This window comes from Gracilibacillus sp. D59, assembly GCF_052246695.1.
GTDB lineage: Bacteria > Bacillota > Bacilli > Bacillales > Amphibacillaceae > Gracilibacillus.
In genome coordinates this window covers 1-57671 of sequence record NZ_JBQQCK010000002.1, presented here as the reverse complement: position 1 = coordinate 57671, position 57671 = coordinate 1, and the positions used below count along the sequence as shown (strand labels likewise).

General features: G+C 36.3%; 51 protein-coding genes, 2 tRNA genes, 1 rRNA gene, 1 other RNA gene and 1 other annotated feature (1 of these 56 running past the window's edge). Of the genes, 31 read left to right on the top strand and 24 right to left on the bottom strand.

What is annotated here, in order from left to right; all coding sequences use genetic code 11:
- Nucleotides 1–468: the 3' portion of an HAD family hydrolase gene (locus tag ACTWP4_RS03635; protein ID WP_443127410.1), read on the top strand. The gene continues 312 nt to the left of window position 1, outside the view; 468 of the gene's 780 nt are visible here — the last part of the coding sequence; its start codon lies beyond the left edge, outside the window; it ends in the stop codon at nt 466–468.
- A gap of 85 nt (nt 469–553) precedes the next feature.
- Here ACTWP4_RS03635 and serA read toward each other — a convergent pair whose 3' ends face one another.
- Complete coding sequence (gene serA / locus ACTWP4_RS03630) at nt 554–2140, bottom strand: phosphoglycerate dehydrogenase (RefSeq protein WP_443127409.1); 1587 nt, start codon at nt 2138–2140, stop codon at nt 554–556.
- A 448-nt stretch (nt 2141–2588) separates the two neighbouring features.
- Here serA and ACTWP4_RS03625 point away from each other — a divergent pair, with 448 nt between their 5' ends.
- On the top strand, nt 2589–2999 hold the full coding sequence (locus ACTWP4_RS03625; protein WP_443127408.1) for a hypothetical protein: 411 nt from the start codon (nt 2589–2591) through the stop codon (nt 2997–2999).
- 125 nt (nt 3000–3124) lie between these two features.
- On the opposite strand, the gene rpsR is transcribed toward ACTWP4_RS03625, so the two are convergent.
- From rpsR to rpmH, 17 genes are all read right to left on the bottom strand, one after another.
- Nucleotides 3125–3355, bottom strand: coding sequence for a 30S ribosomal protein S18 (gene rpsR, locus ACTWP4_RS03620; protein ID WP_018934413.1), 231 nt, complete (start codon nt 3353–3355; stop codon nt 3125–3127).
- A gap of 20 nt (nt 3356–3375) precedes the next feature.
- Entirely contained in the window at nt 3376–3894 is a 519-nt protein-coding gene (gene ssb / locus ACTWP4_RS03615; RefSeq protein ID WP_443127407.1) for a single-stranded DNA-binding protein, read from the bottom strand.
- A 15-nt stretch (nt 3895–3909) separates the two neighbouring features.
- Nucleotides 3910–4200, bottom strand: coding sequence for a 30S ribosomal protein S6 (gene rpsF / locus ACTWP4_RS03610; RefSeq protein WP_443127406.1), 291 nt, complete (start codon nt 4198–4200; stop codon nt 3910–3912).
- A gap of 143 nt (nt 4201–4343) precedes the next feature.
- Nucleotides 4344–5444 (bottom strand): redox-regulated ATPase YchF, encoded by a 1101-nt coding sequence (gene ychF, locus ACTWP4_RS03605; protein ID WP_443127405.1) that lies wholly within the window; start codon nt 5442–5444, stop codon nt 4344–4346.
- Between the two features lie 219 nt (nt 5445–5663).
- Entirely contained in the window at nt 5664–5858 is a 195-nt protein-coding gene (locus ACTWP4_RS03600) for a DUF951 domain-containing protein (RefSeq protein WP_443127404.1), read from the bottom strand.
- A gap of 41 nt (nt 5859–5899) precedes the next feature.
- Nucleotides 5900–6910, bottom strand: coding sequence for a YkvI family membrane protein (locus ACTWP4_RS03595; protein WP_443127403.1), 1011 nt, complete (start codon nt 6908–6910; stop codon nt 5900–5902).
- 79 nt (nt 6911–6989) lie between these two features.
- Nucleotides 6990–7694 (bottom strand): DUF554 domain-containing protein, encoded by a 705-nt coding sequence (locus ACTWP4_RS03590; protein WP_443127402.1) that lies wholly within the window; start codon nt 7692–7694, stop codon nt 6990–6992.
- 75 nt (nt 7695–7769) lie between these two features.
- Nucleotides 7770–8603: a ParB/RepB/Spo0J family partition protein gene (locus tag ACTWP4_RS03585; protein ID WP_443127401.1), complete on the bottom strand. Its 834-nt coding sequence runs from the start codon at nt 8601–8603 to the stop codon at nt 7770–7772.
- The gene (locus ACTWP4_RS03580) at nt 8596–9357 is read right to left on the bottom strand and encodes a ParA family protein (protein WP_443127400.1); all 762 of its coding nucleotides are present in this window, start codon (nt 9355–9357) and stop codon (nt 8596–8598) included. The genes ACTWP4_RS03585 and ACTWP4_RS03580 overlap by 8 nt, the downstream gene beginning before the upstream one ends.
- 180 nt (nt 9358–9537) lie before the next feature.
- Nucleotides 9538–10401: a nucleoid occlusion protein gene (noc, locus tag ACTWP4_RS03575; protein ID WP_443127399.1), complete on the bottom strand. Its 864-nt coding sequence runs from the start codon at nt 10399–10401 to the stop codon at nt 9538–9540.
- A gap of 250 nt (nt 10402–10651) precedes the next feature.
- Nucleotides 10652–11365, bottom strand: coding sequence for a 16S rRNA (guanine(527)-N(7))-methyltransferase RsmG (rsmG, locus tag ACTWP4_RS03570; protein ID WP_443127918.1), 714 nt, complete (start codon nt 11363–11365; stop codon nt 10652–10654).
- Nucleotides 11366–11377: 12 nt separating this feature from the next.
- Complete coding sequence (gene mnmG / locus ACTWP4_RS03565; protein ID WP_443127398.1) at nt 11378–13270, bottom strand: tRNA uridine-5-carboxymethylaminomethyl(34) synthesis enzyme MnmG; 1893 nt, start codon at nt 13268–13270, stop codon at nt 11378–11380.
- Between the two features lie 26 nt (nt 13271–13296).
- Entirely contained in the window at nt 13297–14673 is a 1377-nt protein-coding gene (gene mnmE, locus ACTWP4_RS03560; RefSeq protein ID WP_443127397.1) for a tRNA uridine-5-carboxymethylaminomethyl(34) synthesis GTPase MnmE, read from the bottom strand.
- A 964-nt stretch (nt 14674–15637) separates the two neighbouring features.
- Entirely contained in the window at nt 15638–16288 is a 651-nt protein-coding gene (gene jag / locus ACTWP4_RS03555; protein WP_443127396.1) for an RNA-binding cell elongation regulator Jag/EloR, read from the bottom strand.
- Nucleotides 16288–17076: a YidC family membrane integrase SpoIIIJ gene (spoIIIJ, locus tag ACTWP4_RS03550; protein WP_443127395.1), complete on the bottom strand. Its 789-nt coding sequence runs from the start codon at nt 17074–17076 to the stop codon at nt 16288–16290. The genes jag and spoIIIJ overlap by 1 nt, the downstream gene beginning before the upstream one ends.
- 115 nt (nt 17077–17191) lie before the next feature.
- Entirely contained in the window at nt 17192–17533 is a 342-nt protein-coding gene (gene rnpA / locus ACTWP4_RS03545) for a ribonuclease P protein component (RefSeq protein WP_443127394.1), read from the bottom strand.
- An 86-nt stretch (nt 17534–17619) separates the two neighbouring features.
- The gene (gene rpmH, locus ACTWP4_RS03540) at nt 17620–17754 is read right to left on the bottom strand and encodes a 50S ribosomal protein L34 (RefSeq protein WP_018933824.1); all 135 of its coding nucleotides are present in this window, start codon (nt 17752–17754) and stop codon (nt 17620–17622) included.
- 601 nt (nt 17755–18355) lie between these two features.
- Here rpmH and dnaA point away from each other — a divergent pair.
- From dnaA to ACTWP4_RS03460, 16 genes are all read left to right on the top strand, one after another.
- Nucleotides 18356–19708 carry a chromosomal replication initiator protein DnaA gene (gene dnaA, locus ACTWP4_RS03535; RefSeq protein WP_443127393.1) on the top strand — a complete coding sequence of 451 codons (1353 nt, stop codon included), beginning with the start codon at nt 18356–18358 and terminating at the stop codon, nt 19706–19708.
- 191 nt (nt 19709–19899) lie between these two features.
- The gene (dnaN, locus tag ACTWP4_RS03530; RefSeq protein WP_443127392.1) at nt 19900–21042 is read left to right on the top strand and encodes a DNA polymerase III subunit beta; all 1143 of its coding nucleotides are present in this window, start codon (nt 19900–19902) and stop codon (nt 21040–21042) included.
- A 259-nt stretch (nt 21043–21301) separates the two neighbouring features.
- Nucleotides 21302–21526 carry a S4 domain-containing protein YaaA gene (yaaA, locus tag ACTWP4_RS03525; RefSeq protein ID WP_443127391.1) on the top strand — a complete coding sequence of 75 codons (225 nt, stop codon included), beginning with the start codon at nt 21302–21304 and terminating at the stop codon, nt 21524–21526.
- A 25-nt stretch (nt 21527–21551) separates the two neighbouring features.
- On the top strand, nt 21552–22664 hold the full coding sequence (recF, locus tag ACTWP4_RS03520; protein WP_443127390.1) for a DNA replication/repair protein RecF: 1113 nt from the start codon (nt 21552–21554) through the stop codon (nt 22662–22664).
- 14 nt (nt 22665–22678) lie between these two features.
- Nucleotides 22679–22966, top strand: coding sequence for an extracellular matrix regulator RemB (gene remB / locus ACTWP4_RS03515; protein WP_443127389.1), 288 nt, complete (start codon nt 22679–22681; stop codon nt 22964–22966).
- A 52-nt stretch (nt 22967–23018) separates the two neighbouring features.
- A complete protein-coding gene (gyrB, locus tag ACTWP4_RS03510) occupies nt 23019–24926 on the top strand; it encodes a DNA topoisomerase (ATP-hydrolyzing) subunit B (protein ID WP_443127917.1) in 1908 nt (635 codons plus the stop codon).
- Nucleotides 24927–24989: 63 nt separating this feature from the next.
- Nucleotides 24990–27464, top strand: a complete 2475-nt coding sequence (gene gyrA / locus ACTWP4_RS03505) for a DNA gyrase subunit A (RefSeq protein ID WP_443127388.1) — start codon at nt 24990–24992, stop codon at nt 27462–27464.
- A gap of 23 nt (nt 27465–27487) precedes the next feature.
- A complete protein-coding gene (locus ACTWP4_RS03500) occupies nt 27488–28567 on the top strand; it encodes an HD-GYP domain-containing protein (RefSeq protein ID WP_443127916.1) in 1080 nt (359 codons plus the stop codon).
- Nucleotides 28568–29507: 940 nt separating this feature from the next.
- On the top strand, nt 29508–30980 hold the full coding sequence (guaB, locus tag ACTWP4_RS03495; protein ID WP_443127387.1) for an IMP dehydrogenase: 1473 nt from the start codon (nt 29508–29510) through the stop codon (nt 30978–30980).
- 145 nt (nt 30981–31125) lie between these two features.
- The gene (locus tag ACTWP4_RS03490) at nt 31126–32463 is read left to right on the top strand and encodes a D-alanyl-D-alanine carboxypeptidase family protein (protein ID WP_443127386.1); all 1338 of its coding nucleotides are present in this window, start codon (nt 31126–31128) and stop codon (nt 32461–32463) included.
- 105 nt (nt 32464–32568) lie between these two features.
- Nucleotides 32569–33453: a pyridoxal 5'-phosphate synthase lyase subunit PdxS gene (gene pdxS / locus ACTWP4_RS03485; protein ID WP_443127385.1), complete on the top strand. Its 885-nt coding sequence runs from the start codon at nt 32569–32571 to the stop codon at nt 33451–33453.
- A 20-nt stretch (nt 33454–33473) separates the two neighbouring features.
- Nucleotides 33474–34043 (top strand): pyridoxal 5'-phosphate synthase glutaminase subunit PdxT, encoded by a 570-nt coding sequence (gene pdxT / locus ACTWP4_RS03480; RefSeq protein ID WP_443127384.1) that lies wholly within the window; start codon nt 33474–33476, stop codon nt 34041–34043.
- Nucleotides 34044–34089: 46 nt separating this feature from the next.
- Nucleotides 34090–34302 (top strand) — a binding site (T-box leader).
- A 577-nt stretch (nt 34303–34879) separates the two neighbouring features.
- Nucleotides 34880–36154 (top strand): serine--tRNA ligase, encoded by a 1275-nt coding sequence (gene serS, locus ACTWP4_RS03475; RefSeq protein ID WP_443127383.1) that lies wholly within the window; start codon nt 34880–34882, stop codon nt 36152–36154.
- Between the two features lie 100 nt (nt 36155–36254).
- A tRNA-Ser gene (locus ACTWP4_RS03470) sits at nt 36255–36347 on the top strand.
- Between the two features lie 336 nt (nt 36348–36683).
- A complete protein-coding gene (gene proC, locus ACTWP4_RS03465; RefSeq protein ID WP_443127382.1) occupies nt 36684–37514 on the top strand; it encodes a pyrroline-5-carboxylate reductase in 831 nt (276 codons plus the stop codon).
- Between the two features lie 92 nt (nt 37515–37606).
- Nucleotides 37607–37680 (top strand) — tRNA-Arg (locus tag ACTWP4_RS03460).
- A gap of 214 nt (nt 37681–37894) precedes the next feature.
- On the opposite strand, the gene ACTWP4_RS03455 is transcribed toward ACTWP4_RS03460, so the two are convergent.
- From ACTWP4_RS03455 to ACTWP4_RS03445, 3 genes are read right to left on the bottom strand one after another with little or no spacing between them, the layout of a single operon-like run.
- A complete protein-coding gene (locus ACTWP4_RS03455) occupies nt 37895–39142 on the bottom strand; it encodes a Ger(x)C family spore germination protein (protein ID WP_443127381.1) in 1248 nt (415 codons plus the stop codon).
- Nucleotides 39139–40230, bottom strand: coding sequence for a GerAB/ArcD/ProY family transporter (locus tag ACTWP4_RS03450; protein ID WP_443127380.1), 1092 nt, complete (start codon nt 40228–40230; stop codon nt 39139–39141). The genes ACTWP4_RS03455 and ACTWP4_RS03450 overlap by 4 nt, the downstream gene beginning before the upstream one ends.
- 18 nt (nt 40231–40248) lie before the next feature.
- Entirely contained in the window at nt 40249–41730 is a 1482-nt protein-coding gene (locus ACTWP4_RS03445) for a spore germination protein (protein WP_443127379.1), read from the bottom strand.
- Nucleotides 41731–41908: 178 nt separating this feature from the next.
- On the opposite strand from ACTWP4_RS03445, the gene acsA reads away from it, so the two are divergent.
- Nucleotides 41909–43627, top strand: a complete 1719-nt coding sequence (acsA, locus tag ACTWP4_RS03440; protein WP_443127378.1) for an acetate--CoA ligase — start codon at nt 41909–41911, stop codon at nt 43625–43627.
- A gap of 54 nt (nt 43628–43681) precedes the next feature.
- On the opposite strand, the gene hmpA is transcribed toward acsA, so the two are convergent.
- The gene (gene hmpA / locus ACTWP4_RS03435) at nt 43682–44905 is read right to left on the bottom strand and encodes an NO-inducible flavohemoprotein (RefSeq protein WP_443127377.1); all 1224 of its coding nucleotides are present in this window, start codon (nt 44903–44905) and stop codon (nt 43682–43684) included.
- 236 nt (nt 44906–45141) lie between these two features.
- Here hmpA and ACTWP4_RS03430 point away from each other — a divergent pair, with 236 nt between their 5' ends.
- Nucleotides 45142–45591 (top strand): RrF2 family transcriptional regulator, encoded by a 450-nt coding sequence (locus ACTWP4_RS03430; protein WP_443127376.1) that lies wholly within the window; start codon nt 45142–45144, stop codon nt 45589–45591.
- Between the two features lie 659 nt (nt 45592–46250).
- Here the strand turns inward: ACTWP4_RS03430 and ACTWP4_RS03425 are convergent.
- Nucleotides 46251–47540 (bottom strand): LysM peptidoglycan-binding domain-containing protein, encoded by a 1290-nt coding sequence (locus ACTWP4_RS03425; protein ID WP_443127375.1) that lies wholly within the window; start codon nt 47538–47540, stop codon nt 46251–46253.
- Nucleotides 47541–47627: 87 nt separating this feature from the next.
- Complete coding sequence (locus ACTWP4_RS03420; protein ID WP_443127374.1) at nt 47628–48149, bottom strand: isochorismatase family cysteine hydrolase; 522 nt, start codon at nt 48147–48149, stop codon at nt 47628–47630.
- A gap of 125 nt (nt 48150–48274) precedes the next feature.
- Here ACTWP4_RS03420 and tadA point away from each other — a divergent pair, with 125 nt between their 5' ends.
- The 11 genes from tadA to ACTWP4_RS03365 form a co-directional block, all read left to right on the top strand.
- On the top strand, nt 48275–48769 hold the full coding sequence (gene tadA, locus ACTWP4_RS03415; protein WP_443127373.1) for a tRNA adenosine(34) deaminase TadA: 495 nt from the start codon (nt 48275–48277) through the stop codon (nt 48767–48769).
- 80 nt (nt 48770–48849) lie between these two features.
- An RNA gene (ffs, locus tag ACTWP4_RS03410) (signal recognition particle sRNA large type) lies at nt 48850–49115 on the top strand.
- A 309-nt stretch (nt 49116–49424) separates the two neighbouring features.
- Nucleotides 49425–51131, top strand: a complete 1707-nt coding sequence (gene dnaX, locus ACTWP4_RS03405; protein ID WP_443127372.1) for a DNA polymerase III subunit gamma/tau — start codon at nt 49425–49427, stop codon at nt 51129–51131.
- A gap of 30 nt (nt 51132–51161) precedes the next feature.
- The gene (locus ACTWP4_RS03400) at nt 51162–51485 is read left to right on the top strand and encodes a YbaB/EbfC family nucleoid-associated protein (protein ID WP_443127371.1); all 324 of its coding nucleotides are present in this window, start codon (nt 51162–51164) and stop codon (nt 51483–51485) included.
- A 10-nt stretch (nt 51486–51495) separates the two neighbouring features.
- Complete coding sequence (gene recR, locus ACTWP4_RS03395) at nt 51496–52092, top strand: recombination mediator RecR (protein WP_443127370.1); 597 nt, start codon at nt 51496–51498, stop codon at nt 52090–52092.
- Nucleotides 52093–52107: 15 nt separating this feature from the next.
- On the top strand, nt 52108–52323 hold the full coding sequence (locus ACTWP4_RS03390) for a YaaL family protein (protein WP_443127369.1): 216 nt from the start codon (nt 52108–52110) through the stop codon (nt 52321–52323).
- 71 nt (nt 52324–52394) lie between these two features.
- Nucleotides 52395–52655 carry a pro-sigmaK processing inhibitor BofA family protein gene (locus tag ACTWP4_RS03385; protein WP_443127368.1) on the top strand — a complete coding sequence of 87 codons (261 nt, stop codon included), beginning with the start codon at nt 52395–52397 and terminating at the stop codon, nt 52653–52655.
- A 243-nt stretch (nt 52656–52898) separates the two neighbouring features.
- Nucleotides 52899–53747, top strand: a complete 849-nt coding sequence (ablB, locus tag ACTWP4_RS03380; protein WP_443127367.1) for a putative beta-lysine N-acetyltransferase — start codon at nt 52899–52901, stop codon at nt 53745–53747.
- 46 nt (nt 53748–53793) lie between these two features.
- Nucleotides 53794–55137: an ATP-grasp domain-containing protein gene (locus ACTWP4_RS03375; protein ID WP_443127366.1), complete on the top strand. Its 1344-nt coding sequence runs from the start codon at nt 53794–53796 to the stop codon at nt 55135–55137.
- 15 nt (nt 55138–55152) lie between these two features.
- Complete coding sequence (locus ACTWP4_RS03370; protein ID WP_443127365.1) at nt 55153–57126, top strand: hypothetical protein; 1974 nt, start codon at nt 55153–55155, stop codon at nt 57124–57126.
- A gap of 320 nt (nt 57127–57446) precedes the next feature.
- Nucleotides 57447–57671 (top strand): 16S ribosomal RNA (locus tag ACTWP4_RS03365); the annotation flags it as partial.

Below are 57671 nucleotides of genomic sequence, written 5' to 3'. Positions count from 1 at the left end.
AAAAAAATGGGGATTGATGATGAGGGATTTGGCGAATATTTAGCCGAACAATTCCCTATTAATCGCAAAAAGAATCCTTTTGTCTATGAAGAAACTTTCTCTGTTTTGAAAAAACTCAAAAACGATTACCAACTGGTGATGCTAACGAACGGTTCTCCAGATTTACAAAATACAAAATTAACGATTACACCAGAACTAAAAGACTATTTTGATCATATTATAATTTCCGGTGGATTCGGCAAAGGAAAACCTGATCCAAGCATATTTGAACATGCCTTAGAAACTGCTGGTGTCACCAAAGATGAAGCGCTCATGGTCGGTGATAACTTAATGACAGACATCCTCGGTGCAAATCGTACAGGCATTCAAAGCGTCTGGATCAATCGGGAAAACAAACAACCAACTGACGTACAACCCACTCATCAAATCAAACACCTAGAAGACTTGTACACTATTTTAAACAACTAATTTATCGCTTTTTATACAAAACAAGAGCTCTTCTTAAGTGGCTAATATGTTGCCACTAAAAAGAGCTCTTTTTTATCGTGCTATATTATAATTCCATAGCAGTTAGTTTTTCAATTTCTTCAAATTCTTTTAATGCTTCAATATCTTCATCTTCTAAATACTTATCAATCGTTAAGATCATGATTGCTTCGCCACCAACATCAGAACGGCCTACTTGCATTGCCGCAATATTGATATTTTTCTCTGCAAACATACTACCAACTTTACCAATAACACCAGGACGGTCATTGTGCTTGATCACAACTAAGTTACCATCAGGTACTACATCAACACTGTAAGCATCTACTTGTACAATGCGAGGTCCTAAACCGTTTAGCAATGTACCAGAAATGGAACGTGTCACATCTTTCGTCTTCACTTCTACTTTTAGTAGGTTGGTAAACCCTTTTGGAGTTGAAGATTTATTTTCATTTACTTGAATGCCTCGTTTTTCAGCTAAGTAAGAAGCATTAACATCATTAATGTGATCACCTAGGTGACGTTTTAATAAACCTTTAATAGTATTACGCGTTAAAGGTGCAACTTCTAATTCGGTTAATTCACCAGAATAAGAAATGTTGATCTCTTCGATAACACCGCTCGTTAAATATGTTAAGAACGTACCTAATTTTTCAGATAAGTAGAAGTATGGTTCGATTTTATTCATAATTTCTTTCGGTACAGATGGTAGGTTAACCGGGTTTTTCGCTACACCTTCTGTTAAGTAACGAACAACATCATGGCTGACATCAATTGCTACATTTTCTTGTGCTTCTACGGTACTTGCACCCAAGTGTGGTGTTGCAATCACTTCCTGAAGCTCTAATAAACGATGATCTGTTGCCGGTTCCTCCTCAAATACGTCTAATGCAGCACCTGCCACTTTACCGGATTTAATGGCATCGTACAGTGCATCTTCATCAATAATACCACCACGAGCACAGTTAATGATGCGTACACCGTCTTTCATTTTGGCGAATGCCTCTTTATTAATCAAATGCTTAGTCTCTTTAATCAATGGTGTATGAACAGTAATGAAGTCAGCTGCCACAATGACATCTTCAACAGATCCAAAATCCACACCAAGCTTATCTGCTCTTTCCTTTGTTAAAAATGGATCATAGGCAATAACATTCATTCGTTGGCCTTTCGCACGTGTTGCCACTTCTACACCAATACGTCCCATACCAATTACACCAAGTGTCTTGCCTTTTAACTCTACGCCGACATGTGTTTTACGATCCCATTTTCCATTCTTTAAGGCAGCATACGCTTGTGGGATTTTACGTGCTAGCGACATTAGCATTGCTACGGTATGTTCAGCTGCAGAATTCGTATTGCCATCTGGTGCATTGACAACAATAATTCCATACTCTGTCGCTGCACTCAAGTCAATGTTGTCAACTCCGACACCTGCACGACCAATGATCTTTAAATTCGATGCTTGGCTGATGATATCTCGTGTTACTTTTGTTTGGCTTCTTACTAGTAATGCATCATATTCGCCAATTTTTTCAGCAAGTACATCAGGTGATAGACCAGTCTCTATGTCTACTTGAATATTATCTGCTTCACGTAACGGTTGAATTCCATCTTCACTTAACGGATCACTAATTAATACTTTAAATGTCACAGTTGTCCCCTCCAAGAAATTATATTTATTTAAAAATAGCAAACTCACAGATTGAGTGAAATCCTTCACTTATATACACTTTCTATTATTAATCATTACTATTATAGCACTTTTGAACTTTAATAAATAGAATTGAATTGAGAAAATTTTGACACTTTAGCTTTTTGAAGTGTTTCTATTTACAAAGTTTTCTCTATCATAGCAAATCAATAGAGATTGTCAATACAAAACAACAATATTATTCGTTAATGTTCGCTTTTTATTGATTTAATTTTGTTATTTTAATTTATCGTATATTATTAATCGTCAAAACACGAACAATAATACAAAAACATTGATGTTGTCTATTACAACAAAAGGCAAATGGAGTTCTCGTAAAAGTCCGGCATAAATCCGCCTCTTTTTCATATAAATGAACTAATCACAATAGACTAAGGAGGGGATCATGATGACAAATGCTGTAGGGACTGAAGCATCCTTTGAACTATCAGAGGAATTATTAAAAAAATACTATGATTTAAACAATCAGAAAAAAATATTAGAAAAGGAAATGAATCAGGTCAAAAAACAAATTCACAACTACTTAGATGAAACTTTTGGGAAAGAACAAAAAGGTGAGGTGAAACGAGGCAAATATAAAGCACAACGTATTATTCGCTCTTCTGTTAAATATGACGAACAAAAAACGGTTAAGAAATTGGAAGCATTAAATTTAGAAGACTTTATCTTACAAGTAAAACGACCAGACACCGAAAAACTAGAAGCTGCCATGAAGATTGATTTAGTTCAAGAAAAGGATTTCGTAGATTGTAAAACAGATAAGCTGTCTCAAGCCATCTCAGTGAAGGAATTAAGCTGATAGATACTTTTAAAAGTTTGGATAAGGACCATCCAAACTTTTTTAATTGGTCTATCTACATCTTGATTAAAAGCCATATAAAAAAGCTTGAACACTAAATAGTGGTCCAAGCTTCTGATTATTTATTAATCATTTACGTAAGGTAAAAGCGCCATTTGACGAGCGCGTTTAATTGCCTTAGTCAATTTACGTTGATATTTTGCAGAAGTTCCCGTTACACGACGAGGAAGAATTTTTCCACGCTCAGAAACGAAACGACTTAATAAACCAACATCTTTATAGTCGATGTGTGTAATACCATTCGCTGTGAAATAACACACCTTACGACGTTTTGCGCGACCACGACGAGCTGCCATAATCAAAAACCTCCTTTAATTTAAAATGGTAAATCATCATCCGAAATATCGATAGGCTCTCCACTATCCTGGAATGGATTACCACCATCGTTATTTCCTTGATTATTTTGATTATTATTGTTTTGGTTAAATTGATTTTGATTTGCTTGACTCGGTTGGTTCTGATTTTGATTATATCCTTGAGATCCTTGTGCGTTAGGTTGTCCACCAGTTGCTCCACCCTTAGATTCCAAGAATTGAATCGATTCTGCCATTACTTCTGTCATGAAGACTCGCTGTCCTTCCTGATTATCAAAACTACGAGTTTGAATACGACCATCTACACCGATTAGACTTCCTTTTCCCATGTAGTTCGCAAGGTTTTCCGCTTGCCTTCTCCATGTGACACAATTAATGAAGTCTGCTTCTCGTTGCCCTTGCTGATTCGTAAAGGGTCTATTACAAGCTATGGTAAAATTAGCAACGGCTACGCCATTTGGTGTATAACGTAAGTCAGGATCTCTCGTTAACCTGCCGACAAGCACGACACGATTTAACATCAGAACCACTCCTTATTATTGATCGTCTTCACGAATTGCCATGTGACGTAAAATGTCATCTGAGAATTTCGCTTGACGACTGAATTCGTTAATAGCTGTTTCATCACCTGTAAAGTTAATGATTACATAATATCCATCACGGTGATCGTTGATTTCATAAGCAAGACGTTTCTTACCTACTTCTTCAACTTTCTCAATTTCCGCTCCATTATTCGTAAGGTAACCGTTAAAACGCTCGATTAGAGCAGTTTGCGCATCCTCTTCGATATTTGGGCGGATGATGTACATAATTTCATATTTATTCATCCGTTTACACCTCCTTTTGGTCTTGGCGGCTCTATTTCTTAGAATAGAGCAAGGAGTAATAGTCTCATTACTCACAATATGATATTATATCAATTTTCTTCCACTAATGCAAACAATATTTTTGCAAGTTACAAGTGATCCTGCTATACGTTAAAACGGAAATGCATAACATCTCCATCTTTCACCAAATAATCTTTACCTTCTAATCTCACTTTTCCTTTTTCTTTCGCAGCTTGTTCAGAACCTGCCTCAACTAGATCATCATAAGAGACCGTCTCAGCACGAATAAACCCTTTTTCAAAGTCACTATGAATGATACCTGCTGCTTGTGGTGCTTTGATACCTTCTTTAAATGTCCATGCTCGTACTTCTTGCTCTCCTGCCGTAAAGTATGTTGCTAAACCAAGCAGGTTATAGGTTGCCTTGATCAGTTGATCTAAGCCAGATTCTGCTATTCCTAACTCCTCTAGGAACATGTCTTTTTCCTCTCCATCTAACTCAGCAATCTCAGACTCAACCTTGGCACTCACGACAATTACTTCAGCCTCATCTTTCGCAGCAAAATCTTTCACAAGCTGTACATATTCATTATTATCAGCTTCCAGTAATTCATCTTCCCCTACATTGGCAACATAGAGTACTGATTTACTTGTTAATAAATGTAAACCTTTAACAAGCTTTTGTTGCTCTTCTGTAAAAGATACCGCACGTGCTGGCGTTTCCTCTTCAAATGCATCCTTTAACTTGGAAAGCACTTCTAATTCAGCCATTGCTTCTTTATCCTTCTGTCTTGCCATTTTTTCCACACGTTGTATCCGTTTTGAAACAGTTTCTAGATCTGCTAAAATAAGCTCTAAATTAATTGTTTCAATATCGGAAATAGGATCTACTTTTCCTGATACGTGTGTAATATTTTCATCTTGAAAACAACGAACAACGTGACAGATTGCATCTACTTGGCGAATATGAGAAAGAAACTGATTTCCTAATCCTTCCCCTTTACTCGCACCTTTTACAATCCCTGCTATATCGGTAAACTCAAAAGCTGTTGGAATTGTCTTTTTCGGTTTGACTAATTCTGTTAATTTTTGCAGTCTTGCGTCTGGTACTTCTACAATTCCTACATTTGGATCAATTGTACAGAATGGATAGTTCGCAGACTCTGCACCAGCCTGTGTTATTGCGTTAAATAATGTAGACTTACCCACGTTAGGTAAACCAACAATTCCTGCTGTTAATGCCATGTTAACTTTCACTCCTTAAGGATTCCGTCCATATGAACGTATCGGTCATACCAATTATAGTGATACTTTGACAAATTGACAAGTTATTAAAAAGCGAAAATCAAGGGATTTAACCCCTTGATTTTCCTATTTTCTCATATAGAAAAGATGATTTTCTACCTTTCAGCATATTAGAAAAAATGATTTTGTTTCACGTGAAACAATTTAATGAAAGTTTTTTCATTCTTGATGTTCGAGTACTTTTTTCATTTTTTGCCCGAATTTTTTACGTGGTAACATAACACTATGCCCACACCCTTCACACTTAATACGAATATCCATGCCCATGCGAATTATTTTCCAACGATTCTCTCCACATGGATGGGGCTTTTTCATTTCGACTATATCATATAACTGAAATTCCTTATTCTCCATGTTATCACCTCTATCTGACACGATACTCTGATACTATTATATTAGATTCTCTTATAAAAAGGAAATAGTAAGATAGCACAAAGTAAATATAAATTCACAATGCCATAAATCGGATATAAAAATGATACTAGTGTAGCAAAGCCAATGTTCGTTAAAGGCGTCAGTATTATTAATAAAAGAAGAGCAATTTGCCACATATGGTACTTTAGAAAACGAGCAATTCTCGAAACAAGCCCCAACACACTGGAGATAGCAGTGGTAAATATCGCACACCATAATAAAATTGTCATTATAATGTACGTATAGCTAGGATAATTTTTCAAAATGGCGAATAATGGGATCTCATATAAAATGATAACCTCTGATATTTGTATTAACGAATTATTATATAAGAAAGATGTGATTCCTAAAATCAAGCCACTTCCAATACTTGCAATTACAATTTCACCATTTGATTGTATTTTTTCCCCTACTGCTCCTATTACTGCAAGAATAGCTAAAATATTTAAAGCTGTAAATGTGAAAGCAGCTGTCCAATTAGACTGATGATCCAAAGATATTATAAATGTTAGTTGTTCATCCATTGTATAAATTAATAATATCGATAATAAACCAACGATTAATAACGGTAATATAATAACGTTAAATGTGACAACGCCTTTGACGCCCTTAATAAAAATAATGATAATAAAGGCAACAATAAATAGAATACCAATCCATTTGGACAGTTGAAAAGCTTCAAAAGTTGCTCCACTTCCAGCAATCATAATAACAGTTGTGGACATAAGATAGAAAAAAATTAAGATATCATAAAAACGCGCAATACGTTTACCAAGAATGATTTCCAGTAATGCATAATAATTGGACGTTTGATTTTGATAGCTTACCTTCATTGTAATTGCAACAGAACAAATGAATAGTAAGGTAAATAAAATGATTGCTAGTCCACTTTCGTGACCGAAAAATTGCCATAATTCCCTACCTGAGGCATACCCTGCCCCAACCATTGTTCCAATAATTAAGAACATCCACTTCATACCCGATTTCCACATATCTTTGCCTCCAAAAAGCTTTAGATATATTAAAAATATGCGACTTGGGACAAAGGTATGAAAGAAAACTTTCTACACTTTATACTATTAAACCATAGCTAAAATAAAATATAATGAACACAATAATTGCCGGCAAAAAATCACCAATTTTTATTTTAGTGATATTTAATATGTTTAAACCAATGGCTAGAATTAATAATCCCCCTATTGCTGTCATTTCACTTATAAAACCATCTAAGACCTGTTGTGGGAGCCACTTATTAATCTGTACCGCTAGTAATGCAATAGAACCTTGATAAACAACTACCGGTATGACCGAGAAAATAACACCATAACCTAACGTTGATGTTAATACCATTGCCATAAAACCGTCTAGAAACGCCTTCGTGTATAAGACTTCATGATCTCCTCTTAAACCACCATCCAATGCACCTACAATAGACATCGCACCAATAACGAAAATTAAAGTGGCTGTAATAAATCCTTCTGTCAGATGGCCATTTTCCTTTTTACTTACTTTCTTTTCTAACTTTTCACCGATAACATTTAATTTATCTTCTAAATGCACACCAGCACCAATAATTGATCCAAGTAACAGACTTAGCAAAATTAATATTACATTATCTGCTTGAATCGCCATTTGAATACCGATAAGAGCTACCACAAGCCCAATTCCTTGAAGAGCTGTCTTTTTGATTCTTTCCGGTATATTGGAAAATACAAGCCCAATAATTGTCCCGATAATAATACATAAACCATTTACTAATGTTCCTAATAAAGCCATTATGCGACCACCTTTATCTATCTTTTCACATGAAAAAGCCTGATCATTTGTACCCACAAACAATCAGACCAAGTATTATTCCATCTTATCTAAAATACGATTTAAGTCATCCTCTGAAAAGAACTCTATTTCAATTTTGCCTTTTCTTTTACCTTTGTTAATCTTTACATTCGTTCCAAAATACTCTTTCAAGTGATTTTCTTTTTCTGTGATAAAAATATCCTTCTTTTGCTTTTTCTTTTGCTTTGGTTGCTGATAATTTAGTTCGTTTATTAATGCTTCCACTTGACGGACATTCAATTTCTCTGTTGTAATCCGTTTCACTACTGGTTTAATTTTTGTTTTATCCTTTAAACCTAACAACGCTCTTCCATGTCCCATGGAGAGTGCTCCGTGATTAATCTGGGCCATAACATCTTCTGGCAAGCTGAGAAGCCTTACAAGGTTCGCAATATGGGATCTACTCTTCCCTAATCGCTTAGCAAGTTGATCTTGCGTTGTACCTAATTCATTAATTAAGCGATCATAAGCTGTTGCTTCTTCTATAGGAGTTAAATCCTCACGCTGAATGTTTTCTAATAAAGCTAACTCCATCATTTGTTCGTCCGTTAAATCTTTAATAATAACAGGGATGGTTTCTAGGTTTGCTTCTTTTGCCGCCCTAAATCTTCTCTCCCCTACTACTATTTCAAACCCTCTAATACTTTTTCTTACTATTAAGGGTTGTAAAATACCATGTTGTTCAATTGACTCTTTTAACTCTTCGATCGCATCTGCTTCAAATACTTTTCGTGGTTGATACGGGTTTGGACGGCATTTTTGCAACTCTACTTCTTCAATTTTGTCAGAATCTGTTTCTTCAATTTCCGGAAAGAATGCATCTAATCCCTTACCTAATCCTCTAGCCACCTGCAATCACTTCCTTTGCTAAATCAAGGTAAACCTCTGCCCCTCTTGATTTAGAGTCGTATGATATGATTGGTTGTCCATGACTTGGTGCTTCACCCAAACGAACATTACGTGGTACCACCGTATTATAGACTTTATCTTGAAAATATTTTTTCACTTCTTCTATCACTTGTAAGCCAAGATTTGTTCTAGCATCTAACATCGTTAATAGTACGCCTTCAATCATTAACTCTTTATTCAGATGTTTTTGTACTAATCGTATTGTATTTAATAACTGACTTAATCCTTCTAAAGCATAATACTCACATTGAACAGGAATTAATACAGTATCTGAAGCTGTTAATGCATTTATAGTTAATAAACCTAATGAAGGAGGGCAATCTATAATAATATAATCATATTGATCTTTAACGCTATCAATGGCTTTCTTTAAGCGAACTTCACGTGAAATAGTAGAAACTAATTCTATCTCAGCACCAGCTAGCTGAATCGTTGCTGGTATTATTTCTAAGTTCTCAATATCTGTTTGAATGCATACTTGACTCGGTTCAACGTCTTCTACTAATACGTTATATATACAATGACTTACATCTGCTTTGTTGATCCCTACTCCACTAGTTGAATTTCCCTGTGGATCTATGTCAACAATTAATATTTTTTTATTAAGATGTGCTAAACATGCACTTAAATTAACAGAAGAAGTCGTTTTGCCGACGCCACCTTTTTGGTTTGCAACGGCTATTACTTTACCCATGGTGTCACCTACCTCTTGCATCTTTTCTCTTATTCTATCACTAAAACACTATTTTAAATAAGTTTTTTTACATTATTATCATAATTAGTTAAAATGGTTCAATATTTTCACGACAGATATATACTATCTTGCCAAAAAACAACCCATCTTCCTAACTTATAAAGATGGGTCATTAAGTAATCATTTTTTCTTAGGAATTTTGATCGTAATCTGATAATAGTCATCATGATCCTGTTCATCTGTCTCTAAATCAATGCCAGTATCTGATACCATATCTAATGATTGCCTTATTGTATTCATGGCAATTCTCATATCTTTGTTAACACCTTTTAATCGAGGCTTTTTGGCTGGTTTTTTCTTATCAGATAGCAATCGCTCTATTTGTGCCTCTGTTTGTTTTACATTTAAATCGCGATCAATAATTTGTTGTAAAATTTTCAGTTGAAGTTCTTCACTCTTCAAAGCGATCAGCGCACGAGCATGTCTTTCCGTAATCGTCTTCTGCATAATAGCTTGTTGCACTTGTTCTGGCAATTTCAATAAGCGCATTTTGTTCGCTATTGTTGATTGACTTTTACCTAATCGCTGTGCCAATGCTTCCTGTGTTAATTCATGCATTTCAATTAACTTCTCATATGCGAACGCTTCTTCGATTACTGTAAGTTCTTCACGTTGTAAGTTTTCTATTAATGCTACCGACGCAGTCTCTTTATCTGTCATCTCGCGAATGATTGCGGGTATCTTTTCCCAATTTAAGCTTTTAGCTGCTCGCCAACGTCTTTCCCCTGCAATAATTTCATACTTTTCTTCTGCTTCATCGATAGATCGGACTACAATCGGCTGAATCAAACCATGTGTATGTAGAGTTTGTGCCAACTCTTTAATTTTCTCTTCATCAAATATGGATCTAGGCTGGTATCGATTTGCTTCTATAGCATCAACATGTATAAAAACCACTTCATCTTGATAGCTTTCTGTGTCTTCTATTAGTTCATCCTCCACCTTATCGCCTAATCCAAAAATACGACCAAATGGGTGTAACATAATAAACACCACCTTTTTTCTGCTTAACAAAAATTCTAATGATATTGTATGAGAGCGAATACTTTTCCCTATTTATAGATAAAATAAAAGGGAAAACTTGCTTAAAACTAGAATTTAAGCAAGTCAAAGAAGCCGTTTTATATCCCGAATGTTTCACGTGGAACATAACTAGTAATCTGTTACTCTTATTTTATCACAAAAATGCTAGTAAGGTATAAAAAATATGACTAATTTTTGATAAAAATATCTTTTATAATGGATTTTTGTTTGGAACACCTGGTTTTCTCGGGAATTTTTTAGGTGTTTTACGTTTTTTATCAATTATTACGATGTTTCTGTCACCATTATTTTCTGGTAATGAGAAATGTTCCACATGCTGTATTCTTCCACCAAGTAGTTCAATCGCATCCTCAGCATCAGTAAGTTCTTCCTCTACATTGGATCCTTTCATAGCAATGAATGTACCATTCGTTCGTAAAAGTGGCAGACAAAGCTCAGATAACACAGAGGTTCTGGCAACAGCACGTGCCATTACTACATCAAATTTGTGTCTAAATTTATCATTTCTACCAAATAATTCGGCGCGATCATGATAAAAACTAACACCTTCTAGTCCAAGTTCTGTAGCTAAATGATTCAAAAAGGTAATCCGCTTCTTTAATGAATCTACAATTGTTACCTGTATTTGCGGAAAAAGTATTTTGAGTGGAATACTAGGAAATCCAGCACCCGCACCCACATCACATAAATGAAATTCATTTGTAAAATCGAAATAGAATGCAGCAGTGATCGAATCATAAAAATGTTTTGCATAAACCTCTTCTTTAGCTGTGATCGCTGTTAAATTCATTTTTTCGTTCCACTCCACTAGTATGTGGAAGTATGTTTCAAATTGTTGTAATTGCTTTTCTGTGATCTCAATGCCTTGTTTATTTAGATGTTCTTGAAAGGACTGAAGATTCATCATGCCACTCCTCTATTCGTTCGATACTTTTGCTACATTCCCTTGTTCAATATACACTAAAAGAATGGAAACATCAGCCGGGTTAACACCTGATATCCGTGATGCTTGAGCTACTGATAACGGACGTACTTGTTTAAGCTTCTCTCTAGCTTCTGTAGCAATACCACTGATCTCATCATAATCAATATTATCTGGTATTACTTTATTTTCCATTTTTTTCATTCGCTCTACTTGTTGGTTAGATTTGGCGATATAGCCTTGATATTTGATTTGTATTTCGACTTGCTCTTTTACATCAGCCGCTAATTCTTTATCAGCTGGTGCTACTTGTTCAATTACATCATAAGTTACTTCTGGTCGTTTCATTAAATCATAAGCAAGAATCCCGTCTTTTAACTTAGTACCTCCGATAGATTCCATAAGCTGTTGTAATTCTTCAGTTGGTTTCAATCGAATATTGCTTAATCGTTCTTTTTCTTCCTCAATTAAACGTTTCTTTTCTTCAAAACATGCAAATCGCTCATCCGAAATCAAGCCGATTTTATGACCAATTTCCGTTAAACGTAAGTCAGCATTATCGTGACGTAATAATAAACGGTATTCTGCACGTGAAGTTAGCAATCGATAAGGTTCATTGGTACCTTTCGTTACAAGATCATCAATTAATACACCGATATACGCTTGAGATCGATCTAATATTAAGGTATCTCTATCCAATGCCTTAGCTGCTGCATTAATTCCAGCCATTAAACCTTGACCAGCTGCTTCTTCATATCCGGATGTTCCATTAATTTGTCCTGCAGTGAACAATCCTTCGACATCTTTTACTTCGAGTGTTGGCCATAATTGCGTCGGTACAACAGAATCATATTCAATCGCATAGCCAGCACGCATAATATCCGCTTCTTCCAATCCTGGGATACTGCGTAAAATATCACGTTGTACATATTCAGGTAATGAAGTCGATAAACCTTGTACATATACCTCATCGGTGTTACGTCCTTCTGGCTCTAAGAAAATTTGATGACGTGGTTTATCATGGAATCGGACTATTTTATCCTCAATAGAAGGACAATAACGTGGGCCAGTTCCTTTAATCATGCCTGAATACATTGCGGAAAGTCCCAGATTTTCATTAATAATTTCGTGCGTTTTTTCATTCGTATACGTTAACCAGCACGGTATTTGATCAACAATTTCTTCCGTTGTTTCATAAGAAAAATGTTGTGGATTTTCATCACCTGGTTGAATTTCCGTTTTATCATAATCAATCGAAAGATTATTGACTCTTGGTGGTGTTCCTGTTTTAAAACGAACAAGATCAAAACCTAGCTCTTCCAGGTTTTCAGCTAATTTAACACTTGCCCGTTGGTTATTTGGTCCACTTTCATAGGAAATATCACCTATAATGACACGTCCACGCATAAACGTTCCAGTTGTAATAATAACAGATTCAGTACGGTATAATGCTTTCGTCTCCGTGATTACCCCTTTTACTTTTCCATCTTCAACAAGTAATTTCTCTACCATTCCTTGTCTTAATGTTAAATTCGGCTCTTGTTCTAATGTTTTCTTCATTTCTTGAATATATAACGGTTTATCTGCCTGAGCACGTAACGCACGAACAGCAGGTCCTTTACCTGTATTAAGCATTCTCATTTGAATGTAAGTTTTATCGATCACTTTTCCCATCAATCCGCCTAATGCATCAATTTCACGAACAACAATACCTTTGGCTGGACCGCCAATTGACGGATTACAAGGCATAAAAGCAATCATATCTAAGTTCAATGTTAATATTAATGTTTTCGCCCCACGTTTAGCAGCAGCATAAGCAGCCTCTACCCCTGCATGGCCTGCCCCGATTACGATCACATCATATTGACCAGCTTCATAAGTTGACATCGCTGATCCTCCTTTATTGTTATAATTTATTTCCCTAAACAGAACTGTGAAAACAGTTGATCAATCAAACTGTCTTGCAGCGTATCTCCTACAATCTCACCTAATAACTCCCATGCTCTTGTAACATCAATTTGTACTAAGTCAATCGGCATATCCGCATCCATTGCATCTATTGCATCATCTAAAGCCTTCAATGTTTGTTGCAATAATTGAATATGGCGTACATTTGAAACATACGTTAAGTCGTCACTTTCCAAATTTCCAGCGAAGAAGGTTTCCGCAATTGCCTCTTCTAAAGCATCCATTCCTTTATCTTCAATTAATGCAGTCGTTATTACTTTTTGATCACCGGCTAATTGTTTTACTTTTTCCACATCTAATTTTTGATCTAGGTCTGTCTTATTAACGATCACTATATATTCTAAGCCTTCTACTGCTTTAAAAAGGTTATGATCTTCTTCTGTTAATTCCTCACCATAGTTCAGTACGAGTAAAATTAAGTCTGACTCTTTTAATGCTTGACGCGAACGTTCTACACCGATCCGCTCCACAATGTCCTCTGTTTCTCGAATACCTGCTGTATCAACTAAACGTAACGGAATCCCACGGACGTTTACATATTCCTCAATCACATCTCTAGTTGTCCCCGGTATATCTGTAACAATTGCCTTCGTTTCTTGTACAAATGCGTTAAGCAAAGAAGATTTCCCTACGTTTGGGCGACCTATGATTGCTGTTGCAATACCTTCACGTAATATTTTCCCCTGTTTCGCCATGCTTAATAACCGTTCTACTTCGCGGTATACTTCTTCTGTTCGCTCTTTTAACATGTGATGAGACATTTCCTCTACATCATCATACTCTGGGTAATCAATATTTACTTCAACATGTGCTACAGTTTCAATTAACTTTTGTCTTAATTGATGAACTAATTTCGATAGTTTACCATCTAATTGCTTTAGTGCTATATTCATTGCCTTATCCGTTTTTGCTCGGATCAAATCCATAACAGCTTCAGCTTGTGATAAATCAATACGGCCATTAAGAAAGGCTCGTTTGGTAAACTCACCTGGTTCAGCTAAACGTGCACCATGAAATAAAACATGTTCTAACAATCGGTTAACAGAAGCCAGTCCACCATGGCAATTAATTTCTACCACATCTTCTTTCGTAAACGTTTTTGGTGCACGCATCACCGTAACCATTACTTCTTCCATCATTTCATTTGTTTGTGTATCGATCATTTTTCCATAATGAATCGTATGGGATTCCACTTTTTCAAGATCTTTTCCTTCAAACAGTTTATTACTTATGGAAATTGCGTTTTCTCCGCTCAACCTGACGATCGCAATTGCTCCTTCACCTATCGGCGTCGAAATCGCTGCTATTGTATCTTTTTCCACTCTTTCACCCCCATTATTCCAATTTTTCTATATTCATTAACGATATTTTTCATTTAGTGTCACTAACTTATTAGAATATCATAAAACTATATCAATTGAAAAGATATCCACACTTAGTTTTCCCTTTTATCTATAACATATATTATCCACATGTGAATAACTTTTATGAAATTAGTTATGCACAAACATCCCAACGCAAATTTTTAAATGAACTCTTTGTCGATATTTCACTAATACTATAAGCCCTATTTACCTATTTGTATTAAATAGCAAAAATACGACCATGACCTTACTACTTGTTTACTTCAACATTTCTAATTTAACCCGATAAAAGTCTCGCAAACCCATTCTAGGATTTTTTAACTGATTCGGTTTGAGGGAGAACTGCATAATGAGATTTCCCTCCATTCTTTCCATAGAGTGTACTGGAATACCGCTGCGGCTGCCCGCTTCCCATTCCGTGGGGGATTATCTTCAGCTAACTTTTTCCAAACAAAGACCGCTCGTAAAAGTGGATCATCAGAGAAAACATTCTCACATGAGTGAAAGCGTGTGCCTCCGTAAAAGAGTTCTATAACGGTTATGACAGTTAGCTTTTTGAACTCTCGAAAAGATAATATATTTAGTGGGACTATAATCAGTGGGGCATCTACAGACGGATAGCACCGTGATAAATCAAGAAATAAGAATTGCAATTCTACCACTTACATCCATTGCAGAACTTAATTAGCGCAGGCGCCCACTTCGACTCCTGAGGGATCAGCGTGACCTGAAGATCCACTTTTGTAAAGTGAATTTCTTTTCAAAAGTTAGCTGAAGACACGCCCCTAGGAAAGCGAAGAGGGCAAGCCGTAGCGGTTTTTAAGCATTTTATACATGTCAAAATTACTACTAGGAGTTTAAGCAATATTTCAACAAAAAAACGAGTAATCGTGGTTGATTACTCGTTTTTAACGGTACATATTTATTTTGGTTTAATGACTACGTAACGGTTTGGGTCTGTTCCCTTTGAATCTGTTTCGACATCTGTTCTTTTTTGTAATACAGTATGAATCACTTTTCGTTCAAATGACGGCATTGGCTCGATTTTTACATCTTTTTTCGTTTTACTAGCTCGATCGGCCAATCTTTCTGCCAATGAAATAAGTGTTTCCTTTCTTCTTTCACGATAACCTTCTGCATCAACAATTACCGTATAATATTTATCAGCAAATTGATGCATCGCTAATTGTGCTAAATATTGCACCGCATTTAAGGTTTGTCCACGTTTTCCAATTAATAACGCGATCTTTTCTCCAGTCAATTGCAGTGTAACAACATTTTGATCTACTTCTGCATCAACTTTTACATCTACCTGAAACTTATTAACAATGTTTTCGACATACTTTTGAATTTTTTCCACCGGATCTTCTTCTGCCTGATCTTCCTCCAATGGAGCTTCTTCCACTTGCGCTACTTTTACAATCGCTGGCTTAGAGCCAAATAAACCTAATAGCCCTTTTTTACCTTCATCAATTACCTCAATCTTCGCCTGGTCCTCTGTGATGTTTAACTGCCTTAACGCTGATTGGACCGCTTCGTCTACAGTTTGTCCAGTAGCAGTTATCTGTCTCACTATTTACTTCCTCCTGCATTCGCCTCATCACGTTTCATCATTGGATTTTTAATTAATAGTGTTTGTAATACCATAAAGATATTACCTACTACCCAATATAGTGCCAATGCTGATGGGAAGAAAATTGCAAACACCCCAATCATAATCGGCATTAAATAAAGCATCATGGTCATTTGAGGCATCATTGTATTTTGTTGACCAGTTGTTCCAGCCATCATTAGCTTTTGTTGTAAATAAGTAAATCCTGCTGTAAGAACTGGCAAGATATAATAAGGATCTGGTGATTCCAACTGGAACCATAAAAATTGGTGACCATCAAGTGCCTCTGTCCGCATAATTGCATGATAAAAGGCAATCAAAATCGGCATCTGCACGATAATTGGTAAACAACCTGCTAATGGATTGACACCATTTTTCTGAAACAACTCCATTGTTTCCTGTTGTAACTTTTGCTGTGTTTGTTGATCTTTAGAACTGTACTTTTCTCTGATTTCCTTTAATTCCGGTTGAATTTGTTGCATTGCTTTCGAACTCTTCAATTGTTTAACGTTTAGCGGGAGTAGTATTAACCTGATTAGAAGAGTGACCAGAACAATAGAAAGTCCATAGCCATATTCCGCATGAAAAAATTCTGCAACACGTACAATTAACCATGATAATGGATAGACAAAATATTTATTCCATATCCCTTCACTTTCTGGAGTGATATCTTGATCAATTTCGGTACAGCCAGATAGTAATACCATCACTCCAACTAAACTCAATAATATTAGGAGCTTCTTACGCATCGTTATCCTCCTTAATTCCTACACATTCACGTTGTTTATAGTATCTCATTTTACCATTACCAGCTATAAACAAGCTAGCCATAATGGAATAAAAAGATGATTATTAACAAAAAGTTCATTTATTTATTAAAATCTTTGTTTTATAAAGTAAATGATTAACACTCTTTTTTATCTCATGATAATCCATTTCTTTCGTTGGTTGTCTTGCAATAATAATTATATCATACTCATTTTTTATATTTGTATCTAATTCAAGAAAAGCTTGTCTAATATAGCGCTTTACTTGGTTGCGTACTACAGCATTACCTATTTTTTTACTTACAGATAATCCAACCCGATAATGTTGTTGATCTTTTTGCAAATAATAAATAACTAGTTGTCGATTAGCAAAAGAAGCGCCCTTCTTAAAAACCTCTTGAAATTCACTATTTTTTTTAATTCGCCATGCTTTCTTCATTTCTAGTGCGCCTCCATTAAAGAAAACAATACTTCTAATTAAAGTTGTGCCGTACATGGAAAAAGACCACTGAGTGTATCAGTGGCCTATGCAGACAATACTTTTCTACCCTTCTTGCGACGACGAGCAAGTACTTTACGTCCATTTTTTGTGCTCATACGCGCACGAAATCCATGAACTTTTTTACGTTTACGGTTATTTGGTTGAAATGTTCGTTTCATTTATATGCACCTCCCTGAGGAAATTAAAAATCAAAATCGATTTAGACAGTCTTACTCATTATACTTATAAATCATTTCTCATGTCAATGCCTAGTCCTCAAAAACTTAAACTCTCATAGATATTTCCTTGTTTCCTACATTCTATATTACACAAATTTCAAATCAAATTCATACTCGTCCTGTAATATAACACCTTTTCGGTGAAGCTGTTCTATTACAGAAGCGTGTGGATAAGTGAAAATGACATAACTGACTATATCTACTTTTTATCGACAAATTACTCACAAAATAAGAACATGTGTAAAGAAAATAGTCACAATTTGTCTAAGTTGTGGATAAGTAGAGAGAAAACATTGCATTATTCGGGTTTATTTGATATCATATTTGTGTTTTAGTTTGTGAATAAAATTATTAACACATATGCTTATCCACAGTTTGTGGATATTGTGTGGACAAAAGTTCACAACTTGTATATTAGTTTATACACAACAATGTGGAAAACTTAATTTTTAGGTTTTCCGCTTTTTTGTCAGTGTGTATCTATCCACAAGTTATTATTCAAGTTTACTTCCTAGTTTTGCCTAATGAAAGGAGGGTTTTCGTGGAAAATATCGAAGATTTATGGAGAAACACTTTAGAGTTAATCAAAGATAAAGTAAGTAAACCAAGTTATGATACCTGGCTAAAAAATACTTCTGTTGATCAATTAAAAGAAGATACTGTGATTATCTCTGCCCCAAATGAATTTACAAGAGATTGGCTTGAATCTAGATATACAATGATTATTTCAGATGCGTTATATGAGCTTACAGGTGCAAAATTAGCTGTAAAATTTGTCATTCCTGAAAGTACAGATGAAACAACAGAAGAATTCACTCAAATGAAGAAGAAAAAAACGGTCCCGACACAAAACAGTGAAACATCACCTAAATCCATGTTAAATGACAAATATACATTTGAAACATTTGTCATTGGTTCTGGTAACAGGTTTGCTCATGCAGCATCATTAGCAGTTGCTGAAGCTCCAGCTAAGGCATATAATCCTTTATTTATTTATGGTGGTGTTGGACTCGGAAAAACACACTTAATGCATGCGATTGGACATTATGTATTAGATCATAATCCAACAGCGAAAGTAGTGTATCTTTCTTCAGAAAAGTTTACAAATGAATTCATTAATTCGATTCGTGACAATAAAGCCGTCAATTTTCGGAATAAATATCGGAATGTTGATGTCCTATTAATTGATGATATTCAGTTCTTGGCAGGAAAAGAACAAACTCAAGAAGAATTTTTTCACACGTTTAATACATTGCATGAAGAAAATAAGCAAATTATTATTTCTAGTGATAGACCGCCTAAGGAAATTCCTACATTGGAAGATCGGTTACGTTCTCGCTTTGAATGGGGACTTATCACGGACATCACTCCTCCCGATTTGGAGACAAGAATTGCTATACTTAGAAAAAAAGCAAAAGCAGAAGGTTTAGATATACCTAATGAAGTGATGCTTTATATTGCAAATCAAATCGATACGAACATTAGAGAATTAGAAGGGGCATTAATACGAGTGGTTGCCTATTCGTCCCTTATTAACCAGGATATTGATGCATCATTAGCAGCTGAAGCACTAAAAGATATTATCCCTTCTTCCAGACCAAAAGTAATCACTATACAGCATATACAAGAAGAAGTTGGCAAGCGGTATAATGTAAAATTAGAAGAATTCACTGCTAAAAAACGTACTAAATCCATTGCGTTCCCAAGGCAAATTGCCATGTATTTATCTAGAGAACTAACGGATTTTTCCTTACCTAAAATAGGGGAAGAATTTGGTGGAAGAGATCACACAACAGTTATTCACGCACATGAAAAAATCTCGAAATTATTGGGGACGGATGAGTTATTAAATAAAGAGATTGAAGAAATAAAAGAACAATTAAAATCGATGTAACTTAAATTCAGGCTGTGCAATTCTTGTGAATATTGTGGATAAGTAAACCATACATGCAAACAAGTTATTCACATCTGGATAACTTATAAAAAACAAAGAAATTGGAGTTATCCACATAATCACAGCCCCTATTACTATTATTACGGTATTATATTAATAATAAATAAATATATTCCTCAAGGAGGATTAGAATGAAAATTGTAATAAACAGAGACAAATTAATGGAAAGTATTCAACATGTAACAAAAGCTATTTCATCGAAAACAGCGATTCCTATTTTGGCAGGATTAAAAATTCAAGCGACACATAACGGTATAACATTAACTGGGAGTAACTCCGATATTACAATTGAATCTTTTATTCCAGTAGAAGAAGAAGGAATTCAATTTATTGATGAACTGGAACAAGGAGAAATAATTGCTCATGCCAAGTATTTTCCAGAAATCATAAGAAAATTACCTTCACAAACAGTACAAATAGAAGTAGATGAACAATTACAAATTACAATACAATCTGGCCATGCTGAATTCCATTTGAATGGGCAAGATGCAGAAGAATATCCACAAATATCCCAAATTCAAACAGAGACACAGTTTGAATTACCAATCAATCTATTAAAAAATATGATTAAACAAACAGTATTTGCGGTATCAACTTCTGAAACACGTCCAATACTAACTGGGGTTAACCTAAAGGTGGCAGATGATCAACTTCACTTTATCGCAACGGATAGTCACCGTTTAGCAGCAAGTAAACTACCGTTACAAGATGTAATTAATAATTTTCCGTTTGATCAAGTAGTTATTCCAGGAAAGAGTTTAAACGAATTAAGTAAAATCCTTGATGATACAGAAGACAAAATTCAAATCAGTATTAGTGAAAATCAAATTGCATTCCAAAACAATCACTTATACTTTTTATCTCGTTTATTGGACGGAAAATATCCAGAAACATCACGTTTAATTCCAGAAGAAAGCAAAACAGTGATTCTTGCTGATACGAAAACACTTTTACAAGCAGTCGATCGTGCATCATTACTAGCAAAAGATAATCATAATAACGTTATTCGCCTTCAAACCAAAGAGCAGGAAATTGTTGAAATTTCGAGTAATTCACCGGAAATCGGGAAAGTAGAAGAAGAAATTACCGTAGCTAAAATGGATGGTGAAGAGTTAAAAATATCATTCAGTTCAAAATATATGATCGATGCATTAAAGATAATGGAAACAGAACAAGTGAAAATAGAATTTACTGGAGCAATGCGACCATTCATTATCAAACCAACCGATCACGACCAAATCTTGCAACTAATTTTACCAGTAAGAACATTTTAGATGGAAAAGGGGAACAATAAGTCATTGTTCCTCTTTTTATTTGGAGTGAATCTTTGTAAAATAAGGGAAAAATTAACATAATACTATAAAGTGCTATAGTAAGCTTATCAAGGTACTGACGAACTACCTTGGCTGATTTTACTTGTATAATAAAAATAATTAGCATGTTTCCTTTTATATTTATCAAATGTTTAGTAAAATAGATAGAAGGGCTATACTAATAACCAATATCTTTCTTAATATAAAAGTAGGTGAAACGATGGAAGAAAAAATTGAAATTTCAACAGATTATATCCCTTTAGGACAGTTTTTGAAATTAGCCAATATACTTGAATCAGGTGGTATGATTAAAGTTTTTTTACAAGAAAATGGTGTCTATGTAAACAACGAATTAGAGACACGTCGCGGTAAAAAACTTTATCCTGGGGATACAGTCTATGTAGAAGATGTTGGTACGTTCGTGGTAACAAAAAGTGCTGAATAAAGGTTAATTTCGGAAGGAAATTCGAATGTATATACAACAATTAAGTTTAACAAATTATCGAAACTATGATCATTTATCTGTTCAGTTCGATGATAAAGTAAACGTAATAATTGGAGAAAATGCACAGGGCAAAACAAACTTAATGGAAGCTATATATGTGTTAGGATTCTCCAAATCACATCGTACGACAAAAGATAAAGAATTAATCCAATGGGAGCAAAATTATGCTAAAATAGAAGGTAGTGTATTTAAAAGGAATCAACAGTTTCCCCTGGAAATACAATTCACCAATAAAGGTAAAAAGGCTAAATTAAACCATTTAGAACAAAAACGTCTTAGTGATTATATAGGCGCCTTAAACATTGTTATGTTTGCACCAGAAGATTTAAACCTTGTCAAAGGGAGCCCTCAAATTAGAAGACGTTTTATTGATATGGAAATAGGCCAAATTCAACCAATCTATATCTATCACCTTGGACAATATGTCAAAATTTTAAAACAACGAAATCATTTATTGAAGCAACTTCAAAAGCGTAAATCAAATGATCTCACTATGCTACGTGTACTGACAGATCAAATGATCGAACATGCTGCTATTATTTTAGAAAAACGTTTTATGTTCATGAAACGATTACGTGAGTGGGCAAATGAGATACATAGAGGAATTAGCAGAGGGATTGAAGATTTGGATCTGCAATATGCTCCTACTATCGATGTATCAGAGGAAGACAAAAAGGAAAAAATAGTAACAGTTCTAACAGAATCATTTGAGAGATTAGAAACGAAAGAAGTAGAACGTGGCACGACCTTGATAGGTCCGCATAGAGATGATTTGATCTTTCATGTTAATGGAAAAAATGTCCAAACTTTTGGTTCACAAGGACAACAAAGAACAACTGCGCTATCTTTGAAACTTGCAGAAATAGAACTTATATATCAGGAAATTAATGATTATCCTATTTTACTTTTAGATGATGTCCTAAGTGAGTTAGATGATTTTAGACAATCCCATTTATTAGATACGATTGAAGGTAAAGTACAAACCTTTGTCTCAACGACCAGTGTTGATGGTATTCATCATCAAACACTGAAGAAGGCAGAGATTTTTAGAATAGATCAAGGAAAAATAATCGAGTAAAAAGTAGGGATATTATGTTTATTCACATTGGGGATGACCATGTTATTCAGTCTAAAGATGTGATAGGAATAATTGATTATAGTTTAGTAACTTCCTCTACGATAAATGAGGAAATGCTGAAAGAGATGAAACAGAAACAACAAGTCGTTGTGACAGATGAAGAAGAAACGAAGGCAGTCGTCATAACTCCACAGAAAGTATATTATAGCCCACTATCAGTCTTAACGTTAAAGAAAAGAGCCAGTATGATTTCTACAATTAGCAAATTAGAGGATTATTCTGAAAACGGTGATGAAGAATAAAGATTATCAATGAGAGAGAATGTAGGTGATTGAATTGACAATGGAAGAAAATATGCCAATGGAACAAGCCTATGATGCCGATCAAATTCAAGTATTAGAAGGCTTAGAAGCAGTACGGAAAAGACCAGGTATGTACATTGGATCAACTAATGAAAAAGGACTTCATCATTTAGTCTGGGAGATTGTCGATAACAGTATTGATGAAGCTTTAGCTGGTCATTGTGACCATATTCAGGTTTTTATTGAAGAAGATAATAGTATAACGGTAATAGATAATGGTCGTGGAATCCCAGTCAGTACACATGAGAAAACAGGTCGCCCCGCAGTAGAAACAATTATGACAGTTCTACATGCTGGTGGTAAATTTGGTGGTGGCGGTTATAAAGTTTCAGGTGGTCTGCATGGTGTTGGGGCTTCTGTTGTAAATGCTTTATCCACTGAATTAGAAGTACATGTTCATCGTGATGGGAAATTGTATCATATCAGCTTTTCTCGCGGTAAGCTGAACAAAGACTTAGAAGTTATTGGAGATACAGATATTACGGGCACAAGAACCCGTTTTAAACCAGATCCAGAAATATTTACAGAATCTACCGTTTATCAATACGAAATATTAGCAACAAGATTACGTGAATTAGCCTTCTTAAATAAAGGGTTAAGCATTTCTATTAAAGATAATAGAGATGATAGTGAACAGGAAACTTTTTATTATGAAGGTGGAATCGGATCTTATGTAGAACACTTAAACCGTTCAAAAGAAGTATTGCATGAGCCGTTTTATGCAGAAAAAGAAGAAGATAATATTCAAGTTGAAGTCGCATTACAATACAATGATGGCTTTGCAAGCAATATATATTCGTTTGCTAATAATATTAGTACCCATGAAGGTGGAACGCATGAATCAGGCTTTAAGACCGGTCTAACTCGTGTTATTAATGACTATGCGCGGAAGAATAATTTATTCAAAGAAAATGACCCGAATTTAACTGGTGATGATGTTAGAGAAGGTTTAACAGCGATTATATCGATAAAACACCCAGACCCACAATTTGAGGGACAAACGAAGACGAAATTAGGGAACAGTGAAGCAAGAACTATTACTGACTCTGCTTTTAGTGAGCTTTTTTCGAAGTTTCTATTTGAACATCCAAATACAGCAAAAATTATTGTGGATAAAGGGTTAATGGCTTCACGTGCGAGAATGGCTGCGAAAAAGGCAAGAGAATTAACAAGACGTAAAGGTGCGTTGGAAGTTTCCAATCTACCAGGTAAATTAGCCGATTGTTCGTCACGAGATGCGACTATCAGTGAACTGTATATTGTAGAGGGGGACTCAGCAGGTGGTTCTGCCAAGCAAGGACGGGATCGTCATTTCCAAGCGATCCTACCATTGAGGGGTAAAATACTGAATGTCGAGAAAGCGAGATTAGACAGGATTTTATCTAACAATGAGATCCGTACTATTATTACAGCACTTGGTACTGGAATCGGTGAAGAATTTGATATTTCGAAAGCTCGTTACCATAAAATCGTCATTATGACGGATGCCGATGTTGACGGTGCCCATATTAGAACCTTATTATTAACCTTTTTCTTCCGATTCATGAGACCTTTGATTGATTATGGTTATGTATATATTGCACAACCACCTCTTTATCAAATTAAGCAAGGTAAAGCTGTCCATTACACTTATTCAGATAAAGAGCTAGATGAATTATTAGCAGAATTACCAAAACAGCCAAAACCAGGCTTACAACGTTACAAAGGTTTAGGAGAAATGAATGCAACACAGCTGTGGGAAACAACGATGGATCCTGATGGACGTACATTGTTGCAAGTTAGTTTAGAAGATGCAATGGAAGCAGATCAAATTTTTGACATGCTTATGGGTGACAAAGTAGAACCACGCCGTAATTTCATTCAAGATAATGCGGTATATGTTAAGAATTTGGATATCTAATCCACGATTGTTCAGAATAGCAATTTTCACGTCTTCCTGCAGTGAAATAGGAGGTAATCAAATATGGTGGATCAAAACCGTCCACAAGTTCAAGAAATTAATATAGGGCAAGAAATGAGAACATCTTTTTTAGATTATGCAATGAGTGTTATTGTATCGCGTGCTTTACCTGATGTCAGAGATGGGATGAAACCTGTTCATCGTCGAATATTATATGCGTTAAATGATCAGGGTATGCATGCAGATAAAGCATATAAAAAATCAGCTCGTATTGTTGGGGATGTTATCGGTAAGTATCACCCACACGGTGACTCTGCTGTCTATGAAGCAATGGTAAGGATGGCACAAGACTTCAGTTATCGTTACATGCTTGTAGATGGCCATGGAAACTTTGGTTCAGTAGATGGTGACCCTCCAGCAGCGATGCGTTATACAGAGGCAAGAATGTCTAAGATTTCCATGGAAATGTTACGAGACATTAATAAAGATACTATTGATTACACGGATAACTATGATGGTTCAGAAAGAGAACCTGTAGTGTTACCTGCTAAATTCCCTAATCTATTAGTTAATGGTGCTTCAGGTATTGCAGTAGGGATGGCAACCAATATCCCACCACATCATTTAGGTGAAACAATTGATGCGATCTTAGCCATTAGTCAGAATCCTGAAATTTCCATTAGTGAGTTGATGGAAGAATATATTTATGGCCCTGATTTTCCGACAGCTGGTCAAATTCTGGGACGAAGCGGTATTAGAAGAGCTTTTGAAACCGGAAAAGGATCGATTACGATTCGTTCTAAAACGGAGATAGAAGAGCAAGCGAATGGTAAATCAAGAATCCTTGTTTCGGAACTTCCATACCAAGTGAATAAAGCCAAGTTAATCGAAAAAATTGCCGATTTAGCAAGAGATAAACGTATAGAAGGTATTACTGATTTACGTGATGAATCAGACCGTAATGGTATGCGTATCGTTATTGAACTACGTCGAGATGCGAATCCAAACGTAGTGTTAAATAACTTATATAAACAGACATCTTTACAAACGTCTTTCGGTATCAATATGCTTGCTTTAGTCGATGGACAGCCGAAAGTATTAAATTTAAAGCAATGTCTGGAATATTATTTAGAGCATCAAAAAGAAATTATTACGAGAAGAACGCAATATGATTTAAATAAAGCTGAAGCACGTGCACACATCCTCGAAGGTTTACGGATTGCACTTGATCATATTGATCAGATTATTACTTTAATTCGCCAATCCAACACAACTGATATTGCTCGTGATGGCTTAATGAATCAATTTAATCTTTCTGAAAAGCAGGCTCAAGCTATTTTAGATATGCGTTTACAGCGTTTAACTGGTTTAGAACGTGAAAAGATTGAAGATGAATATAGTCAGATAATGGACTTAATTAAAGAATTGAAGGAAATCTTGGCGAATGAAGAGAAAATTCTCGAAATCATTCGTGAAGAATTATTAGAAATTAAAGAGAAGTATAGTGACGAAAGGAGAACAGAGATTGTAACAGGTGGAATAGATCTGATTGAAGATGAAGACTTAATCCCTGAAGAAAGCATTGTTATTACCCTGACACACAGAGGTTATATTAAACGTCTACCTGCTTCTACATACCGGGCACAAAGACGTGGCGGTCGTGGAGTACAGGGAATGGGTACAAATGACGATGACTTTGTGGAACATTTAGTCTCTTGTTCGACGCATGATACAGTACTCTTTTTCTCTAATAAAGGAAAGGTATACCGTTCGAAAGGGTATGAAGTTCCTGAATTTAATCGTACAGCAAAGGGTATACCGATTATCAACTTGTTAGAAGTGGAACAAGGTGAATGGATTAATGCCGTTATTACTGTTAGTGAGTATAAGGAAGACTGGTATTTATTCTTTACCACCAAATTTGGTGTGTCTAAAAGAACATCGCTTCCTCAATTTGCAAACATCCGTAAAGGTGGCTTGATTGCACTAAACTTACGGGAAGGTGATGAATTAATCTCTGTTCGTTTAACCGACGGTAATAAAGATATGTTAATCGGTACTAAAAATGGCTATGTGATTCGATTTGAAGAAAGTCAAATCCGTTCCATGGGTAGAACAGCTGCAGGTGTGAAGGGTATTTCATTACGTGAAGACGATGAGGTCGTTTCAATGGAAATTCTTGAGGAAGATCAGTATGTACTGAACGTAACAGAGAATGGCTATGGAAAACGAACACCTGTTGAAGAATATCGTAGAACAAATCGTGGTGGTAAAGGGATATTTACAGCTAATATTACCGAAAAAACCGGCAGAGTCGTAGCGGTGAAAAATGTAACGGATGAAGAAGATATTATGATCATGACGGTTTCTGGTGTCTTAATTCGAATGCAAGTAGAGGGAATCTCAACAACAGGTAGGAACACACAAGGGGTTCGACTGATTCGTTTACAGGAAGAAGAAAAAGTTGCTACAGTAGCAAAGGTAGATCGTGAAGAAGAAATAATTGAAGAGGATAATGAAGAAGATGTAGAAAAATAGTAAAGGGTGTGATCCGGTTGCAGGTGCATCCACAACAATTAATACCTGGGTGTATTGTTACCAAGCGAGTTTCTGGGAAAACTAAACATCCAATTATTGATAAACATACAGTCATTACGGAAGAACATATTGAAGTCTTAAAACACTTTAATATTGATTCTGTAGAGGTCTCTGAAAAATTAGCCTCGGGAAGTCTTTTTACTCCTAAAAAAGTTACTGAGCATACTTCGCAACAAAAAGTACAAAGGAAGTCCCCAGCTTCCTTTGAAACTTTATACACTAATGCTGTCTCGGGTTATAAAGAAATGTTTCAAAAGTGGCAAGGTGGAAGCCCGATTGATATTTATCAAGTACGAAAAATGATGATGCCATTATTTGATTATGTAAAAGATATTAGTTTGGATTTATTTTTATTGCATAAATTTGCTTCTAAGGAAGACTATTTCTATCATCATGGAGTATCAATTGCATTATTATCAGCACATCTTGCTAAGAAACTTGGATATCAAAAAGATTGGATACAGGTTGGTATTGCAGCTATATTAGCGGATAGCGGGATGGCAAAGCTAAGTGAAAATTGGCTCATGAAAGAATCAAGGTTAACGATAGCAGAATATGAAGAAATAAAGAAACATCCCACGTTATCCTATCGAATGGTAGAAGAAATTCCATATGTAACAAGGGATATGAAACTAGCGATATTACAACATCACGAAAGAATTGATGGTAGTGGGTATCCGATTGGCTCTAAAGATGAGAAGATCCATCCTTTTGCTAAGATTATTGCGGTTAGTGATACCTATCATGCTATGACTTCAGAGCGAGTTTATCGCAGAAAGCAATCACCTTTTAAGGTGATTGAAGAAATGCTGAAATTGAAGTATCAAAAGTTTGATTATCCTGTATTACAAAAATTCATTGATACATTGATGAATTACACAATTGGTACCCGTGTTATGCTTTCCACTGGTAAAGAAGCATATATTATTTTTGTGGATTCTAATCGACCAACAAGGCCAATGGTAAGGTTAATGGATAGCGATGAAATAATTAAACTAGACGAAAAACAAGCAATTTTTATCGAAAAAATCATCACAGACTAGAACAGGTGACCATGACGGTTGCCTGTTTTTTTATAAAGATAAGAAATTTGCGCTTTAAAGCATATAAAAGTTGGTATCCTATTCACGTTTGAAACCTCGCTGCGGCCTGAGCGTTTCGCTTTCCAAGGGCATGCACTTCCCTTAGGAGACGACACTATAACATTTGTTGAACGGACATTTAGTGCGTTATTTGATAGGAAAACTCCCATTTTGCGATGTTGGCGGACATTTATTCCCTTATTTAGTGTCTTTTAGTGGAAATTAGCTTTATTTTAGATGGATAGCGGAATAGATGTCCTTGAACACCATAAATACGGCATTTTTGTCACAAATAGCGGAAAAAATGTCCGTCACAGCCCCTCTCTTAGAAAAGAACAATTCTTCAACAGCGTTTTTTGCAGTTTGTGTTTTTTAGTGTATCGATGGTTTATTTGAACCAGTGCGTTGGGACTTAGCTATTCAAGTACTTTAATTTTTTAGAAAACAATAAAATACATAAAACTCGAAATAACCTGCTTTCTTCCATGCCGAAAAGTTACTTGGTAAAGTGGTTTTATTTATCAAGTTAGCTCAAAGCCTAAGCCCAATGGAAGGATGCTTCACTTTTCTAACTTTTCACTAGTGTGCAGTTTATCTACTTCGAACTTTTCCATAATAAGTGATGAGAGATGTTATTTAAATCGATCGTTTTACTTCTATCAACTTTGTAAAAAAAATTTACATATTGTAACCTCTTACATTATTGATTTAATCATGTCGCCTATTTCAGCTTATGGAATAATGAAAAAAAAAGGTTGAAAAACCCTGTCACATATCGTATTGTAATTAACAATAGTTAAGGATACAACCCTCAAAAAATAGTTGAAACTCTAGTGATAGAGAGCTTTATTTCCCATCCATTATTTCACAATATACACAAAAAATTTAAGGAGGTTCACCAATGAGAACAGATAAATTTAGTAAAGAAGGTTTAACGTTTGATGATGTGTTATTATTACCAGCGGAATCTAATGTACTTCCTCGAGATGTATCAATTAAGACAAAACTATCAGAAAATATCACACTTAATATTCCATTTATAAGTGCTGGCATGGATACTGTAACAGAAGCGAAATTAGCTATATCAATTGCCAGACAAGGTGGAATCGGCATAATTCATAAAAATATGTCCATCGAAGAACAAGCAGAACAAGTGGATCGAGTGAAACGTTCTGAAAGTGGAGTTATTTCGAATCCTTTTTTCTTATTGCCTGATCATCAAGTGTTTGATGCAGAACATTTAATGGGTAAGTTCCGTATTTCTGGTGTACCTATTGTAAATAATGAGGAAGAACAAAAATTAGTAGGGATTTTAACAAACCGTGACTTACGGTTTATTGAGGATTATTCCATTAAAATTGCTGATGTGATGACTAGTGAAAACTTAGTAACAGCACCAGTTGGTACAACCTTACAAGAAGCAAGTGAAATCTTACAAGAACATAAAATTGAAAAACTACCTCTAGTCGATAGTAATAATGTATTAAAAGGACTTATTACAATCAAAGATATAGAAAAAGTAATAGAGTTCCCTCATTCTGCTAAGGACAAGCAGGGGCGCTTATTAGCTGGTGCTGCTGTTGGTGTGACCGCAGATTCGATGACACGTATTGATAAACTAGTAGATGCAGGCGTGGATATATTAGTTATTGATACGGCACATGGACACTCTCAAGGTGTTATTGAACAAGTTAAACGAGTACGAAATAAATATCCTGATATTGATATTATTGCCGGAAATGTCGCAACTGCTGAAGCGACAAGAGCACTTATTGAAGCAGGAGCGAATATTATCAAAGTAGGTATTGGTCCTGGTTCTATCTGTACTACTAGAGTAGTAGCAGGAGTTGGAGTACCTCAAATAACAGCAGTTAATGATTGTGCAACGGAAGCACAGAAGTACAATATTCCTGTTATTGCTGATGGTGGTATTAAATATTCAGGTGATATTACCAAGGCAATCGCAGCTGGAGCGCATGCAGTAATGTTAGGTAGCTTGTTTGCAGGGGTAACAGAAAGTCCAGGAGAAACAGAAATATTCCAAGGTAGAAGATATAAAGTATACCGTGGTATGGGATCTGTTACTTCCATGAAATCTGGATCTAATGATCGATATTTCCAGGATTCACAAGATGCTAAAAAATTGGTACCAGAAGGCATTGAAGGGCGTGTAGCCTATAAAGGACCATTAGCAGATACGGTTCATCAATTGATTGGTGGTCTCAGATCTGGAATGGGTTACTGTGGATCAGCTGATATTGAAGCATTACGAAACGATGCCAGATTTATACGGATGACAGGGGCGGGACTGCGTGAAAGTCACCCACATGATGTTCAGATTACGAAAGAATCACCAAACTATTCCTTATCATAAATTGAATATAGTAAAAAGGATAGAGGAAAACTTGGGTAATCCAAGTTTTCTTTTTCCACGTCTATAGTTATATAGCGTTATTTTCTATTTGAAGTAGTTATGGTAAAATTGTTTCGTTGCAAAAAAATAGTCGGGGGTAGTAGAAGTGAAAGATGTAATGAAAAAAATAAGTATTTTGGTAGTGGTTGCATTATTAATGATCACTACATTTTCTATGAATAGTTTAACAGTACAAGCAGCAGAGACTTTAGATGTCGAGGCAGAATCGGCGATTATAGTCGATGCTAACACAGGTAAAATTTTATATGAGAAGCAATCTGATTTAAAGTTACCTCCAGCTAGTATGACGAAAATGATGACAGAATACCTTGTTCTAGAAGCCATTAATGAAGGTCAAATCAGCTGGGATACAACTACTCAAATTGGAGATTACGCTTATTGGTTATCAGCAAACCCAGGTTTTTCAGGGATTGGTTTAATACAAGATAAAAACTACACTGTTCGTCAATTATATGAGGGAATGGCGATAATTTCTGATAACGCTACTACTGTTGCACTTGCAGAGTTAATAGCGGGGTCAGAAGGTGAATTTGTAAAAATGATGAATGAAAAAGCGGAAGAGCTGGGCTTACCGGAATATAAATTTGTCAATTCTACTGGTTTATCGAATGTAGATTTAGGTGAAAACTATCCAGAAGGAACAGATCCAAACGCAGATAACTTATTATCTGCACGTTCCGCAGCATTATTAGCGTATCATTTGGTTAATGATTATCCTGAAGCTTTAGAATATTCGAGTACGTTGTTATCTGAACTAGATGGCAGACCGTTACAAAATCTAAATTGGATGTTGCCATGGGAAGATAATAATTTTACACAATATAGATATGAAGGGGTAGACGGATTAAAAACAGGCCATACAGATGAAGCGGGTTATTGTTTTACCGGAACTGCCAAGCAAGGTGATCGCCGTATTATTACGGTTGTCATGAAAACAGACTCTAAAGCAAAGCGATTTAATGAAACCAAAAAGCTAATGGAATACGGCTTCTCACAATTTGAAACAACAGAATTATTTCCAGCTGGCTATCAATTAAAGAAAGAATCTATTTTACCTGTTTCTAAAGGGAAAGAGGAAGAAGTAGAATTTGAAACCGCAGAACCGATAGAAACGATGATAAAAGCTGGAGAAAAAGATTTATACAGTATCAAATATGAGATCGATGAAGAAAAGCTTACGAAAGATGGTACATTAGAAGCACCAATTAAAGCTGGGGAAAAAGTAGGGGAAGCGATCCTTCAATATAATGGTGATATAGATTACGGATATATTAATGGTGAAAGTGGTCAACGTGTAGATTTAGTAACTACAAATGCAGTAGAGAAATTAAATTGGTTCATGTTAACACTTGGTGCTATCGGTGACTTTTTCTCCAATGTATTTACTACGGTTGTAGATTTCTTTAAAGGGCTATTTAGCTAAGCTAAAACTACTGCCGCAGTTGGCATTTGTTAAATATTTGTTATATAATGAAAGAGGAATGATAACCGATCGTTAACAGTTTTAAAATATAGGAGGAACATGAGAATGTCTAAAGTAGGTACAGATAGAGTTAAAAGAGGTATGGCAGAAATGCAAAAAGGCGGCGTTATTATGGACGTTGTCAATGCAGAACAAGCAAAAATCGCTGAAGAAGCTGGTGCTGTAGCAGTTATGGCATTAGAACGAGTACCATCTGATATTCGTGCAGCTGGCGGTGTAGCACGTATGGCTGACCCTACGATCGTAGAAGAAGTGATGAATGCTGTTTCAATTCCTGTAATGGCTAAAGCTCGTATCGGCCATATTGTAGAAGCTCGTGTGCTAGAAGCAATGGGTGTAGACTATATTGATGAGAGTGAAGTGTTAACTCCGGCAGATGAAGTATATCATTTGAATAAAAGAGATTACACCGTACCATTTGTTTGTGGCTGTCGTCATTTAGGTGAAGCGGCTCGTCGTATTGGTGAAGGTACTTCCATGTTACGTACTAAAGGTGAGCCAGGTACAGGTAACATTGTTGAGGCAGTTCGCCATATTCGTGAAGTAAATGCACAAGTCCGTAAGCTAGTAAATATGAATGAAGATGAAGTAATGACATATGCAAAAGATTTAGGTGCTCCATATGAAGTATTACTTGAAATTAAAGAAAATGGTCGCTTACCAGTAGTTAATTTTGCAGCAGGTGGTGTTGCAACACCAGCAGATGCAGCATTAATGATGCAGCTTGGTGCAGATGGAGTATTTGTTGGTTCAGGTATCTTTAAATCAGATAATCCTGCTAACTTTGCTAGAGCGATTGTAGAAGCAACTACACATTATGAAGACTACGACTTAATTGCAAAAGTATCTAAAGGTATTGGTACAGCGATGAAAGGTTTAGAAATCAGTACAATTGCTCCAGAAGAGCGTATGCAAGATCGTGGTTGGTAAGTAGTGAGGAGTAAAAAGTAATGGTGAAAATCGGAGTTTTAGGCTTACAAGGTGCGATTCGTGAACATATTCGTTCCGTTGAAGTAGCTGGAGCAGAAGGTATCATTATTAAGTATAAACAACAATTAGCTGATATAGATGGACTAATCATCCCTGGTGGCGAGAGCACAACAATGCGTCGGCTAATTGATAAATATGATTTTTTTGATGCATTAGTAGACTTTGGTAAACAAGGGAAGCCAATTTTTGGTACTTGTGCTGGTCTCATTTTGTTAGCGAACGATATAGTTGGACAAGATGATGCACATTTATCCTTAATGGATATGAAGGTAGAACGTAATGCTTTTGGCAGACAGCGTGAATCTTTTGAAGCTGAAATAGATATAAAAGGTATTGCAGATAACTTTGAAGCGGTCTTTATCCGTGCGCCATATGTAGCGGAAGTTGGGCCAGAAGTAGAAATCTTAGCCACATATCAGGATAAAATTGTTGCAGCAAAGCAAGATCATTATTTATGTAGTGCATTTCATCCAGAATTAACGGATGACCACCGTTTAACAGAATACTTTGTCAAAATGGTGGAAGAGTAATATCATAATAAAATCTCGATTTTGGGTAATTTATTTGATCTGATATAGAAAAGCGATGACAGGAACTAGTAGCTTATTGTTTTATTGAAGAGAGCCGGTGGTTGGTGTAAACCGGTATAAACGATAAGTGAATCCATCCTGGAGTAGTATATGGAATTGATAGTACATATACTCGGTGATAAGCCGTTATAGATAATGAAGCCGGGAGAAGTCTATTCTCCAATCAGGGTGGTATCGCGGGTAAACTCTCGTCCCTACTAACAGTATGGGGCGGGAGTTTTTTATATTTCTAAGGTTAGTTTAAATATATAAGTTATACCTTGATTTTTGCTGAGTGCTTGTATACGCTACGGCAAGATACTTAGCTTTCCACGGGCACGGCCTCAGCCTCCTCAGAAAGCAAAGAACACTTTCCTGCGGGGTCTTCGGACACGTGCTGGTCCCGTAGGAGTCTACGTATCTTGCCTTCGCTTGGCGTAGTGTTCTGATTATTGAAAGAATGAATCCATGGGAATAAATTTCTATGAACTTCCACTTTCAACGGACAGATCAATTCATTAGTGTAGGCAGAATACGGAGACTCCTGTGGGAACAGCACGAGCTGAAGATCCACTTGGTAAAGTGGGTTTCTTTACCAAGTTAGCTGAAGCCGTGCCCACGGAAAGCGTAGTATTCTGCCGGAACGGTGCCATAACACTCTCTTCAAGAAAGAATGGAAGAAAGCAAAACCACAAAAAAGAACTTCGCAGTTATGTTAAATGTGTTGATTTCAAGCAATAATGGATGTGAAATGATTTTTAAATATATAATTCAATAAATTACTAGGAGGTAAAGCTATGTTAGACATGAAAATGTTACGTAAAAATTTTGCCGAAGTGAAAGAAAAGCTATCACATCGGGGGGAAGACTTATCAGATTTGGATCGGTTCGGGGATCTGGATGAAAAGAGAAGAGAACTTATTGCTGAAACGGAACAATTAAAAGCAAAACGTAATGACGTATCCAAGCAAATTTCTATATTAAAAAAAGAAAAGAAGAACGCAGATGACATGATTACCGAAATGCGTGAAGTTGGTGACCGGATCAAAACAATCGATCAAGAACTTCGTCAAGTAGAGGAAGAGCTTGAGGTATTAATGCTTTCTATTCCAAATATCCCACATGAATCAACACCAGTAGGAGATTCAGAACATGATAATATCGAAGTACGCAAATGGGGAGAAGCCCCAAGCTTTGACTTTGAGGGGAAAGCACATTGGGATATAGCAACTGAACTAGATATTTTAGATTTTGAAAGAGCAGCAAAAGTAACAGGGAGTCGCTTTGTTTTTTACAAAGGTTTAGGTGCTCGTTTAGAACGTGCTTTAATCAACTTTATGATGGATTTGCATGCAGATGAGCACGATTATCAAGAAATGCTTCCGCCATACATGGTTAACCGCACAAGCATGACTGGAACCGGTCAATTACCGAAATTTGAAGAAGATGCCTTCAAATTGCAAGATTGGGACTATTTCTTAGTACCAACAGCTGAGGTACCGGTAACCAATTATTATCGTGAGGAGATTTTAAAGGAAGAAGACTTACCTCAAAAATTTGCTGCTTTTAGTGGCAGTTTCCGTTCTGAGGCAGGATCTGCCGGTAGAGATACAAGAGGTTTGATTCGCCAGCACCAATTTAATAAAGTGGAATTAGTGCAGTTTGTGAAGCCTGAAGATTCTTATGATGTATTGGAAGAATTAACAGGACATGCGGAAAAAGTATTACAACTATTAAAATTACCTTATCGTGTTATGAGTATGTGTACAGCTGATTTAGGATTTACAGCTGCCAAAAAATACGATATCGAAGTATGGATGCCAAGTAATGATACGTATCGTGAAATTTCTTCTTGCTCTAATTTTGAAGATTTTCAAGCAAGACGTGCTGGAATCAGATTCCGTCGTGAGGAGAAAGGGAAACCGGAATTTGTTCATACGTTAAATGGATCTGGTTTAGCAGTAGGCCGTACTGTTTCTGCTATCATTGAAAATTATCAACAAGAAGATGGAACTGTAAAAATACCAGAAGTATTGGTGCCATATATGGGTGGGAAAACAGTTATAAAGTAATAGTTTACCGTCAATCTTATTTTTTTTAAGATTGACGGTAAAAAAACTATTGACTCTATTTTTACAATATGCTATATTATTACTTGTCGTCAGCAATTACGGAGGAGTACCCAAGTCCGGCTGAAGGGAGCGGTCTTGAAAACCGCCAGGGGCTTCACGGCCCGCGGGGGTTCGAATCCCTCCTCCTCCGCCATTACATTGAACACAAAATTGGAGATTATATATAAAGAAAATCGTTATCAATAGATAGCGGTTTTTTTATTTAGATGACAAGAAAGTATAAAATTTGCGCAGTTGTCTAGCTCCGAGCGCCCAAAAACTAGGCGACTTCACGAATCGCCCTACGATAAGTCATCATCGGTTCGCAAGCTCACCGTGATTCCTTTATCTCAGTTGATTAGCTCCAGTCGCTACGTTTCTAAGCGGGACACTCTGCGCTTTTCTGAGATGAAATGGGAGTTTCTCCTGTTGCCACTTCCGATAATGATTTATAATGGTAAATGAGTATACATATAAAAGGTGGTTGTTTATGAGTATTAAAGATTATACGATTGCGTTTTTAGGAGCAGGATCAATGGCAGAGGCTATTATTGCCGGGATGACGGCTAAAGGAATGGTACCTGATGACCAAATTATTGCGACTAATCACTCCAATAAAGATCGTTTAACAGCGTTAGAAAATAAATATAGTATTCGAACATCACAATCCAAGGGGGATGTGGTCAGCCAAAGTGATATCATTATTTTGGCGATGAAACCGAAAGATATTCAGACAGCAATTGCTGAAATAAAAGGTTTTTTTAATGACAGTAAGATTGTTGTGTCATTATTGGCAGGGATTTCTACGCAATATATTGAACAACTATTAGGAACAAATAATGCAGTTGTCCGTGTTATGCCAAATACATCAGCTATGATCGGACAATCAGCATCGACGATAACTGGCGGTCAATATGCTGACATTTCTACTGTTGAATTAATAGAAAAACTTATGACATCAATTGGTACGACAACATTGATAAAAGAAGAGCAAATGGACGCTTATACTGCTTTAGCGGGCAGTGCACCTGCTTTTTATTATTACATGGTGGAAGCAATGGATAAGTTTGTCGAGGAACAGGGTTTAAATAAAGAAACAGCTATGCCGTTAATGACACAAACGATTAAAGGTGTTGCGGAGATGTTAGCAACAACTAACGATACACCAACAATATTAAGAGAAAAAATTACTAGCCCTGGTGGTACGACAGAAGCAGGGCTTAACACATTGGCACAACACGAATTTCAACAAGCGGTTATTGCTTGTCTTGAGCGCACAACAGAAAGATCCAAAGAACTAAGAGAAATGTTTGAAAAATAATAGAGAATAAGGGAGAGTCTTGCCTTTTATCTAAAGTTTTATTATGATAAAAGGTGATGTCTCTCCGATTTATTCGTTAGACTTAGTATCATGACCCCGTAGCTCAGTAGGATAGAGCACTTCTCTCCTAAAGAAGGTGTCGGAGGTTCGAATCCTCTCGGGGTCGCTTATTCTATGAGATAGATGAACATTACCTTTTCTCCATGTTCCACTTTTATTTGAAGAGTTGGAAGCAGATAGAGAAGAAAATAACGATTGGAATAAGAGTTGCAATCGCGATACCACCCATCTTATTTCCTTCTTGAAATGTCTCTTTGCTATGCATGATCATCTGATAGCATATAAAAATAGTTATTAATATGAGTATGAGATTCCACATTTTAATCCCTCACCTCGTCTAGATGAGAATCATCTATCATTTTTCCGAATTCTAACTTGTCCATATGATAGTTGACATTAACTTTTGCATTGGGATATATCTTTTTATGCCAGTCTGCTTTTTCATACGATTTAATGTCTTTAAAATGTTTGCGAACATATAAAGACCAATAAAATGGATCTGACCGATATTCCTCCTGTGATTTTTTGATTAATGCATTTGTTTTTTCCTCTAAACGTTGAATGATGGATTCTTTCAAAACTTTTTGCTTATCTTTGTTTTTCGCATATCGAATAAGACTAGGAATGGCTATGATTTCTACTTGAAAAGGAACAGTTACGTCAATTTCAGTAGGTTTATCTTTATGATAGTTTATATTAATAGATGTTTTTTGCTTTTGTGAATAATCATAAGAAATTTGGTATTCAGGCATTAAAGGATCAGGAATGGTAGCAAGATAATCACTCATCTCGTATGTGTTATCTAATATTTTTACAATCCTGCTTTCTTCACCATCCAAAATATCTATCATTTGCCCTTCTTTAAACACTGCTGAACCCATAAATTGAGTCTTAGAACCACCGAATTGCGGAATTTCCCCGGCAATATATTTATCTTCAACACTACTCTCCTTTGTTTCCTGATCCGATTGCTCAGTTGTGGCATAAATACCTAAAAAAAGATCAGCATCGCCTTCAGTAATTTGAAAAAAGCGGTGTAAAGTTGCTTTAGGAATGATACCTGTTTGGATCGCACGGCTCAGCATAAATTGATAATATTTATGTGGTCGTTGTTCCATGACGGGTTCATTATTGTTAATAAAGTCTCTGGCTGATTCTTTAGAGATAACCATTTGAACACCTCTTCGTATTTGTGGTGTTCTAGAAGCAGATTGTATGACACGAATGAAATCCTCTGACCTTGCTAATTCTTCAGCCACAACAATAATTCTGGAATGGTCTAAGGTGATTTTTTTCGAAACGATTGAATTTGCTGTGTACGTTGCCGTTAAAATATCTGCTCCATAAACCGTCACTACATCAGAAGGAGGTTCATCAGATCCACCTGCAGAAGCAGCAGAACCTACTTCTGGGTTGGCAATTTGATATGTGAAGGCATATACCCCCTTTTGATCTGTGCTATCAATGCCGATTGCAATCACATAAGATTGCTGTTCTAATTCAATGCGGTCTTTACAACCTGTTAACAGGATGACTAAACCCAATATAAATAATAGCTTTTTTATCATTGTTTTAAGTCTCCTTTAACCCAAGCGATTATCCATAGTACAAAGGGAAAAATAATGAAAAAGGGCGACATAATCGTTAGTAACGTTTCTCGAAATACTAACTCGTTCATAACCGAATTAAATGGTAAGAGACCAATCATCATAACTAAAAAACTGAATGGTAATAGAAGAGGTTCAAAGTTACGAATTGCAAATATCTCACCGAAAATCCATGAAGTAATATAGATAAAGATAATGAACTTTAAAAAAGCTGCGAATAACCAGAAAATCATAAAGATTGTTTCAATATTAGTTAAAAACTCACCAAAATTAATATATTGCGTAATGTCATGAAAAGGAAATTGGATTTTTTCAATCGAATTATAATCAAACACAGTAGTATAAACAAAATAAAATATCGTAAGTTCAAAGAGGGCAATAATACTTGCTATCAATGCTCCTTTTCGAAACATCGATGTTTTTTTCGCAGATTGATACGTGATTAGCAGGAAAAATAATTCCACAAAAATGGATGCCTTTTTCACTCCTTCTGTTAACATAACCGGAAGACTAGTACCAAAAATAGGGAAAATACGTTGAATGACGATGTCTTCGTAAACAAGTATCAGTACTAGAAAGAATGCTCCCTGAATAAAGAAAAGTAAAATCCAAGACGTAAATCCGATTACTTCAATTCCTTTTTTGGCTCCGAAAAATACAATGCCAATAAATACCAAAAAAATTATGTCAGTTGGAGATTCAGGAAAATACAATAATTTTATTTGTTCAATATAATTGCGGCTGTCCAGTGTTAATGTCAAAAAAGCAAAGATAAATAATAAGATACCAACGCATTTACCTATCCATTTGCCTGTAATAGACTCGACTAACTCTACAATATTTTTCCCTTGATACTTTTTAAGCAGGTAAAGCAAGACTAGAAAGCTAGGGAAAATGCAGATAAAAGCAAGTAAAGGAATCAACCAAAATCCATTTTGAGCTTTTTGAGCCATTAATGCTGGAGTAGAATCTGATAATTTAACTCCAACTAAGATAAGGGTGATCGCTAATATTTCTTTTACTCGTAAAAATCCCTTGTTTTGCATCATGTTTCACCTGCTTGTGTATTATTTAGGCTTTTTTTGTACATCTTTTGGATGTAAATAATTTGGCCGGAAAATTTCTTTTTTAATCGGTTTACGAAAAACTGTATCCTCAGATGATAAAAAGTGTGGAGACATCGGTGAAAAGAAAGGTATGCCAAATGATTTAATCGATGCAGTATACATGAAAAATAATAAAAAGGCTCCTGTTAATGTAAGCATTCCGAATGCCCCAGCTGCAAGAATGAATATAAACCGCATTAATCGAACAGTAAAATTAATATTAATATCTGATAAAGCGAATGATGATAAACCTGATAAGGCCGCAACAATGACAATGATTGGACTAATTATATTTGCCTCTACCGCTGCCTGTCCTAAAATTAAGGCACCTACAATACCAATGGTCGGACCCAATGGATTAGGGATGCGAAGTCCAGCTTCTCGAATCAGTTCAAAGGCAATTTCCATAATTAATACCTCGATAATTAATGGAAAAGGAACCCGTTCTCTGGAGGCGGTAATCGCTAATAATAAATCAGGTGGAATCATTTCACTGTGAAAATTAGAAATAGCCACATAGGTTGCAGATATCAATAAAGTTAAATAGAAACAAAATAATCGAATTGCTCTAGTGAAATTCCCATAAAAGAAACGTAAATAACGGTCTTCAGGTGAATGGAAGAAAGACCAGAAGGTAACCGGTACAATTAAACAGGCAGACGAACTATCCATTAATAAAATGACAAAACCTTCTTCCAAGTAGGAGCTGGCTTTATCAGGTTTTTCAGTATACAATACGGTAGGAATGAGAGAATATGGACGTTCTTCAATATATTGCTCCAATATTTCAATATTGCGTACACTATCCGCTGTGATCTGTTCAAGTCGGGACCGCACATTTTCTAGTATATCTTCATTTACTAAATCTTTTATATAGACTACATTCACTTCATTTTTCGATCGTTCGCCGATTTGAACACCCTCATTAATCAGTTGATTATTATGGAGTTGTTTGCGAATTAATGAAATATTACTATTTAATGATTCCGTAAAAGCTTCTTGTGGCCCTTTAATGGTATTCTCATTCTGGGTTATTGATACTTTTCGATGCGCAAAATCCGCGGCATCCATTGCATATGCAGTATCATCTCCATCGATAAACAGTATAACTTTCCCACTATTAATGTTTTGAATAATTTTTTCAAAATTATCCACTTCCTCAATATTTTCAATTGAGACAACATTGCTGACCGATTCCCCGGTCCTTTCAAGTAAAGGTTTTATTATATGTAAGTCGATTATTGATCCATCTACAATCGAACTGTAATAAAATAGACAAGCATTTTTTTGATTAAAATGTATTTGAATAGAGCGCATTGCAAAATCTTTATTAAGTCCGTAAGAGAATAATTGTTTGGATTCTTGAATATTGTCTTTTAGTGAAGAATATATTTGTGTGGGTGGTGTTTGAGATTTCTTTGATCGTTTGAAAGATCGAACCACATTAAGCACCTCATTTATAAAACTTTCTAGTGGTTAATATGTGCAACCTTAACAGGATTATGTAGTTACCAATATTAGGGTTGTATTACTTGCGTTCTAATCTAAATTCGTTACAATATATTGTAAGGGGTTTCATTTATTTGTTTGGAAACATCACAATTTTTGGAGAGGTGATAGGATGGATATGACAAAAGTACAGCCAAGATCAGGAAAGCATAATGTAGAAGATCTTGATGCACTAAGAGAAGGTTTCGACTGGGAGGAAATTAAGAAAGACTTTAGCTGGTATAAAACAGGTAAGGTGAATGCTGCGTATGAAGCAATTGATCGTCATGCAGAAAATCCTAACAAAAAAGACCAAGTGGCATTGTTATATTCCGCCCCAGACCGAGAAGAAAGTGTTACATTTGAACAATTAAGCAAACAAAGTAATAAAACAGCAAATATATTTAAAAAGCACGGAATTCAAAAAGGAGATCGTGTCTTCTTATTCATGCCAAGGAGTCCCGAGTTTTATGCTAACTTTTTTGGTATATTAAAAGTAGGTGCGATTGCTGGACCATTGTTTGAAGCATTTATGGAACAAGCGGTTCGCGATCGTTTGGAAGATAGTGAAGCATCGATGTTAATTACGACACCTGAATTATTAAACCGTGTACCTGTTGGTGATCTACCGAATTTAAAACAAATCGTCCTTGTAGGCGCTTCTGAGGGTACAGAAGGTGATACTTATATTAATTTTGAGCAAGAAATGGCAGAAGCATCTGAAGACTTTGATATTGAATGGGTAGATAGAGAAGATGGTATGCTTCTTCACTATACTTCAGGTTCCACTGGTAAACCAAAAGGGGTCTATCATGTTCATAATGCCATGATTCAACACTATGCTACTGGTAAATGGGTAATTGATTTTAAGGATGATGATATTTACTGGTGTACTGCCGATCCTGGCTGGGTAACCGGTACAAGTTACGGAATTTTTGCCCCATGGTTACATGGTGTAACCAATGTTATTAGAGGTGGTCGTTTCTCGCCTGAGTCTTGGTATGAAACATTAGATAAACATAATGTAACGATTTGGTATACAGCACCAACCGCTTTACGTAAATTTGTAAGTGCTGGTGATGAACTGGTTAAACAATATGATTTATCTAATTTACGTCATGTTATGAGTGTAGGTGAGCCTTTAAATCCAGAAGTTATTACATGGGCATTGCGTGTACTTGATTTACGCATCCATGATACGTGGTGGATGACTGAAACTGGTGCGATGTTAATTGTTAATTTACCGAGTATGGAAATTCGCCCAGGATCGATGGGAAGACCTATCCCAGGAGTAGAGGCTGCAATTGTTGATAATGAAGGTAATGAATTACCACCTAATCAAATGGGGAATTTAGCGATTAAAAAAGGTTGGCCTTCCATGATGCGTGCTATCTGGAAGAATCCAGGTAAATATGAGAGTTACTTTATTAAGGATTGGTACGTATCGGGAGATAGTGCTTATATGGATGAAGATGGGTACTTCTGGTTCCAAGGTCGTTTAGATGATGTGATCAATACTTCTGGTGAGCGAGTTGGACCATTTGAAGTGGAAAGTAAATTGATTGAACATAAAGCGGTGGCAGAAGCAGGTGTTATTGGTAAACCGGATCCAGAACGTGGGGAAATTATTAAAGCATTTATTACACTAAATCCGGGTTATGAGTCTTCGGATGAATTGTTAGAAGATATTCGTCAGTTTGTCAAAACAGGCTTAAGTGCTCATGCTGCTCCTCGCGAAATTGAAATCAAGGATAGTATTCCTAAGACACGAAGCGGTAAAATTATGCGTAGACTGTTAAAATCCTGGGAATTAGGCCTGCCAACAGGCGACACCTCTACATTAGAAGAATAAATAGGAATGGGCTGGGACAATTCATTTTTGTTCCAGCCTCTTTGATTTTTCTTATTATGCCTCTAAATCTCCTTTAGGACCGAAGAATTCATAATGTATATCTTCTGTGTTTACTTGCCAATCTTTTAATGCTTTATAAATCGCCTTCATAAATGGCTCTGGACCGCAGAAGTAGAAAGATGCTTCATTTGAAGGTAAAACAGATTGTAACCATGCTAAATCGATAAATCCTGTTTTATCACAAGCATTAGCATCTTCTGGTTTTTCATAGATGGTAAATGAATGAACATGGTCATTTTGATCCGCAATTTGTTTCACAACATCTTTTAAACCATGTACCCCTTCATTTTGTGCTGCATGGATGTAATACACTTCACGATGAGGCTGTTGTGCCACTACTGTTTCCAGCATACTTGTTAATGGTGTTAACCCAACACCACCACTGATTAATACTAATGGCTTTTTCTCCTGATTAAGCACAAAATCTCCTGAAGGTGCACTTAGTGCTATAACATCCCCTTTATTTACTGACTCATGAAGAAAGGTAGATACGATTCCGTCAGGTTTATCACCAATGCCATCTTCCCTTTTGACACTAATACGGAAAAATTCTTTATTTGGTTTACAAGACAAACTGTATTGACGTTGACAAGTGTATGGAATCGAAGGGACATTGACTTTTACTGTTACATATTGACCAGCTTCATAATCCGGTAGAAGACCTTCATCTGCTGGTTTTAAATAGAAAGAGGTGATTACATCACTTTCCTTTACCTTTTGAATGACATGAAAGTCACGATATCCGACCCAACCACCTGGTTTCTGTTCGGTTTCCTTATACATTTCTTTTTCAACTTGTATAAATGCGTCGGCAATAACACCATATGCTTTTGCCCAAGCTGTAATAATTTCATCAGTTGCTGCTTCTTTCAAGACATCTTGCATCGCCTTAAGCAGATTTTCACCAACAATTGGATAATGCTCTGGTTTAATGTTCAAGCTTCGGTGTTTATGAGCTATTTGATTTACAACAGGCAAAATGTCCTCTAACTGATCAATATGAGCTGCTGCTGCATATACTGCGTTTGCCAGTGCTTGAGGTTGGTCCCCTTTTCTTTGATTTGTTTGGTTAAAAATATTTTTCAATTCAGGATGGTTAATAAAAAGTAATTGATAAAATCTTGAAGTAATCGCTGTACCATGTTCAGCTAGTATGGGTACGGTTGCCTTTACTGTTTCAATTGTTTTTGTATCAAGTAATTGAGTAGATGTTGCCATTGCTTACACTCCTCATATATTATATTTAAGCCCATATTTGGACTTAGTTTTACTCATTTCACCTATATAAAACACAAAATATTTAAACATGTATTTTGTTTACATGTTTTAGTATATAAAAAGTTTGAAAAGTGTTTCAATAGCTTATTGCCGATATATATGACAATTTTGTTAATACGGGATGCACTTCTTATCCTTTTCGGGTAAAATGAAGAAAGAGAGAAAGGGAGTTTACAATGCGTTTAAAAAAATATACAGACTTTGCATTGCGGGTTTTAATATATACAGGAACAAGTGAACAAAAAGTAAGTATAAAAGAAATATCGGATACTTTTTATATATCGACCGAGCATATCCGCAAAGTGGTACACCAATTAAGTGTGAAAGAATATTTAGATACAACGAGGGGACGAAATGGCGGTATTCTACTAAGGAAAGAACCTCGTGAGATAAATATTGGGGAAGTCATTCGTTTAATGGAAAATGATTTCTATTTAGTGGAATGTTTTGATGGGGAGCATAATCACTGTGTGATTACACCTGCCTGTAAATTACGATCAGTCGTTGGAGAAGCGATGCACGCTTTTTTTGAAGTATTAGATCAATACACATTAGCAGATTTGATTGAAAATAAAGATGAGTTGCGATCATTGATGGATATAAAAGAGGAGCAATCAAAAAATTGATTACTCCTCTTTTTGGTAGACAAAAGCTCACCGTGATTCCTTTATCTCAGTTGATTCTGAAGCCACTATGTTTCTAAACAGGCGAACTGCGCTTCAGTCTCACTTTATGATAAAAGTTATCGTGTGTAAAAAAATGCTTCGGCTGCCCACTTCCCTTTCCACGGGGTTTTCTCCGAAGCTAACTTTTCCAAGCAAAGATCGCTTGAAAAAGTGGATCTTCGGCGAAAACCATCCCGTAGGAGTGGAAGCGGGCGACCTTCGCTGTATAGTTTGTTCTACAATGGTAATGACCGTTATCTTTTTGAACATTCTAAAAGAATGGTACCATATTTAGCAAGAAATAAGAGTCTATCTGCTACCACTCGCATCCAATGTAGGCATTTTTGTAGCGCAGGCGTCCACTTCGACTCCTAGGGGATCTGCGCGATCTGAAGATCCACTTTGCAAAGCAATCTTCTTTGCAAAGTTAGCTGAAGACGCGCCCCATGGAAAGCGAAGTGGGCAAGCCGGAGCGGATGTAAAGCCTATTAATCCTTTCAAAATGACTACTTTGATTCATCGTTATACATTTATTGCGATATTATCCCCATATGTGTCAACAACTAATCTTTGTCTGATAAAAGGACAAGGTGGGCTTTCACAATTTTCCTTAGTAGAACTTATCCTTTTTTCACTATGGTAAATTGATCTTCAAGTAAAAGCCAATTTTGCGGAAATGCTAAACCAAGCTTCCAATAGCTGATTCCTCGTAAATTTTTTTCTTTGATAAGGTCAAATTTCGCTTGAATGGATCGCGCATCTTCAAACCAGACTTCATGCTGTTCTCCGTTTTGATCAAAGTAGTTGAAATAAGGAGCTTGTGCTTCTTCATCAAACAGAATAGCTTGATTATTTTCCCTAGCTACCTGAATTGCTTGCTGAGGGCTGAGAGCTTTAGCATACTCACCGCCAGGCTCATAGGGAAGAGTCCAGTCATAACCATATAAATTCTGTCCTAATAAAATTTTCTCTGGAGGCATTTCCGTTAAGGCATAATTGACCACGTCTCGGACAGGTCCAATCGGTGAGACAGCTCTTGGAGGACCACCACTGTATCCCCATTCGTAGGTCATTAATACAACAAAATCAACAATTTCTCCGTGTGCCCGATAATCATGTGCCTCATACCATTCCCCTTGTTGTTCAGCACTTGTCTTCGGTGCAAGTGCAGTAGATACTAATAACCCTTCTTGATGCAATCGAGTTGTTGCCTTTTGCAAAAAGGTGCGATAGTCTTCACGATTCTCAGGCGGGAGGAATTCAAAATCAAAATGAATATCTCCATATCCAATTTCCTGAGCCGTTTGAATAATTTGATCGAGCAAATTATTTTGGACCGTTTCATTAGTTAGAATCGTTCGACCTAATTCCGCACTGAAAGCACCTTCTTCGAGATTTGTAATGGCTAGCATGAGTGTAGCATTATTTTCGTTGGCAATGGCTGCAAATTGGTTTAATGGAGGAGCAATAAGGTTACCTTGCCGGTCTACCCGGTAAGAGAAAGGGGCTAAATAAGTTAAGTTATTTGCATGTTTCCTTGCCGCATTTTCCAATGTTTCTGATACGGTTCCTCCAGTTGGCTCAACATATGCGTTTGTTTCTAGAGGAGTTTTAGCTGGCTCTGGAATATATAAAGTCATACCGACAGAAAGTGGCTGGTACATATTGATTTGATTAATACTGGCAAGTTCAGCAGCAGATATGCCAAATCTTTGCCCAATGGTATACAAGCTATCCCCTGGTCTGACAGTATAAAATCGGCCATAAATCGGAATTACAAGTGCTTGGCCAACAACTAAAGTTTTTTCGGGATCTATTTCATTTGCATTTGCAATCGATTCATAGGAAGTTCCAAATTGATTGGCGATCTGATATAAACTATCCCCCTGTTTTACCACATAAATCTGCACGAAAAGTTCTCCTTTCTAATAAGAAAATGTTCTCTATTTTACTTTATGATAAGAAAGGAGAAATAGAACATGGAGCTATTGGATTATTTAGATTGGTTTAGTTTCGGCTTTAAAAACTTCTGCCATTAGTTTAATTGCTTCTTGGTTATGTCTATCAGTATTGGATGCAACACAATTTTTAGGTACATGTATTGTATAACCACGCATATGAGCATCATTGGCAGTAAAAAGAACACAAATATTCCCTGCAACTCCTGCAATTATTAAATGTTGGATTTCAAGGTTCTCTAATAAGGAACGCAGAGGCGTACGGAAAAAACCAGACATTTGAGGCTTCATAATAAAGTAATCTTCTTTAGTAGGGCTACCCTGTTCAATGATGTCTTCATTTTTGGAAGATAAACATGCTTGGGCAATTTGTTTAAAGTCTGTTTCCCATGTATCATAATGGTCATTGACATAAATGATGGGATAATGGTGTTCTCTTGCATATTGCTTTAATCTCTTAATGTTCGGTAAAATCTTTCGTGTATTATCTAAAAGTAAATTTCCTTCATGAAATGTAAAGTCGTTGATTAAATCAATGATTAATACAGCTGTTTTTTTCATGTTCTCACCTCATTTTTCTTCTGTTGACAAGATACCCTATATATCTTAAAATCATTCATCTGTTACTTGAATTTCAGCTACTTTTTATGCACTATAGTAGTAAATACCAAAAGTGTGGGATGATAATGACGGATCAGGAATATATGTTAATGGCGCTTGAAGAAGCGAAAAAAGCAGAAGTGCTGGGAGAAGTTCCGATTGGTGCTGTAATAGTCCATCATGAGGAAGTAATTGCAAGTGCCTTTAATTTACGTGAAAAATTACAGACGACAAACTCACACGCGGAGATGCTTGCAATCGATAAAGCAAATCAAGTAATGGGAAGCTGGCGATTAGAAGATTGTACTCTATATGTGACACTAGAACCGTGCCCAATGTGTGCAGGTGCAATTTTGCAGTCGAGAATACCTCGTGTTGTTTATGGGGCACAAGATAGTAAGGCAGGATGTGCAGGATCACTACTCAATATATTAGAAGATGATCGCTTTAATCATCAAGTAGAAGTAATCTCAGGTGTCATGGAGGAGGAATCTAGTCAATTGCTGTCAGATTTCTTTAAGGCGTTACGTCAGAAGAAAAAACAACTTAAACAACAGTTGAGTGATGATTCCATAGATTAACAATTGCATTTTTCATTTAAAAAGGTTATACTAATAATTGCGCTTTTAATAGAGCGCAACTGAATAAGTTAGCAAACTTGCCGTGCTAGGTGGGGAGGTAGCGGTGCCCTGTACTCGCAATCCGCTATAGCGAGACTGAATGCCTTGCTAAGGTGCCATTATTTTAAGGTCTGCCTTAAGGGAGTAGTGTTGACACTCGGGTCCTGCGCAACAGGAACTCGTGAACCATGTCAGGTCCGGAAGGAAGCAGCATTAAGCGAATCCTCCTGTGTGCCGCAGGGAAGCCTGGGTCGAGCTATCAACTTAAGTAACGCTTAAGGTAATGTCATCGAAGCTTGGTGCACGGCTTTAAAATAATAAGTTCAACCTCTTGTATGAATACAAGAGGTTTTTGTTATATTAGGAAGTGAATGTATTGGGCACTTTTTCTGGGTTGATTCAATGTTCTTTTGCAGACAAAATGAACAAAAAGGCTGAATTATTGTCCGTAAGAATTGCTCTTAAAGACATAAATAGTAACAATCTTAGCAAAGTGTCCATAAGCTTGAGTAAAGAGCAGAGGGAAACGTTCCGATCAATTATTACTCGTCTTTCTTGTTGGGATTTGATACAATAAAATGAGGAAGATAACGATGATTAGTAAAGGGGATCAGTTATGGGCTATCAAGCATTATATCGTGTCTGGCGTCCAAAGAATTTCGAAGATGTAGTAGGACAAGTACATATTACACGCACCTTGCAAAATGCAATCATGCAAGATAAGTTTACCCATGCCTACCTTTTTTCAGGTCCCCGAGGTACGGGAAAAACAAGTGCGGCTAAAATTTTTGCTAAAGCAGTAAACTGTCAAAATGGTCCGTCACTAGAGCCGTGTGGTCAATGTGATGCATGTATCGGCATTCAGGATGGCTCGATTTCAGATGTGGTAGAAATTGATGCGGCGTCTAATAATGGTGTAGAACAAATTCGGGATATTCGTGACAAAGTAAAATATGCACCAAGTGCGGTGACGTATAAAGTGTATATTATTGATGAAGTGCATATGTTATCCATTGGTGCATTTAATGCATTGTTAAAAACATTAGAAGAGCCACCTAAACATGTTATCTTTGTTTTAGCAACAACGGAACCACACAAAATACCGTTAACGATTATCTCAAGATGTCAACGATTCGATTTTAAACGAATTTCCCAATCGGCTATGGTTGATCGCATGAAGAAGATTATCGAAGCAGAAGAAATTGCGGTAACAGATGAAGCGTTAGAGGCAGTTGCGCTATCGGCAGAAGGTGGTATGCGTGATGCATTAAGTTTATTAGATCAAGCTATTTCCTATAGTGAAGATCAAGTAACGATTGAAGACGTGCTTGCTGTAACTGGCTCTGTTTCACAAGCAAAACTAGCAAAAGTAGCAAGTGCGATGCATACCAATGAAGTAAAGGAAGCCTTACTGGAGATAGATGGGATGATCCAGGAAGGAAAAGATCCTGGACGTTTTGTATTTGATCTCATATATTATTTACGTGATGTATTGCTATATCAGACGGCTCCATCTCTTGAAAATGTGCTGGAGCGGGCAATAGTGGACGATGTATTTAAAGAATTAGCAGAGAAACTGGATGCAGTATGGATTCAAATGGCAATCAAAGAGTTAAATCAATGCCAACAGGAAATAAAATGGACCAATAGTCCAAAGGTTTTTATCGAGGTTGCCGTATTAAAAATTTGTAATCAAGGTACAAGTGCAAAAGCAGATGTAGCTTCCATGCCTGCTGTAGAGCAGTTGAATGATAAAATTCAAAAATTAGAACAACAACTAATAAACCTACAGAAACAACCGGTTCAAGCTGCCCAAGCTGAAAAGCAACAGCCTGCACCGAAACGAAGTGCGTCAACAAACCGTAACAGCTACAAAGTACCGTATGACCGGATCAGGCATGTTCTTAATGATGCTTCGAAAGCTGCGATTCAAAAAGTTAGAACACAGTGGCCAATTTTTATGGATGCATTAAAGAAACAAAGTGCCCCAGCACATGCGACAATTCAAAATAGTAAGCCAAGTGCAGCGTCTGAAGAAATTATTATTATTGCGTTTCGATATGAAATTCACTGTTCACTTGCATTAGAACATAAACAAACGATAGAATTAATGTTATCCGAGGCTATCGGGCAGAATGTAACCTTTATTCCGATTCCAGAAGCTGAATGGACTAGTTTACGGGAAGAATATGTCCGTAAACAAAAACAACAAGATGATGGTGTGGATGAATCAGATACCTCCTCATCTCAAGAAGAAGGAGATCCGGTGGTTGATGCTGCCAGGGAGTTAGTCGGCGATGACTTATTAGAAATACATGATTAAAAAATAGATTATAATTTAGGAGGGTTTTCCATGCGTGGTGGAGGAAATATGAACAAAATGATGAAACAAATGCAAAAGATGCAAAAGGATATGATGAAAGCTCAAGAAGAGTTACAAGACATGACGTTTGAAGCTACCGCTGGTGGTGGAATGGTAAAAGTAGTAGCGAACGGAAAGAAAGAAATTACAGATATTGAAATCAATGAGGAAGTAGTAGATCCAGATGATATCGAAATGCTGCAAGACCTTATTTTAGCAGCGACAAATGAAGTATTGAAAGAAGTAGAAGAAAAAACAAATGATACGATGGGCAAATTTACAAAAGGATTAAATTTACCTGGAGGAATGTTCTAGGAGGGTTCTCATGTATTATCCCGAACCGATATCAAAGCTGATTGACAGCTTTACTAAATTGCCAGGAATCGGTCCAAAAACTGCCGTGCGCCTGGCTTTTTTTGTCTTAAATATGAAAGAAGATGATGTGTTAGACTTTGCGAAAGCACTTGCCAACGCAAAACGTGAATTGACACATTGCAGTATATGCGGGCATATTACTGATCAGGATCCATGCGCAATTTGCCAGGATGACATGCGTGATCAGTCGTTAATATGTGTTGTGCAAGATCCCAAAGATGTTATTGCAATGGAAAAAATGAAAGAATTTAATGGTAAGTATCATGTCTTACATGGTGCGATATCCCCGATGGACGGGATTGGTCCGGAAGATATTAATGTACCATCATTGATTAACCGTTTAAAAGATGAAGGAATAAAAGAATTAATTTTAGCAACAAACCCTAATATTGAAGGTGAAGCAACTGCGATGTACATTTCGAGGTTGGTGAAGCCTTCTGGAATAAAAACTACACGAATTGCTCATGGTCTTCCAATGGGAGGAGATTTAGAGTATGCCGATGAGGTGACACTCTCCAAAGCATTAGAAGGCAGAAGAGAAGTATAATAGTAGGTGAAGAATATGTTTCGTTCCAAAAAGGTAAAAAAAGCAGAACTGGATCAAGAATTTTTAGATCATATATTTCAATTAAAAAAAGAATGGAATTATTTAGATAATATTTTGAATCGCAGCATTGAGCCAAGTGAATTTGGTCAATTTGATCTAGCAATTGCGAAAGTAAAGTATTTTTATTTACTAAGAGAAGCGAAAGTACGAAATTTATCTGCTATTAAGTAGTTTTCCTTCTATTTCTTGTTCTCTCTTCATATAAATAGAGTAGTATTTTATTTGATAAAGGGGACAAGCGTATGAATTGGTGGATTATAGGAGGAATAGTCGTATTAATCGTCATTTTGCTAACGAGAGGAATACCGGTGAATCTTATCAAAGGTAGTGGCCAAGTTGTGATGAAGGTTACATTGGGAATTTTATTTCTGTTTTTCTTTAACTTGTTTGGAGCTTCTTTTGGGTTGCATATACCTATAAATGTATTCACAGCAGTTATTGTCGGGGTGTTAGGTATCCCGGGAATCGCTTGTTTGACAGCTATCAATGTTTTCGTAATTTAATAATATTATTTTCAGAAATGACTCTTCTATATTAGGAAGGGTCTTTTTTTTTGCCCAAAAGGCGAATATAAATTGCGCTGTCATGTGTCTTTTGTTTCTTCTGTGCTTTCCGTAGCGACGAATTAGCGGATTTGGTAAATAAAAAATAAAAATTTTGGAAGGTATATCTATGGTTAAAGATAACACACTAAGTTTTAGGTTTTTAGAGTAGCCATAATAATCAAAGGAGGTACTATATATTTTATGAAAATTCTACAAAAATCAGCTTATGACCTTACCTTTTTTGGTCAACATATTACTGTAGAACCTACTAGCAGGCGAATAAAGGTCTATCAATTACCATCAACAAAAAATATGGATACTTTTATGGATCGTTTGCAAAGACTTGCTAAGGAAACTAATTGTGATAAATTAATTTTTTATGTATCACCTACCAAACAAGAGATGATGGAGTCTTATAATGCTGATTATGAAGGTATGATTCGAGGTTTTTTTAATGGTGAAACAGCACTCATTTATGCTATCTTTCTTTATTCAGATCGCAAACAATCAGTGGATGTAGAAACAGAAGAACAGATCATGCAAAACATCAAACAACGAATGGAAGAGGAGTTAACTTTTGATTTGCCAGAAGGGTATTCGATGAGATGGGCAGAGAAAAAAGATGCTCCTCAAATGGCGTTATTGTATAAAACCGTATTTAAATCTTATCCCACCCCTATGAATGATCCCGAATTTATTAAGGAAATGATGCAAAATCAGGTCTATTTCTCGATTATTGAGAAGGAGGGTTCTGTCGTTAGTGCCTGTTCAGCAGATGTATTACCTGAATTTCAATCGGCTGAGTTATCTGATTGTGCCACTTATCCGAATCATCGCGGCAAACAATTGTTATCCTATCAAGTGTCTCGTTTGATACCAAGAGTAAGACAGATGGGAATCCATGTATTATTTTCGTATTCACGTTCGATTTCAGTTGGAATGAATCTGGTCAATGTGAAACATGGATTTCAATATGGAGGAAAAATGATTCGAAATAGTAACATTGCCGGAAGCATGGAAAATATGAATATCTGGTACAAAATACTTTAAAATCAAATTCTCATCATAGAAAAGGACAGAAAGGAAAGGGTTAAACATGACATTTGAACTACCAATTCAAGATACTTCATTCAAACTAAATGATCAAAAGGATCGTAAAATGATTCAAGAAAAACAAACAGGTCCGGTAAAACTACAACATGGTAAACCTGCAAAAGGAAAGAAAATAGCACTTATCGGTTGGAGTATTCCAACAATGGAGGCGATGGATCGTATCCAACGACCATATATTGTGGTGAGTTTGCCAGGGTTTCAAGATTATGCAGAAAAACATCAGATTCCTTTTTATGCTTGGCAATTTGATAAAGACATCGATTATGAGCAAGTATATCAGAAAGCTGAACCTCTTTTTCAAGAACTACAGCAACTGGATGTTGATCATGCTATTCCGTTATTTGAAGAAACTGTGGAGTGGGCTGGTGCTTTAAATGCTTATTTTAGAGAAGAGCCTAAACTTTTTCATCATTCCATTCTGTTTCGTGATAAAGCGATGATGAAACGTAGAGCTCATATTGGTGGACTTAAGGTTGGAGTGTTTGAAGAAGCAGACAATAAAGAACAAGTTCGTCAGTTTTTCCAAAGAGTCAATGCTTCATTATTACGCCATCATGAAAAAGATTATGATCCTGTTCATGTGAAGGCTTTGAATAAAGCGGGAGCTGCTGGTCACCGAATGATTCGATCAGAAGGAGACATTGATACGAAGCTTACTGACGATAATTTCCCATGCTTAGTAGAAAGTCATTTAAAAGGAATCGAAGTATCCTGCGAAGCCTTTATTCATCAAGGAAAAGTATTGTTTTTAAACATTACCGAGTATATTGTATTTGGTTACTCGATGATGGTACCTCCTTCACCAGAGATTGAGGAGTATCGTCCAGCCATTCGTGAAGAAGTTCAAAAGTTGGTCGATGCATTTGATATATCATACGGTATTATTCACCCTGAATTTTTCATTACTGATGATGAACAAATATATTTTGGTGAAGTAGCCTATCGAATTCCAGGAGGTCATATTTTCGACCTTATGCAGAAAACATATGGTTTTAATCCATATGAAGGCCATATTCTTTGTTGTGATCCGAATACATCGGAAGAAGAAGTGAAAGATTTCTTTCCTAAGGAGGATCAGACAAATGGACATGCCGGCAGTTTTTTAGTTTATCCGAAGAAAAATACGGTACAAGGTGTTAATATTCCGGATGAGTTAGAAGAGCACCCAGGTTTTGATAAGCATACATTATTTAAGCCTATGCAAGCGAAAGTACAAGATGAAGAAGGATATGGTAATCATTTTGGGACTGTATTTTTCCATCATGAAGATCATCAACAAGTAAAGCAGCCATTAACTGATTATGTTGAACATGATTTTTTTATGTAAAGGAGTGTACTTCGAATGAGTACAGAAGTAGAGACAAGACAGACAGAATCATTTAAGCAAGCATTGCAAGTTATGGAAGATGCGGTTCCATATGCAAAAAAAATGTATCAGGCAGATGTATTACAGGCTGCCGCACGATTAATGGATGAACAGGATGGAATGGAAATTCTTTATCAACATGCGGACCGGTTTGATAAAGCTGGAGTTTTCGAAGGTGGGCCATGGGCAGAACCTTCGCACTTGGAACCAAGGCTGGTTACAGGTTCTTTAATGGATAGTGGTATGACATCAATCGTAGAAATTTTAAGTGAACTTCGTATGGTGGCTATTGCGAAAGGAAAGTACAAGCATGAAATGGTAACACAGGATGATGCAAAACATTTTCTAGACGAAGTAATGGCTTTGAATGTAGATATACTATTTCCGGAAGAAACAGAAGCAGCAAGAATTGAAGGAAAGCAGAAAGAAAAAAACAGAGCAGAAAAACTTTTTCAATTTCTAGCAAATAAATTATCACTAGCATCTATCTCAGGCAAGATCTTAGAGGAAATTGACGATCTTGTTGCGCAGCGTCCAATTATGGTTAACCGTATTGTGAGTATGATTAAAGATGCGAAGAAATTGTTGAAACAAACAATAGAAGAGAAAGAAAAAAGGGCGATAAAGCGTTATATAAATGCATTGTCAGGTCCAACAAAGAAAAGTAAAAAATATCTAGATCCGTGTGAATATCGAAAACAGTTAAAGGAAATGTCAGATCAAGAATTGGAAGAGGAAGCAAAAGTATTTGCCAAAAGTATGAGGGAGACTGGGCTTGTCTCGAAGCATCATGTTGTCCTTGTTCGTTATTTAAACCGACATAATCAGAAACTGTTACCTGTCGCCATGCAATTGAATAATAAGGGTAAAGCGAATTTAGAGGAATATATCGACATTGTTAGTGATTTAATTACCGTAGCTATACATTTGCCAATGCGACAATCATTATATGGACTGGCTTGTATGCTGGAGCGAGGGGTGTTGTCCTCGACACCGGTTATACCTGGTTTGAACAGGTTAATAGAGCTTGATTTAAAACCCGAAGTTAGAAAAGTATTGTTGAATTCGATTAATGATAATGAAGGAATAACAGCTAATGATATCATGCTTGCAGGAGTAATTAGTGTACTCGGACAGCCACTTGGAATTGGTCAAGGAATGAATCCTACATGCCAAACAGCTCGAGGTATTAGCTTGTGGTCTTTACATGCTCCTGGTTATCTGTTGGAATTAATTCCACGAGCGGCAAGAGATGGTGATATCGATGTGCAATTTGAAGGACAGACTATTCATTCTAGGAACCTTCACGAAGGATTGGTGCAAGATTTACATGAAGAGCTAGATCCTGTTTCGCTTATTTTAGTTCCTCATCTGGATCGTATATATGGTGAACTTGTACGAAGATCTGAATTTAGAGGAGATGATGTTCATAAATGGGTCAATCCAGCCTTTTATGGGGATTGGATCTCGAGGGGATTCAGCTCAACTATTGATCCCTTAACTGGTTCAGTTGCAGATTATGCTGGATTCGTCCGTCTATTTTACGCGACACATCATCCAGATTACAATAATGGTTATGAGTTAATTTATCCAAATCCAGTAGGGATCTTTATTACCAATTCATTTGGAAACCTATTAGGATTACATGCTGTTTCGATACAACGTGTTGCCCGTAACTCTGACGGTAAATATCGTATTTATTTTTATAATCCAAATAATGATAGTGCACAGGTTTGGGGACAAGGGATTACTCCGACGGTAAAAGGACATGGAGAGTTTCCTGGTGAATCTTCATTGCCATTTCATGAGTTTGTAGCTAGGCTATATGCTTTTCATTATAATCCATATGAACAAGGAGATGCATATGCCGTAGACAATAAATATGTAGAAAAAGTTGAGAAGTTAGCAAGAGAAAGCTGGGGGCAGAAGTACACTTGGGTGCAAATTTAATTTCATTATTCCAAGGAGACTTTTTAACATATCTCCTTGGAATATATTTCTAATGAATTTCCTCTTGTAAAATGAATCTTCACCATGTTATATTATTAATTGTCGCTGAAAACGACACACCAAAAAACATCATCTTTCAACAACAACAAATCAAAAATAATTTTGAATAAGTTGTTGACATAAACTGAGTGAGATGGTATGATATAAAAGTTGCCTCAAAAAAAGACAACAACAATTGATCTTTGAAAACTGAACAAAACAACCAGTATGATTTTAAACATGAAACAAAAGCTAGCTTATAGAAGCGAGCGCAAGTCAACTTTATTGAGAGTTTGATCTTGGCTCAGGACGAACGCTGGCGGCGTGCCTAATACATGCAAGTCGAGCGCGGGAAGCAAACAGATCTCTTCGGAGTGACGTTTGTGGAACGAGCGGCGGACGGGTGAGTAACACGTGGGCAACCTGCCTGTAAGACTGGGATAACTCCGGGAAACCGGGGCTAATACCGGATAATACTTTGCTTCGCATGAAGGAAAGTTGAAAGA

What these genes read in the sequence shown, in the direction of transcription:
- ssb (WP_443127407.1), bottom strand. Translation starts at nt 3,894, where the DNA reads ATGTTAAATCGTGTCGTGCTTGTCGGCAGGTTAACGAGAGATCCTGAC.
- recF (WP_443127390.1), top strand. Translation starts at nt 21,552, where the DNA reads ATGTATATACAACAATTAAGTTTAACAAATTATCGAAACTATGATCAT.
- proC (WP_443127382.1), top strand. Translation starts at nt 36,684, where the DNA reads ATGAGTATTAAAGATTATACGATTGCGTTTTTAGGAGCAGGATCAATG.
- recR (WP_443127370.1), top strand. Translation starts at nt 51,496, where the DNA reads ATGTATTATCCCGAACCGATATCAAAGCTGATTGACAGCTTTACTAAA.
- rsmG (WP_443127918.1), bottom strand. Translation starts at nt 11,365, where the DNA reads ATGAATCTTCAGTCCTTTCAAGAACATCTAAATAAACAAGGCATTGAG.
- ACTWP4_RS03420 (WP_443127374.1), bottom strand. Translation starts at nt 48,149, where the DNA reads ATGAAAAAAACAGCTGTATTAATCATTGATTTAATCAACGACTTTACA.
- ACTWP4_RS03580 (WP_443127400.1), bottom strand. Translation starts at nt 9,357, where the DNA reads ATGGGTAAAGTAATAGCCGTTGCAAACCAAAAAGGTGGCGTCGGCAAA.
- acsA (WP_443127378.1), top strand. Translation starts at nt 41,909, where the DNA reads ATGGATATGACAAAAGTACAGCCAAGATCAGGAAAGCATAATGTAGAA.
- ACTWP4_RS03430 (WP_443127376.1), top strand. Translation starts at nt 45,142, where the DNA reads ATGCGTTTAAAAAAATATACAGACTTTGCATTGCGGGTTTTAATATAT.
- ACTWP4_RS03590 (WP_443127402.1), bottom strand. Translation starts at nt 7,694, where the DNA reads ATGGCTTTATTAGGAACATTAGTAAATGGTTTATGTATTATTATCGGG.
- guaB (WP_443127387.1), top strand. Translation starts at nt 29,508, where the DNA reads ATGAGAACAGATAAATTTAGTAAAGAAGGTTTAACGTTTGATGATGTG.
- ACTWP4_RS03370 (WP_443127365.1), top strand. Translation starts at nt 55,153, where the DNA reads ATGAGTACAGAAGTAGAGACAAGACAGACAGAATCATTTAAGCAAGCA.
- tadA (WP_443127373.1), top strand. Translation starts at nt 48,275, where the DNA reads ATGACGGATCAGGAATATATGTTAATGGCGCTTGAAGAAGCGAAAAAA.
- ablB (WP_443127367.1), top strand. Translation starts at nt 52,899, where the DNA reads ATGAAAATTCTACAAAAATCAGCTTATGACCTTACCTTTTTTGGTCAA.
- pdxT (WP_443127384.1), top strand. Translation starts at nt 33,474, where the DNA reads ATGGTGAAAATCGGAGTTTTAGGCTTACAAGGTGCGATTCGTGAACAT.
- rpmH (WP_018933824.1), bottom strand. Translation starts at nt 17,754, where the DNA reads ATGAAACGAACATTTCAACCAAATAACCGTAAACGTAAAAAAGTTCAT.
- ACTWP4_RS03375 (WP_443127366.1), top strand. Translation starts at nt 53,794, where the DNA reads ATGACATTTGAACTACCAATTCAAGATACTTCATTCAAACTAAATGAT.
- rnpA (WP_443127394.1), bottom strand. Translation starts at nt 17,533, where the DNA reads ATGAAGAAAGCATGGCGAATTAAAAAAAATAGTGAATTTCAAGAGGTT.
- ACTWP4_RS03390 (WP_443127369.1), top strand. Translation starts at nt 52,108, where the DNA reads ATGTTTCGTTCCAAAAAGGTAAAAAAAGCAGAACTGGATCAAGAATTT.
- hmpA (WP_443127377.1), bottom strand. Translation starts at nt 44,905, where the DNA reads ATGGCAACATCTACTCAATTACTTGATACAAAAACAATTGAAACAGTA.
- ACTWP4_RS03595 (WP_443127403.1), bottom strand. Translation starts at nt 6,910, where the DNA reads ATGTGGAAATCGGGTATGAAGTGGATGTTCTTAATTATTGGAACAATG.
- dnaX (WP_443127372.1), top strand. Translation starts at nt 49,425, where the DNA reads ATGGGCTATCAAGCATTATATCGTGTCTGGCGTCCAAAGAATTTCGAA.
- rpsR (WP_018934413.1), bottom strand. Translation starts at nt 3,355, where the DNA reads ATGGCAGCTCGTCGTGGTCGCGCAAAACGTCGTAAGGTGTGTTATTTC.
- rpsF (WP_443127406.1), bottom strand. Translation starts at nt 4,200, where the DNA reads ATGAATAAATATGAAATTATGTACATCATCCGCCCAAATATCGAAGAG.
- spoIIIJ (WP_443127395.1), bottom strand. Translation starts at nt 17,076, where the DNA reads ATGCGTAAGAAGCTCCTAATATTATTGAGTTTAGTTGGAGTGATGGTA.
- mnmG (WP_443127398.1), bottom strand. Translation starts at nt 13,270, where the DNA reads ATGTCAACTTATGAAGCTGGTCAATATGATGTGATCGTAATCGGGGCA.
- ACTWP4_RS03600 (WP_443127404.1), bottom strand. Translation starts at nt 5,858, where the DNA reads ATGGAGAATAAGGAATTTCAGTTATATGATATAGTCGAAATGAAAAAG.
- remB (WP_443127389.1), top strand. Translation starts at nt 22,679, where the DNA reads ATGTTTATTCACATTGGGGATGACCATGTTATTCAGTCTAAAGATGTG.
- gyrB (WP_443127917.1), top strand. Translation starts at nt 23,019, where the DNA reads ATGCCAATGGAACAAGCCTATGATGCCGATCAAATTCAAGTATTAGAA.
- ACTWP4_RS03385 (WP_443127368.1), top strand. Translation starts at nt 52,395, where the DNA reads ATGAATTGGTGGATTATAGGAGGAATAGTCGTATTAATCGTCATTTTG.
- ychF (WP_443127405.1), bottom strand. Translation starts at nt 5,444, where the DNA reads ATGGCATTAACAGCAGGAATTGTTGGTTTACCTAACGTGGGTAAGTCT.
- ACTWP4_RS03400 (WP_443127371.1), top strand. Translation starts at nt 51,162, where the DNA reads ATGCGTGGTGGAGGAAATATGAACAAAATGATGAAACAAATGCAAAAG.
- dnaN (WP_443127392.1), top strand. Translation starts at nt 19,900, where the DNA reads ATGAAAATTGTAATAAACAGAGACAAATTAATGGAAAGTATTCAACAT.
- yaaA (WP_443127391.1), top strand. Translation starts at nt 21,302, where the DNA reads ATGGAAGAAAAAATTGAAATTTCAACAGATTATATCCCTTTAGGACAG.
- ACTWP4_RS03450 (WP_443127380.1), bottom strand. Translation starts at nt 40,230, where the DNA reads ATGATGCAAAACAAGGGATTTTTACGAGTAAAAGAAATATTAGCGATC.
- gyrA (WP_443127388.1), top strand. Translation starts at nt 24,990, where the DNA reads ATGGTGGATCAAAACCGTCCACAAGTTCAAGAAATTAATATAGGGCAA.
- ACTWP4_RS03455 (WP_443127381.1), bottom strand. Translation starts at nt 39,142, where the DNA reads ATGATAAAAAAGCTATTATTTATATTGGGTTTAGTCATCCTGTTAACA.
- serS (WP_443127383.1), top strand. Translation starts at nt 34,880, where the DNA reads ATGTTAGACATGAAAATGTTACGTAAAAATTTTGCCGAAGTGAAAGAA.
- ACTWP4_RS03625 (WP_443127408.1), top strand. Translation starts at nt 2,589, where the DNA reads ATGACAAATGCTGTAGGGACTGAAGCATCCTTTGAACTATCAGAGGAA.
- noc (WP_443127399.1), bottom strand. Translation starts at nt 10,401, where the DNA reads ATGTTACACCCATTTGGTCGTATTTTTGGATTAGGCGATAAGGTGGAG.
- pdxS (WP_443127385.1), top strand. Translation starts at nt 32,569, where the DNA reads ATGTCTAAAGTAGGTACAGATAGAGTTAAAAGAGGTATGGCAGAAATG.